Annotated in this window: 49 protein-coding genes and 2 pseudogenes (1 of these 51 cut by a window edge); 27 read left to right on the top strand and 24 right to left on the bottom strand. The window is 72.2% G+C overall.

Annotated elements, in window-relative coordinates; translation table 11 throughout:
* The 4 genes in view from AMYTH_RS0121955 to AMYTH_RS0121940 are tightly spaced (at most 34 nt apart) and all read left to right on the top strand, a layout consistent with a single transcriptional unit that may run on beyond the window.
* On the top strand, nt 1-421 hold the 3' portion of the coding sequence (locus tag AMYTH_RS0121955) for a 3-hydroxybutyrate dehydrogenase (protein ID WP_027932133.1). The gene continues 329 nt to the left of window position 1, outside the view; the window shows 421 of its 750 coding nt (coding positions 330-750); its start codon lies beyond the left edge, outside the window; it ends in the stop codon at nt 419-421.
* A 34-nt stretch (nt 422-455) separates the two neighbouring features.
* Complete coding sequence (locus AMYTH_RS0121950) at nt 456-1787, top strand: MFS transporter (RefSeq protein ID WP_027932132.1); 1332 nt, start codon at nt 456-458, stop codon at nt 1785-1787.
* Nucleotides 1788-1791: 4 nt separating this feature from the next.
* Nucleotides 1792-3582, top strand: coding sequence for a helix-turn-helix domain-containing protein (locus AMYTH_RS0121945; protein WP_027932131.1), 1791 nt, complete (start codon nt 1792-1794; stop codon nt 3580-3582).
* A gap of 25 nt (nt 3583-3607) precedes the next feature.
* Nucleotides 3608-3847, top strand: a complete 240-nt coding sequence (locus tag AMYTH_RS0121940) for a hypothetical protein (protein WP_027932130.1) — start codon at nt 3608-3610, stop codon at nt 3845-3847.
* A gap of 16 nt (nt 3848-3863) precedes the next feature.
* On the opposite strand, the pseudogene AMYTH_RS45395 reads toward AMYTH_RS0121940, so the two are convergent.
* A pseudogene (locus tag AMYTH_RS45395) lies at nt 3864-4414 on the bottom strand (SCO6745 family protein); the annotation flags it as partial.
* Nucleotides 4380-5345 (bottom strand): lipase family alpha/beta hydrolase, encoded by a 966-nt coding sequence (locus tag AMYTH_RS0121930; protein WP_027932129.1) that lies wholly within the window; start codon nt 5343-5345, stop codon nt 4380-4382. The gene AMYTH_RS0121930 and the pseudogene AMYTH_RS45395, both read right to left, overlap by 35 nt.
* Before the next feature lie 50 nt (nt 5346-5395).
* Here AMYTH_RS0121930 and AMYTH_RS0121925 point away from each other — a divergent pair, with 50 nt between their 5' ends.
* Together AMYTH_RS0121925 and AMYTH_RS48010 are read left to right on the top strand one after the other, a co-directional pair.
* The gene (locus AMYTH_RS0121925; protein WP_228684906.1) at nt 5396-6592 is read left to right on the top strand and encodes a metal-dependent hydrolase family protein; all 1197 of its coding nucleotides are present in this window, start codon (nt 5396-5398) and stop codon (nt 6590-6592) included.
* A gap of 43 nt (nt 6593-6635) precedes the next feature.
* A pseudogene (locus tag AMYTH_RS48010) lies at nt 6636-7584 on the top strand (IS481 family transposase).
* On the opposite strand, the gene AMYTH_RS0121920 reads toward AMYTH_RS48010, so the two are convergent.
* The gene (locus AMYTH_RS0121920) at nt 7581-9125 is read right to left on the bottom strand and encodes a multicopper oxidase family protein (protein WP_027932127.1); all 1545 of its coding nucleotides are present in this window, start codon (nt 9123-9125) and stop codon (nt 7581-7583) included. The pseudogene AMYTH_RS48010 and the gene AMYTH_RS0121920 overlap by 4 nt on opposite strands.
* Complete coding sequence (locus tag AMYTH_RS0121915; RefSeq protein WP_027932126.1) at nt 9118-9513, bottom strand: hypothetical protein; 396 nt, start codon at nt 9511-9513, stop codon at nt 9118-9120. Before AMYTH_RS0121915 ends, AMYTH_RS0121920 begins: the two co-directional genes overlap by 8 nt.
* A gap of 71 nt (nt 9514-9584) precedes the next feature.
* On the opposite strand from AMYTH_RS0121915, the gene AMYTH_RS0121910 reads away from it, so the two are divergent.
* A complete protein-coding gene (locus AMYTH_RS0121910; protein ID WP_228684904.1) occupies nt 9585-10472 on the top strand; it encodes a LysR substrate-binding domain-containing protein in 888 nt (295 codons plus the stop codon).
* On the opposite strand, the gene sigJ is transcribed toward AMYTH_RS0121910, so the two are convergent.
* A complete protein-coding gene (gene sigJ, locus AMYTH_RS0121905) occupies nt 10473-11363 on the bottom strand; it encodes an RNA polymerase sigma factor SigJ (protein ID WP_027932124.1) in 891 nt (296 codons plus the stop codon).
* Nucleotides 11364-11486: 123 nt separating this feature from the next.
* Between sigJ and AMYTH_RS0121900 the strand changes: the two genes are divergently transcribed.
* Nucleotides 11487-12683, top strand: a complete 1197-nt coding sequence (locus AMYTH_RS0121900) for an NAD(P)/FAD-dependent oxidoreductase (protein WP_027932123.1) — start codon at nt 11487-11489, stop codon at nt 12681-12683.
* Here AMYTH_RS0121900 and AMYTH_RS0121895 read toward each other — a convergent pair.
* The gene (locus AMYTH_RS0121895; RefSeq protein ID WP_027932122.1) at nt 12619-13311 is read right to left on the bottom strand and encodes a TetR/AcrR family transcriptional regulator; all 693 of its coding nucleotides are present in this window, start codon (nt 13309-13311) and stop codon (nt 12619-12621) included. The genes AMYTH_RS0121900 and AMYTH_RS0121895 overlap by 65 nt on opposite strands.
* Nucleotides 13312-13395: 84 nt before the next feature.
* On the opposite strand from AMYTH_RS0121895, the gene AMYTH_RS0121890 reads away from it, so the two are divergent.
* Entirely contained in the window at nt 13396-14379 is a 984-nt protein-coding gene (locus tag AMYTH_RS0121890) for a zinc-dependent alcohol dehydrogenase family protein (protein WP_027932121.1), read from the top strand.
* A gap of 56 nt (nt 14380-14435) precedes the next feature.
* Nucleotides 14436-14987, top strand: coding sequence for a hemerythrin domain-containing protein (locus tag AMYTH_RS0121885; RefSeq protein ID WP_027932120.1), 552 nt, complete (start codon nt 14436-14438; stop codon nt 14985-14987).
* A gap of 48 nt (nt 14988-15035) precedes the next feature.
* Here AMYTH_RS0121885 and AMYTH_RS0121880 read toward each other — a convergent pair whose 3' ends face one another.
* Genes AMYTH_RS0121880 through AMYTH_RS0121870 form a run of 3 tightly spaced genes read right to left on the bottom strand, consistent with a single transcriptional unit; the run spans nt 15036 to nt 20110 of the window.
* A complete protein-coding gene (locus AMYTH_RS0121880) occupies nt 15036-16112 on the bottom strand; it encodes a ScyD/ScyE family protein (protein ID WP_027932119.1) in 1077 nt (358 codons plus the stop codon).
* Nucleotides 16109-17290, bottom strand: coding sequence for an acyltransferase family protein (locus AMYTH_RS0121875; RefSeq protein ID WP_027932118.1), 1182 nt, complete (start codon nt 17288-17290; stop codon nt 16109-16111). Before AMYTH_RS0121875 ends, AMYTH_RS0121880 begins: the two co-directional genes overlap by 4 nt.
* A gap of 3 nt (nt 17291-17293) precedes the next feature.
* Nucleotides 17294-20110, bottom strand: a complete 2817-nt coding sequence (locus AMYTH_RS0121870; RefSeq protein WP_027932117.1) for a glycosyltransferase — start codon at nt 20108-20110, stop codon at nt 17294-17296.
* A gap of 79 nt (nt 20111-20189) precedes the next feature.
* Between AMYTH_RS0121870 and AMYTH_RS0121865 the strand changes: the two genes are divergently transcribed.
* On the top strand, nt 20190-20804 hold the full coding sequence (locus AMYTH_RS0121865) for a hypothetical protein (RefSeq protein WP_027932116.1): 615 nt from the start codon (nt 20190-20192) through the stop codon (nt 20802-20804).
* On the opposite strand, the gene AMYTH_RS0121860 is transcribed toward AMYTH_RS0121865, so the two are convergent.
* The 3 genes from AMYTH_RS0121860 to AMYTH_RS0121850 are packed head-to-tail and all read right to left on the bottom strand — an operon-like array spanning nt 20788 to nt 22330.
* Nucleotides 20788-20976, bottom strand: a complete 189-nt coding sequence (locus AMYTH_RS0121860) for a hypothetical protein (RefSeq protein ID WP_027932115.1) — start codon at nt 20974-20976, stop codon at nt 20788-20790. The two genes, AMYTH_RS0121865 and AMYTH_RS0121860, sit on opposite strands and share 17 nt — an antisense overlap.
* On the bottom strand, nt 20957-21385 hold the full coding sequence (locus tag AMYTH_RS50415; RefSeq protein WP_027932114.1) for a class I SAM-dependent methyltransferase: 429 nt from the start codon (nt 21383-21385) through the stop codon (nt 20957-20959). Before AMYTH_RS50415 ends, AMYTH_RS0121860 begins: the two co-directional genes overlap by 20 nt.
* Before the next feature lie 18 nt (nt 21386-21403).
* Nucleotides 21404-22330, bottom strand: coding sequence for a pseudouridine synthase (locus AMYTH_RS0121850; RefSeq protein WP_027932113.1), 927 nt, complete (start codon nt 22328-22330; stop codon nt 21404-21406).
* A gap of 167 nt (nt 22331-22497) precedes the next feature.
* Between AMYTH_RS0121850 and AMYTH_RS0121840 the strand changes: the two genes are divergently transcribed.
* From AMYTH_RS0121840 to AMYTH_RS0121810, 7 genes are all read left to right on the top strand, one after another.
* Entirely contained in the window at nt 22498-22914 is a 417-nt protein-coding gene (locus AMYTH_RS0121840) for a hypothetical protein (protein ID WP_027932112.1), read from the top strand.
* 98 nt (nt 22915-23012) lie between these two features.
* The gene (locus tag AMYTH_RS0121835; RefSeq protein ID WP_026153864.1) at nt 23013-25070 is read left to right on the top strand and encodes a DNA gyrase/topoisomerase IV subunit B; all 2058 of its coding nucleotides are present in this window, start codon (nt 23013-23015) and stop codon (nt 25068-25070) included.
* Nucleotides 25071-25092: 22 nt separating this feature from the next.
* Nucleotides 25093-27582, top strand: a complete 2490-nt coding sequence (locus tag AMYTH_RS0121830) for a DNA gyrase/topoisomerase IV subunit A (RefSeq protein ID WP_027932111.1) — start codon at nt 25093-25095, stop codon at nt 27580-27582.
* Nucleotides 27583-28229: 647 nt separating this feature from the next.
* Nucleotides 28230-28979 (top strand): alpha/beta hydrolase family protein, encoded by a 750-nt coding sequence (locus AMYTH_RS0121825; protein ID WP_027932110.1) that lies wholly within the window; start codon nt 28230-28232, stop codon nt 28977-28979.
* Between the two features lie 57 nt (nt 28980-29036).
* Nucleotides 29037-30641, top strand: a complete 1605-nt coding sequence (locus tag AMYTH_RS0121820; RefSeq protein WP_027932109.1) for an ATP-binding SpoIIE family protein phosphatase — start codon at nt 29037-29039, stop codon at nt 30639-30641.
* Nucleotides 30638-30958, top strand: coding sequence for an STAS domain-containing protein (locus AMYTH_RS0121815; protein ID WP_027932108.1), 321 nt, complete (start codon nt 30638-30640; stop codon nt 30956-30958). Before AMYTH_RS0121820 ends, AMYTH_RS0121815 begins: the two co-directional genes overlap by 4 nt.
* A 22-nt stretch (nt 30959-30980) precedes the next feature.
* Entirely contained in the window at nt 30981-31934 is a 954-nt protein-coding gene (locus tag AMYTH_RS0121810; protein WP_027932107.1) for a TIGR03557 family F420-dependent LLM class oxidoreductase, read from the top strand.
* Here AMYTH_RS0121810 and AMYTH_RS0121805 read toward each other — a convergent pair.
* A complete protein-coding gene (locus AMYTH_RS0121805) occupies nt 31924-32259 on the bottom strand; it encodes a DoxX family protein (protein WP_027932106.1) in 336 nt (111 codons plus the stop codon). The two genes, AMYTH_RS0121810 and AMYTH_RS0121805, sit on opposite strands and share 11 nt — an antisense overlap.
* 61 nt (nt 32260-32320) lie before the next feature.
* On the opposite strand from AMYTH_RS0121805, the gene AMYTH_RS0121800 reads away from it, so the two are divergent.
* Nucleotides 32321-33211 carry a LysR family transcriptional regulator gene (locus AMYTH_RS0121800; RefSeq protein WP_027932105.1) on the top strand — a complete coding sequence of 297 codons (891 nt, stop codon included), beginning with the start codon at nt 32321-32323 and terminating at the stop codon, nt 33209-33211.
* Here AMYTH_RS0121800 and AMYTH_RS0121795 read toward each other — a convergent pair.
* On the bottom strand, nt 33208-34932 hold the full coding sequence (locus AMYTH_RS0121795; RefSeq protein ID WP_027932104.1) for an IlvD/Edd family dehydratase: 1725 nt from the start codon (nt 34930-34932) through the stop codon (nt 33208-33210). The two genes, AMYTH_RS0121800 and AMYTH_RS0121795, sit on opposite strands and share 4 nt — an antisense overlap.
* A 149-nt stretch (nt 34933-35081) precedes the next feature.
* On the opposite strand from AMYTH_RS0121795, the gene AMYTH_RS0121790 reads away from it, so the two are divergent.
* A complete protein-coding gene (locus AMYTH_RS0121790; RefSeq protein ID WP_027932103.1) occupies nt 35082-36515 on the top strand; it encodes an MFS transporter in 1434 nt (477 codons plus the stop codon).
* Nucleotides 36512-36916 (top strand): MarR family winged helix-turn-helix transcriptional regulator, encoded by a 405-nt coding sequence (locus AMYTH_RS0121785; protein ID WP_027932102.1) that lies wholly within the window; start codon nt 36512-36514, stop codon nt 36914-36916. The genes AMYTH_RS0121790 and AMYTH_RS0121785 overlap by 4 nt, the downstream gene beginning before the upstream one ends.
* Before the next feature lie 13 nt (nt 36917-36929).
* Here the strand turns inward: AMYTH_RS0121785 and AMYTH_RS0121780 are convergent, their stop codons facing one another.
* Nucleotides 36930-38423, bottom strand: a complete 1494-nt coding sequence (locus AMYTH_RS0121780; RefSeq protein ID WP_027932101.1) for a helix-turn-helix domain-containing protein — start codon at nt 38421-38423, stop codon at nt 36930-36932.
* A complete protein-coding gene (locus AMYTH_RS0121775; protein WP_027932100.1) occupies nt 38420-39481 on the bottom strand; it encodes a DUF917 domain-containing protein in 1062 nt (353 codons plus the stop codon). Before AMYTH_RS0121775 ends, AMYTH_RS0121780 begins: the two co-directional genes overlap by 4 nt.
* Before the next feature lie 55 nt (nt 39482-39536).
* Between AMYTH_RS0121775 and AMYTH_RS0121770 the strand changes: the two genes are divergently transcribed.
* Nucleotides 39537-40316 (top strand): putative hydro-lyase, encoded by a 780-nt coding sequence (locus AMYTH_RS0121770; RefSeq protein ID WP_209440874.1) that lies wholly within the window; start codon nt 39537-39539, stop codon nt 40314-40316.
* Here AMYTH_RS0121770 and AMYTH_RS0121765 read toward each other — a convergent pair.
* The 8 genes from AMYTH_RS0121765 to AMYTH_RS0121730 form a co-directional block, all read right to left on the bottom strand.
* On the bottom strand, nt 40300-41163 hold the full coding sequence (locus AMYTH_RS0121765) for a trypsin-like serine protease (RefSeq protein ID WP_027932098.1): 864 nt from the start codon (nt 41161-41163) through the stop codon (nt 40300-40302). The two genes, AMYTH_RS0121770 and AMYTH_RS0121765, sit on opposite strands and share 17 nt — an antisense overlap.
* Nucleotides 41164-41212: 49 nt before the next feature.
* Complete coding sequence (locus AMYTH_RS0121760) at nt 41213-41923, bottom strand: SDR family oxidoreductase (RefSeq protein WP_027932097.1); 711 nt, start codon at nt 41921-41923, stop codon at nt 41213-41215.
* On the bottom strand, nt 41920-43014 hold the full coding sequence (locus AMYTH_RS0121755) for a DUF917 domain-containing protein (RefSeq protein ID WP_027932096.1): 1095 nt from the start codon (nt 43012-43014) through the stop codon (nt 41920-41922). The genes AMYTH_RS0121760 and AMYTH_RS0121755 overlap by 4 nt, the downstream gene beginning before the upstream one ends.
* Complete coding sequence (locus AMYTH_RS0121750; protein WP_027932095.1) at nt 43011-44087, bottom strand: DUF917 domain-containing protein; 1077 nt, start codon at nt 44085-44087, stop codon at nt 43011-43013. The genes AMYTH_RS0121755 and AMYTH_RS0121750 overlap by 4 nt, the downstream gene beginning before the upstream one ends.
* On the bottom strand, nt 44084-45634 hold the full coding sequence (locus tag AMYTH_RS0121745) for a hydantoinase/oxoprolinase N-terminal domain-containing protein (RefSeq protein ID WP_027932094.1): 1551 nt from the start codon (nt 45632-45634) through the stop codon (nt 44084-44086). Before AMYTH_RS0121745 ends, AMYTH_RS0121750 begins: the two co-directional genes overlap by 4 nt.
* A 210-nt stretch (nt 45635-45844) precedes the next feature.
* The gene (locus AMYTH_RS0121740; RefSeq protein ID WP_027932093.1) at nt 45845-47170 is read right to left on the bottom strand and encodes a purine-cytosine permease family protein; all 1326 of its coding nucleotides are present in this window, start codon (nt 47168-47170) and stop codon (nt 45845-45847) included.
* Between the two features lie 113 nt (nt 47171-47283).
* Nucleotides 47284-48480, bottom strand: coding sequence for a cysteine desulfurase-like protein (locus AMYTH_RS0121735; RefSeq protein WP_027932092.1), 1197 nt, complete (start codon nt 48478-48480; stop codon nt 47284-47286).
* Between the two features lie 15 nt (nt 48481-48495).
* A complete protein-coding gene (locus tag AMYTH_RS0121730; protein ID WP_027932091.1) occupies nt 48496-49446 on the bottom strand; it encodes a GlxA family transcriptional regulator in 951 nt (316 codons plus the stop codon).
* Between the two features lie 86 nt (nt 49447-49532).
* Here AMYTH_RS0121730 and AMYTH_RS0121725 point away from each other — a divergent pair, with 86 nt between their 5' ends.
* The 5 genes from AMYTH_RS0121725 to AMYTH_RS0121705 all read left to right on the top strand — a co-directional run bounded on the left by AMYTH_RS0121725 (nt 49533) and on the right by AMYTH_RS0121705 (nt 57476).
* Nucleotides 49533-49760 (top strand): hypothetical protein, encoded by a 228-nt coding sequence (locus AMYTH_RS0121725; protein WP_027932090.1) that lies wholly within the window; start codon nt 49533-49535, stop codon nt 49758-49760.
* Nucleotides 49761-49803: 43 nt separating this feature from the next.
* A complete protein-coding gene (locus AMYTH_RS0121720) occupies nt 49804-50655 on the top strand; it encodes an AraC family transcriptional regulator (protein WP_027932089.1) in 852 nt (283 codons plus the stop codon).
* Between the two features lie 49 nt (nt 50656-50704).
* The gene (locus AMYTH_RS0121715) at nt 50705-53083 is read left to right on the top strand and encodes a GH92 family glycosyl hydrolase (RefSeq protein ID WP_027932088.1); all 2379 of its coding nucleotides are present in this window, start codon (nt 50705-50707) and stop codon (nt 53081-53083) included.
* Between the two features lie 707 nt (nt 53084-53790).
* Nucleotides 53791-55722, top strand: a complete 1932-nt coding sequence (locus tag AMYTH_RS0121710) for a maleylacetate reductase and hydroxyquinol 1,2-dioxygenase domain-containing protein (RefSeq protein WP_027932087.1) — start codon at nt 53791-53793, stop codon at nt 55720-55722.
* Between the two features lie 8 nt (nt 55723-55730).
* A complete protein-coding gene (locus tag AMYTH_RS0121705; protein WP_027932086.1) occupies nt 55731-57476 on the top strand; it encodes an FAD-dependent oxidoreductase in 1746 nt (581 codons plus the stop codon).
* Nucleotides 57477-57537: the final 61 nt, after the last annotated feature.

The raw sequence follows: 57537 nt of genomic DNA, 5'->3' as shown, positions 1-57537 counted from the left end.
GATCCGCCGGGTGCTGCCGCACATGTACGCGCAGGGCTGGGGCCGGATCGTGAACGTCTCCAGCGTGCACGGTCTGCGCGCAAGCGCTTTCAAGTCCGCCTACGTGTCCGCCAAGCACGCACTCGAAGGACTGTCCAAAGTGGCCGCGCTGGAGGGTGCGCCGCACGGGGTGACCAGCAACTGCGTCAGCCCGGGTTACGTGGACACCCCGCTGGTGCGCGACCAGATCGCCGACCAGGCCGCCGCGCACGGACGCCCCGAGGACGAGATCCTCGGCGAGGTCCTGCTCGGGCGCGCCGCCATCAAACGGCTGATCGGCCCGGCCGAGGTCGCGGACGCGGTGCGCTGGCTGTGCGGCCCCTCGTCCGGCCACATCACCGGGATTTCCCTGCCCCTCGACGGCGGCTGGACCGCCGCCTGAGGTTTTCCGCCACGGCACAAAGGAGTGTTGCCCCATGCCCCGCAGCGAGAACCGCTCGATCGCGAAAGTGGTCGGCGCGAGCCTCATCGGCACCACGATCGAGTGGTACGACTTCTTCCTCTACGGATCGGCCGCGGCCCTGGTCTTCAACAAGCTCTTCTTCCCCGGCAGCGATCCGCTGACCGGGACCCTGCTCTCGTTCGCCACCTACGCCATCGGCTTCCTCGCCCGGCCGCTCGGCGGCCTGGTGTTCGGCCACTTCGGCGACCGCGTCGGCCGCAAGAAGCTGCTGGTGTTCAGCCTGCTGCTGATGGGCGGCTCGACCTGCGCGATGGGCTTGCTGCCGACCTACGCGACGGTCGGCGTGGCCGCGCCGCTGCTGCTCACGGCGTTGCGGCTGGTGCAGGGCTTCGCGCTCGGCGGCGAGTGGGGCGGCGCGGTGCTCATCGTGTCCGAGCACGGTGACGACCGCCGCCGCGGGTTCTGGGCGTCCTGGCCGCAGTGCGGCGCGCCCGGCGGGAACCTGCTGGCCACCGCGGTGCTCGCGATCCTCGCCGCGGTTCAGTCCGACGCCGCGTTCACCGCGTGGGGCTGGCGCATCCCGTTCCTGCTCTCCGGCGTGCTGGTGATCATCGGCCTGTGGATCCGGCTCACCGTCACCGAGTCGCCGGTGTTCCTGGCCGCGCAGGAGAAGGCCCGTCAGCGCGGCGAGCAGCACCGCGCCCCGGCGGTGGAGGTCTTCCGCGGCGCGTGGCGCCGGGTGCTGATCACCATCGGCGCCCGCATGGCCGAGAACGTGTCCTACTACGTGCTGACCGCGTTCATCCTGGTCTACGTCACCGGCCCGCTGGGGCTCAGCAAGTCGGCCGGGCTCAACGCGGTGCTCATCGGGTCGGCGATCCACTTCGTGACGATCCCGCTGTGGGGCGCGCTGTCCGACCGGATCGGCCGCCGCCCGGTGTACCTGTTCGGCGCGGTCGCCATGGCCGGCTGGGCGTTCGCGTTCTTCGCGCTGATGGACACCCGCTCGCCCGGGATGATCATCCTCGCCGCGACCATCGGCCTGGTGCTGCACGGCGCGATGTACGGCCCGCAGGCGGCGTTCTTCGCCGAGCAGTTCCCGACCCGCGTCCGCTACACCGGCCTGTCGATCGGCGGGCAGCTGTCCTCGATCGCCGCCGGCGCGCTCGCGCCGATCGTCGCGGTCGCGTTGTTCAAGGAGTTCGGCGGCACGCTGGCGGTTTCGCTGTACGTGGTGGTGATGTGCGTGCTCACGGTGATCGCGGTGACCAGCGCGAAGGAGACCGCGGGCAGCTCGCTGCACGACGAGCAGCCGGCGACCGCCCCGGAACCGGCGACGCGATGAGACGATGATCGGCGTGGACGACGACGTGCTCCGGCTGCTCGACCTGCTCGCCGGCGGGGCGAGCAGCGAGCAGCTGGCGCACGCCGGCGCCGCGCACCCCAAGGCCACCGAACTGGCCCTGCGCATCCACGCCACGCTGACCGCGCACCGCCGCCGCGAAGCCGAGCTGACCGCGTTGTTCGACACGGCCAGCGACCTGGCCCGCCTGCGCGATCCGGACGCCGTGCTGCGGTCGATCGTGCGGCGGGCCCGCACGCTGCTCGGCGCGGACGTCTCCTACCTCAGCCTCAACGACGAGGCCGCCGGGCGCACCTACATGCGCGTCACCGACGGATGCGTGTCCCCCCTGTTCAAGGAAGTCATCCTGGGCATGGGCGAGGGGCTCGGCGGCCTGGTCGCGCAGAGCGCGCGCCCGTACGCGACACCGGACTACTTCCGGGACGAGCGGTTCCTGCACACCAAGCCGATCGACGACGCGGTGCGCGACGAGGGCCTGGCCGGCATCCTCGGCGTCCCGTTGTCGCTGGGCGGCGCGGTGATCGGGGTGCTCTACGCGTCCGACCGCACGCCCCGCGAGTTCACCCCGGACGAGGTCGCGCTGCTGTCCTCGCTGGCCGACCACGCGGTCATCGCGCTGGACAACGCCCGGCTGCTGGACGAGATCAGCTCGCACTCCGCGGCGATGCACCGCGCCGAGGAGGCGCACGACCGGCTCATGGACCTGGTACTGCGCGGCGGGGACGTGCCGGAGGTGGCGGCCGCGGTGGCCGACGTCCTGCGCGGCTCGATCGGCCTGTTCGACGCGGCCGGCGAGGAGTTGGCGCACGCCGGGACCGCCCCGCCCGCACCGGACCCGGAGGTGGTGGCGCTGTCGCGGAGCACCGGACGCTCGGTGTCGGGCGGCGGGTCGCTGGTGTGCGCCGTGCAGGCCGGGCCCGAGCTCCTCGGCAGCATGGTGCTCGCCGGCCGGGAGGCGTTGCTCGACGCCGACCGGCGACTGTTCGAGCGGGCGGCCGTGGTGACCGCGTTGTTGCTGCTGCTGCGCCGGTCGGTGGCGAAGGCGGAGGACGAGGTCCGCGGCGAGCTGCTGACCGACCTGCTCACCGCGCCGGACCGCAACCCGGGCGCGTTGCTCGCGCGCGCCGAACGGCTGGGCGTCGACCTCACCGAGCCGCACGCGGTCCTGGTCGCGCACGCCGAGTCGGTGTCCCGCGCGCGGCTGGCGGTGGCCGCGGCCCGGCACGCCGCGCTCGCCGGGATCCACGCGGAGGAGGTCGTGCTGCTGGTCCGCGGCGACCCGGACGTGGTCGCCGCGCGGATCGCGGAGGCGCTGACCGCGGCGACGGACACGCCGGTGACGGTCGGCGCGGCAGGCCCGGCGCGGGGCCCGGCGGCGATCGCCGCGGCCCATGCCGAGGCGGTCCGGTGCCTGCGGGCGTTGCTGGCGCTGGGCCGGTCCGGCGAGGGGGCGTCCGCGGGCGGGCTCGGGTTCCTCGGGGTGCTGCTCGGCGAGCGCGGCGACCTGACCGGCTTCGTGCGGCGCACGCTCGGCCCGGTGCTCGACTACGACGAGCGGCGTGGCACCGACCTGATCGGAACGTTGCACGCGTACTTCGCGGCGGGCGGCAACCTGACGCGGGCGAAGGAGGCGCTGCACGTGCACGTCAACACGGTGGTGCAGCGGCTGGACCGGATAGCGACCCTGCTCGGCGACGACTGGCAGGAGCCGGGGCGGGCGCTGGAGATCCAGCTGGCGCTGCGGGTGCAACGCTTGACGGGGCGGCGGAGCGGGTAGCCGGGGGCCGACGAAGGGAGGCCCGATGAACGTGACCGCGGGTGATCTGAAGGCGCTGCTGGACGCCGGGAACGGTGCGCAGCTGGTCCTGCAGGAGGGCAGCCTCGCGGTGTTGTCTGCCGAGGAGCTGTCCCGCCACGAGGGCGCGCTGACCGTCATCGAGCGCGAGACGCTGCGGCAGCGGGTGGGGGAGCAGCCGGAGGACCGCGAGCTCGACGAACAGGCCGCGATCCTGTCGACCCAGATCGACACCCTCGGCGCTTGACGCGGGCGAGAATCCCTCAGCGCGATCCGGCGGCCACCAGCCTCGCGGTGATGGGTTCGAGTTCGGCGATCAGCTCGTCGAGCTCGGCGGGGGAAAGCGCCTCGTACGGCGGGGTCGCGAGTTCGTCGGTGAGGGCTTCGACGCGCCGCTTGGTCTCGCGGCCCGCGTCGGTGAATCGGCCGTCGGCGCCGACGAGAGCGGCGACGTGCCCGTCGCCGCGGTGCTCGCGCAGCATGTTCGCGGAGTGCCACAGCCGGGCGACCGGATCGCCCGGCACCGGACGGGCGCGCAGCCCGGCGTACATCACCCGCCCCGCGGTGGGCGCGCTCGTCGCGGCCTTGGTGGTCAGATAGGCGGCGCACGCCAGGCCGGGAGAACCGGCCAGCTCGTCGCCGAGGATCCGCCGCAGGGAGGCCGCGCTGCCCCGCTCCCGCGCGGCCGCGGACGCCTCGGGCGGGATCGTCTCCCACGCGCTCGGGATGTGCCGCACGGCCTCACCGTCGGCGAAGTTGTAGAAGGCCGATCACCGGTTTCAGCGGGCGTACTCCGCCAACGGGGGTTCCGCCGGAACGTGCGGGTACAGCGCGACCTGCGTCGCCACGACCGTTGCCATCCGGGCCTCGTTCACGGCGAGGAACACCGGGTCCACGCCGGGCATCAGCAGGCGCGTGCAGACGTCCGCGGGCAGCCGCGCGGGGTCGGCCGGGCCGTCGTGGGTGAGGGCGTCCACCACGAGCGCGAACGCGACGCCGTCGGTGGTGCCGGTGGTCAGGTGGTCGGCGACGTGCGCCGGGCACACCTCCTGCAGGCCGACGTTGCTGATCCGCCCCTGTCCGGTGTGCAGCGACGAGCTGCCGTAGTCGTTCAGGTTGGGCGCGACCACCTCGTCCAGCACCGTGTAGACGTTCGTGTAGTCGATGCCAGCCCAGGTTTCCGCGCCGCTGTTCAGCGCGGTCAGGAACGCCGACCCGGTGCGCTGCTGCCAGAACGCGGGCGCGCAGCCCGGCAGGCAGACGGCCGCAGCCACGACCGTGCCGTGGTTCGACGGCGCCAGCCCGATCACGTCCCCCACCCGGGAGCGCGTGTCCGGCCAGTACTTGAGCGCCCAGCGCGGGACCATCCCGCCCTGGCTGTGCCCGACTATGTCGACGTCCCGCCCGGCCGCGGCACTGACCGCGCGGATCGCGTGCACGACGTACTCGGCGGCGACCTGGATGTCGGCCATCCCGTTGTCCGGCAGGGCGACCGTGCAGAACGGACGGCCCAGCGCGGTCAGCGCGGGCCCGTAGTTCCAGGCGAACACCTCCGGCGTCAGCGTCGTCCCGGCGACCAGCAGGATCGGGTTGTGCCCGGACCCGCGGACATCACCGGAACACACCAGCGCCGCGTCGAGCGCGGCCTCCGGGACCCGCAATGCGGGACCGTCCGCGGCGGCGGCGGACGCGGGCGCCAGGACCGCGCACACGAGGACCAGCAGGGCGAGCAACGAGCGCTTCATGACCGTCCTTCCGGCACACTCCGTCGTGTGAACCGAGGGGATCTTGTCACGTGGGCGGCCGGGGAAGCGACTTCACGGTGGTGAACACCTTCGTGATCCGCGCGGCCCAGGTCTTCGACGGCGAACGCGCCCACCGCGACCTGCCGGTGCTCGTCCAGGACGGCGCCATCGCGCGGCTCGGCGGCCCGGTGCCCGACTGGCCGGTGGTCGACTCGCCGGGCACGTTGCTGCCCGGACTGATCGACATGCACACGCACCTCTCCGGCGACGGCGGTTTCGGCGCGCTCGACCGGCTCGCGGACTACTCCGAGGACGAGCTGGACGGCGTGATCGAGCGGGCGCTGCAAGCCCAGCTGGCCGCCGGGGTGACCAGCGTGCGCGACCTCGGCGATCGCCGGTACGCCACGCTGCGCTGGCGGGGTCGGCCCGGCCTGCCGTCGATCGTCGCCGCGGGGCCGCCGATCACCAGTCCCCGCGGGCACTGCTGGAACATGGGCGGCGAGGCGAGCGGCGCCGACGGCCTGCGCGCGGCCGTCGCCGAGCGGGCCGAGCGCGGCGTGGACATCGTGAAGGTGATGGCCAGCGGCGGCGGCATGACGCCCGGCACCGACATCATGGCCTGCCAGTTCACTCTGGACGAGCTGCGGCTGATCGTCGAGGAGGCCCACGCGGCCGGGCTGCCGGTGACCGCGCACGCGCACGGCACGCCGTCGGTGGAGCAGGCGGTGGCCGCCGGCGTGGACGGCATCGAGCACTGCAGCTGCTTCACGCCCGAGGGCATCCGGATGAGCGACGAGCTGGCCGCCACGATCGCCGCCCGCGGGATCACGGTGTGCCCCACGCTCGGCGCGGTCGGCGAGATGACGCCGCCGCCCGCGTTGCGTGAGTTCCTGGAACGGACGGGTTCCACGATCCGCGACCGGATCGGCCAGGTGGCGCGGATGGCCGACGCCGGCGTGCGGATCGTGTCCGGCGGCGACTCCGGCATCTCCCCGGGCAAGCCGCACGGGATGCTCGCCACCGCGGTGGAGTGGCTGGTGGACGGCGGAATCCCGGTGGAGGCCGCGCTGGCATCGGCGACGTCGCTGGCCGCGGAGGTCGCGGGCCTGGACCGCAAGGGCCGCATCCGCCCCGGTTTCGACGCCGACCTGCTGCTGGTGGACGGCGACCCGCTGACCGACATCACGGCGCTGGCGCGCCCGGCGCAGGTGTGGCTGGCCGGCACGGCTAGATGTTGCGGGTCATGACGTTGATGCCGGCTGAGGGGGGCCGAGAGGAGGGGACCCGTCCATGCACCGCCGTAATGCCCCGCTGTCTGTTGAGGGCCGCCGCCGGCTTGTCGTGCGTTGCCAGACCCGCCCGATCGCCCACGTCGCCGCCGGAATGGGCATCTCGCGGCAATGCGCGTCCAAGTGGGTCAACCGCTGGCGCCGCTATGGCGAGGCCGGTCTGCTCGACCGGTCAGCGTCCCGCACCACCAGCCGACCGCCACCCCAGCCGACGTGGTGGCCCGGATCGAACAGCTACGCCGGCAGCGGAAGTACTCCGCTGGCCGCATCGCCACCGAGCTGGCCTGCGAGGGCATCACCATCTCCGCGCGGACCGTGAGCTGGCACCTGCTGCAGCTCGGGCTGAACCGGCGACGGTTCCTCGACCCCACCGGCCAGAACAACCGGCAACCACGGCAGATCAAGATCCCCGACAGTGGTGGCTGGCGCGTCCACTGCCAAGGCAGCGACCACGACCGGCAGGTCGCCGGCGGCAAAACCCGAGGCCAGCGACCCCGCTACACCTACCTGCACTCCGCCATCGACGGCTACTCCCGCCTGGCCTACACCGAAGCCCTACCCGACGAGAAGGCCCGAACGCGATCGGATTCGTCCACCGCGTCCGGGCGTTCTTCGCCCGCCACGGCATCACCCACATCCACCGCCTGGTCACCGACAACGGCGCCTGCTACCGCGCGAAAGACTTCGCCACCGTCCTACGCGGCGCCCGCCACCAGCGGATCACCCCCTACACCCCACGCCACAACGGGAAAGTCGAACGCTACAACCGCATGTTGACCGAAGAGTTCCTCTACGCTCACACCTGGACCAGCGAAGAACACCGCACCGCAACCCTGGCCATCTGGAACATCCACTACAACGACCATCGACCACACACCGCCGCCGGAAACCAGCCACCAGCAACCCGACTCCGCACCGGCGTCACCAACGTCACGGCCTCATACAGCTAGATGATCTCGAGGTTGGCCATCATGCCCATGTCCTCGTGTTCGGCGTTGTGGCAGTGGAAGAGGTACCGGCCGCGGTAGCCGTCGAACCGGGTGATGATCTCCACCGATTCCCCCGGTCGCAACGCGACGGTGTCCTTGAGCCCCGCATCGTGCGGCAGTGGCGGGCGGCCGCCGCGCGAGAGGACCCGGAACCCGGCCAGGTGCAGGTGGACCGGGTGGTGGACGTCGGCGACCAGACGCCACACCTCGACGTCGCCGAGCGCGGTGACGACAGCGGAGCGGACCGGGTCGAACGGCAGCCCGCCGACCAGCCAGCCGTGGCGGCCGTGCGTCCGTCCCGCGCGGAAGGCGAACTCGCGCACCCGCACCGCGTCGGACCGCTGCCAGGCCGGCAGGTCGGCCGAGAGCACGCCGGGGATCCGGCTGTCGTCGGTGGCGCGGCGGACGACGCGGAACGCCATCACGTCCCGCGTGCGGCCCGCCCCCAGCCGGTTCCGGATCCGGACGCGGCCGCCGACCGGAACGCCGGCGAAGTCGACGATCACGTCGTAGCGTTCGGCCGGCGCGACCGGCAGCGCCGAGTGGGTGACCGGCGCGGCGAGCAGTCCCTGGTCGGCGCCGATCTGGACGAGGTCGAGCCGTCGTCCGTCGTCGGTGACGGCCTCGAGTTCGTAGTGCCGGGCGTTGGAGGCGTTGAGCACGCGGAGCCGGTAGCGGGCCGCGTCGACCTCGTGCACCGGCCACGGCGCGCCGTTCACCAGGATCACGTCGCCGAGCACACCGGCGAGGTACTCCTCGGTCACGCCCGGCCGGTCCGGCAGCGCGGGGTAGATCAGGCTGCCGTCGGCGGCGAACGCGCGGTCGGCGATCATCAGCGGCAGTTCGCGGGATCCCGCGGGCAGCCCCAGCGATTCCTCGGCGTCGTCGCGCACGATGTGCAGCCCGGCCAGCCCGCGCCAGATCGCCGGCGCGGTGTAGTCCATCCGGTGGTCGTGGTACCACAGCAGCGCGGACCGCTGGTCCAGCGGGAAGGTGTAGTCGCGCGTCAGCTCGGTCACCACGGCGCGCGGATCGTGCATCGCGTGCCCGGTGTGCATTGTGGACCGGGGAAGGACGAGATCGGTGGGGTATCCGTCGGAGCCCGCCGGGGTGCGGCCGCCGTGCAGGTGCACGACGGTCGGCACGGGCAGCTCGTTGCGGTGCGTCACCGTGACCGGGTAGCCGCGGCGCGATTCGATGGTGGGGCCGGGGAACGTGCCCTCGTACGTCCACAGTGGAGTGCGCAGGCCGGGCAGGATATCCGCGCTCGCCTCTCGCTGGGTGATCTCGTAGCGGCCGGGACCGGCCGGTCGCAGCACGGGCGGGATCGGCAGCGGCACCTGGAACGGCGGCGGCAGCGGCGCCGCGCTGCGCAGTTCCGCACCGGTCACCGGCGGACGGCGGGCCAGCGCGGCCGCGGTCGACAAGCCGGTGGCTGCCACCAACCCGAGCGCACCGCCGATGCCCAGCACCTGCCGCCGGGTCAGGCCCTGGTCAGGCATCGCGCGCCTCCCGTCGTGCGAGGGGACCGCGCCAGACGGCGACGAACTGCACGACCAGCGCGGCGACCGTGATCACGCCGAGCGGGACGTGCAACCACAGCGCGCCGTCCAGCCCGGCGAAGTACTGCACGGTCTCGGCCGCGGCCACCGCCACGGTCCCGAGGAATGGCCAGGACCGGCGCAGCCGCACCCAGACCACGATCGCCACGATGAGCTGCAGGTAGCCGAGTGAGCTCGTCAGGTCGGCGCCGAGCGCGTGCCAGCGCAGGCTGTCGAAGTCGCCGGTCAGGTACACCCCGGCGAACACCGGCTGACCGGCGATCGCCACCAGGTGCGCGCTGACGACGGCCCGGAAAGCCCATCCGGCGGGCGTTGTGGTTCGTTGCACGGCTCGAAGCTATTTCTCTACTGCTATCTTGTCTAAGATCAATATCGCTATGGTGTTATGACGCGGGAGGCATGGTGGAGCTGACCTCGCTGCGGCAGTTCCTGGTGGTGGCCCGGCTGGAGCACCTCAGCCGGGCGGCCGAGGAACTGCGCGTCGCCCAGCCGTCGCTGAGCCGCACCATCGCCCGGCTGGAGAGCGAGCTCGGCACTCCGCTGTTCGACCGGAGCGGCCGGCTCCGGCTGAACGACGCGGGCAGGCTCTTCCGCGATCACGTCGAACGGTCCCTCGGGGAGCTGGACGCGGGGCGCCGCGCCGTGGCCGAGGCCGTCAGTACGGGACTGGGCGCCGTGCGGCTCGCCTCGGAAACGTTCCTCACCCTCACCGGTCCGCTCGCGGCCTACAAGCGCGCCCACCCGTCGGCCGAGATCGAGCTCCAGTGGTCGCCTGCCGAGGACATGCCGCGACGGCTGCGGGCCCAGGACGTCGACCTGTGCGTCGCGTCGCAGCCCATCCACGCCGACGGGCTGGAGTCGGTGCAGCTGTTCGACGACGCCGTGGGCGTGGGCACGGCACTCGACCACCCGCTGGCGCGCCGCACGTCCGTGACGATCGAGGAACTCGCCGGGCAGCCGTTCGTCACCGCCCGCCGCGGCCACTGGCTGCGCCGGCTGCTCGACCGGGTCTTCGCCGCCCGCGACCTCACGCCGAAGATCGTCTGCGAGAGCGACGAGCCCGGCGCCATCGCGGAGCTGATCGGTGCGGGGCTGGGCATCGGTCTCGTGCCGGGTTTCGCCCGCCGCACCGCCGTCCAGGCCCCGCTCGCCTGGGTCGCCGTCGACAGCCCCGACTGCCGCCGCCGGGTCACCCTGCACTGGGGCGCGGGCAGTCACCTCTCGCCCGCGGCGCGGCTGATGCGGGACACGATCACCGGCTGGGACTGGCCCGACGGCGACCGGTGATCAGCTCGCGGTCCACGCGCGCAGCTTCTCCGGGTTGCGCACCGCCCAGATGCGCTGGATCTTCTCGTCCGCGATCTCGAACGCGTACACGGACACGGTGACGCCGTCCTCCTGGGCGACCAGGCCGGGCTGGCCGTTGACGGTGCGCTCCAGCAGCGTGTGCCCGCGGAACCGGTGTTCGAGGCGGGCCAGGGCGCTCAGGATCCGTTCGGCGCCCTGGACCGGGTGGAGCACCGTGCTGACCAGGCCGCCGCCGTCGCTGATCGCCGTGGCGTCGGGAGCGAGCAGGCCGAGGAGGGCTTCGATGTCGCGTGCTTCCCAGGCCCGTTTGAAGTCGCGGACGACCTGGGCCTGCCGCGAGACCGGCGTGGCGGGGGCCTGGGCGTCGCGGACGCGGCGGCGCGCCGACGAGGCCAGCTGACGGCACGCCGCCGGTGTGCGCCCGACGACCTCGGCGATTTCGGCGAAGGAGTAGCGGAAGACGTCGTGCAGGATGAACGCGACGCGCTCGGCCGGGGTCATCGAGTCGAGCACCACGAGGAAGGCCATGCTGACCGACTCGTCGAGGGTGACCCGGTCGGCGGGGTCGGCGGGGCGCCATTCCGAGCTGTCCGGCACCGGCTCGGGAATCCATTCCCCCACGTAGGTTTCCCGCCGCGTGCGGGCCGAGGACAGCACGTTGAGGCAGAGGCGGCCGGCCACCTTGGTCAGCCAGGCGCCGGGGGAGGCGATGGCGTCCTGCTCGTCGCGGGACATGGCGTACCAGCGGGCGTAGGTCTCCTGGACCACGTCCTCGGCCTCGGCGAGCGACCCGAGGAGCCGGTACGCCAGGTTGATCAGCTGACGCCGTTCGCTCATGATCGCGGTCAGACCGTCGTCCGGTTCGGTCATCGTGTGCTCGGCTCCCTCGGTCGTGCCTTCTCCACCACTCCGACAAGACAGCGGGGCGAAACGTCAGGCCTGACGTTTCGCGGCGGTGGGTTGTCGGTTCCGGTGAGAGAAGGGAATCCCACCATGAACAAGACCCACAAGGTGATCGTCATCGGCGGCGGGTACGCCGGCACGCTCGCGGCCAACCGCCTGCGCATGCGCGACGACGTGGACGTCACGTTGGTCAACCCCCGTCCGGCGTTCGTCGACCGCATCCGGCTGCACCAGTTCGTCGCAGGCACCGGAGAGGCCACAGTGGACTTCGGCACGATGCTCGACGACGGCGTCCACCTGGTGGTCGACACCGCCACGCGCATCGACACCGCCGCCCGCGCCGTGCGGCTGGCCTCGGGCCGCGAGCTGGGCTACGACTACGTGGTCTACGCGGTCGGCAGCACCGCGGCGGCGCCCACGGTGCCCGGGGCGGCCGAATTCGCCGTCCCGGTCGCCGAACTGGAGTCCGCGCGGCGGCTGCGGGACGAGCTGGACGCGCTGCCCGCGGAAGCGCCGGTCACGGTGGTCGGCGGCGGGCTGACCGGCATCGAGACCGCCGCCGAGCTGGCCGAACGGGGACGCCGGGTCACCCTCGCGTGCGGCGGGACGCTGGCGCCCTCGTTGAGCGCGGGCGGTCGCCGGTACATCGCCAAGTGGCTGTCCCGGCACGGGGTCGCGGTGGTCGAGGCCGCCAAGGTGGCCGAAGTCCGGCCGGACGCGGTCGTTTTCGACGACGGCACGACGCGGGCGAGCGCCCTGACCGTCTGGAGCGCGGGCTTCGCCGTGCCGGAGCTCGCGGCCGCGAGCGGACTGAGCACCGATGATCTGGGCCGTCTGCTCACCGACGAGACGCTGACCAGCGTCGACGACGACCGGATCGTCGCGGCGGGCGACTCCGCCGCGCCGTCGGGCCTGCCGCTGCGGATGAGCTGCCAGGTCGCCGGGCCGCTCGGCGCGCAGGCCGCCGACACCGTGTTGAGCCGCATCGCCGGGACCGAACCGCCGGTGCTCGACGTGGCTCTGGTCGGGTCGTGCGTCAGCCTCGGCAGGCACGCGGCCGTGCGGCAGTTCGCCCACAAGGACGACACCGCGCAGAACTTCTACGTCGGTGGCCGCCTCGGCGCGGCCTACAAGGAGCTGGCCTGCAAGCTCGGCGTGCTGAAGATCCGCCGCGAGGCCCGCAAGCCCGGTTCCCTGCGGTGGGTGAAGGGCGGACGGCAGGTCACAGGCCCAGTGAGCGCAGCAGCGCCCGCAACTCCGACTCGTACAGCTTCGCCGGGTCGGTGACCTGCGGGCCGAGGTGCCCGTAGACCTCGAGCGAGATCAGACCGTGCATCCGGCCCCACGTCCGCAGCGACAGGGCCAGCACGGCGGGCGGCAGCCCGGGGAACTCCTCGCGCATGTGCTGCACCAGCGCGGGCCCGAAGTCGTCCCAGTCGAAGTCGTCCGGGGCCTGGACCGTCGGCCAGGCCCCGGCGATCAGCTCGGTCAGCAGGGCGCACGCCCGGCGCTCCGCGTCCGCCGCGGCGCCGCCTTCGGGTGCGCGGTAGCCGGGCACCGGATCGCCGTAGATGAGCCGGAAACCCTCGGGGTTGGCGAGCGACCACGTCCGCAGCGCGCGGCCCCACGCCAGGATCCGCCCGGCCGGGTCGTCCGCGGGGACGGCGTCCCGCGCGGCTTCGGCGGTGTCCACCAGCGAGGTGTAGACGTCGGAGATCAGCGTGGTGATCAGGTCGTCGCGGGTGGGGTAGTAGCCGTAGATCGCGCCGGCCGTCATGCCCATCTCACGCGCGATCGCCCGTAGCGAGATCGCGTCCGGGCCGCCCTTGGCCATCAGCTCCAGCGCGATGGTCTTGATCTCGCGCGCGGTCTCCGCCCGCAGCCGTTCCCGGCGGCTCGTCCTCGCTTCACCCACCTTGACACTGTACGGCGTTGGTCTACTATTCGCCGTGTTGTTACTACACGCCGTGTAGTAAACGAACGCCGTTGAGGAGACGTCATGGCGAGAGCAGTCCTGTTCGACCGGCTCGGTGGGCCCGAGGTGCTGCGTGTCGAGGACCGGCCGGTGCCCGAGCCCGGCCCTGGCGAGGTCCGCATCCGGGTGGACGCGATCGGGCTCAACCGGGCGGAGGCGCTGTTCCGCGCGGGCGCCTATTACGAGCAGCCGATCCTGCCGGGTTCCCGGATCGGCTACGAGGCGGCCGGTGTGGTGGAGACCGGCGTCGACGGGTTCCCCGAGGGCACCGAGATCAGCACCCTCGCCTCGTTCTCGATGCGGGACTACGGGGTGTACGGCGACCGGGTCGTGGTGCCGGTGTCGAGCCTGGTCCGCCGCACGGTCGACGAGGTCACCGGCGCATCGGTCTGGCTGACGCACCAGACCGCGTACGGCGCGCTGGTCGAGCGCGGCGGCCTGCGGCCCGGCGACACGGTGCTGATCACCGCCGCGTCCAGCGGGGTCGGCATCGCGGCGATCCAGATCGCCAACCACCTCGGCGCGGTGCCCATCGCCGTGACCCGCACCGCCGCCAAGCGGGACCTGCTGGTGGCGGCAGGCGCCGCGCACGTCGTCACGCTCGACTCGCAGGACCTGGTCAAGGAGGTCCGCGCGCTCACCGGCGGCGACGGCGCGACGATGACGTTCGACCCGGTCGGCGGACCGGGCGTGGCCGACCTGGTCGAGGCCACCGCCGTCGGCGGGCTGCTCGTCCTCTACGGCTGGCTGGGCGGCGAGGCCACGCCGCTGCCGATGAACTGGGACCGGCAGGTCACGCTGTTCGGCTACGGCAACGGCAGCTACGTCGCGCGCAACCCCGAGCGGCGGCGCCGGGCCGAGCACTTCATCAACGCCGGCCTGCGCATCGGCACCCTGCGCCCGGCCGTGGACCGCGTGTTCGACGACCTGTCCGACATCGTCGAGGCGCACGCGCACCTGGAGTCGAACACCCAGGTGGGCAAGGTCGTGGTCCGCGTTCGTCACTGAGCGAGTGAACCCCCGCCGGCGCGGGTAGCCCTCTCGGCGAAGCGAAGGAGGTCACCGTGTCGACGGACAAGAAGGACGTCATCGCGTTGCTGGAGGACCAGCACCAGGAGATCCGCCGCCTGTTCGGCGTGGTCGAACGCGCGAAGGGGGACGAGCGCGAGGACGCCTTCCGCGACCTCGTGCGGCTGCTGTCGGTCCACGAGACCGCGGAGGAGGAACTGGTCCATCCCGAGGTGCGGCGCCAGGACGGCGGCGAGCCGATCGTCGAGGCCCGCCTCGGCGAGGAGCACCGCGCCAAGGAACTGCTGTCCACATTGGACGAGATGGGCCCGGACGCGGAGGGCTTCGACACCCTGCTGATCCAGCTCCGGGACGACGTGCTCGCCCACGCCGAGCACGAGGAGCGGTCGGAGTTCCCGCTGCTGCGCCAGGCCTACGACAGCAAGCGGCTGGAGGCGATGGCCGACACGGTGCGGGCGGCCGAGGCCGTGGCCCCGACGCGCCCGCACCCGGGAACGGAAAGCGCCGCGAAGAACATGCTGCTCGGTCCGCCGGCCGCACTCATGGACCGAGCCCGCGACGCCATCCGGAGCGTGCTCAAACGCTGACGCCCCGGAAGCCGGCCGCCCGCCGAACGGCAGGCGGCCGGTTCCGCGTCACAGACCGACCCGCACCACGCTGCCGCTGCCGGGTGAACCCGGCGGGTTCGGGCAGGCGCCGCAGTTCGACACGTACGCCTTGCCGTCACGCAGTGCCAGCCCACCGGGCATCGTCAGCTGCTGCGTCACGATGTGCTGCGCGCCGTTCTTGCCGACCTGGATCAACGCGCCCGTCGGGTCGCCGCTGAGCAGGCCGTTGTGCGCGATTTCCAGCACGTACAGCTTCCCGTGCGCGAAGCCGATGTCGATGATGTTGGTGAAGCCCTCCGCGTACACCTGCGGCGCCTTGCCCGGCACCACCCGGTACACCCGCGCCGCGCCCTTCGGGAACGGGAAGCCGGTCAGCTCGCCGACGTACAGCGCGCCGTCCGGGCCGAGCGCGACCGAGGTCGGCACCGACTGCATCGGGATCTGCGAGCCGTCCGGCCCCGTCGCCATCCGCGTCGGGAACGTGGCGATCGTGTGGATGCCGCCCTTGTCCGGGACCCACAGCAGGGAGTTGCCGCCCGCGTCGGCCACCACGCGGCCGCCGGGCAGGGCGAGGACCGAGTTGGGGTTGCTGTCCGGCTCACCACCGTCGGGGTTGGCCGTTGCCTCGTAACCGGCGATGTCGGCGACCGGTTTTCCGTTGCGCAGCAACCACCCCATGAACTGCTGGCCCTTCGGCGGCAGGTTCGTGCGCAGCGCGGGGTTCGCCCCCAGACCGACGGTGACGTACATGTTGCCCTTGCCGAGGAACGAGACGTCCGACGGGCCGATCGCGCCGGAACCGTCGCGCGCGGCGAGCGACGGCAGGCCGCTCAGCACGCGTTTCTGCTGCCCGTGGTCGATCCGCGTGACGGCGCCGGATTCGCCGTAGCACGCCTCGCCCTCGGGCCCCGCCATGCACGGACCAGCGCCGCCGCGGCCGGCTTCCGCGACGTACAGGGCCCCGTCAGGCGAGAACGACAGCCCGCGCGGGCTGTCCAGGCCGCCGGCCACTGTGGACACCTTGCCGCCGGCCTCGGCGCCGAGCGGAACCAGTGTCACCGCGAGCGCGGTGGCGGCTGCCAGCAGGATTCGGGATGTTTTCATACGCCCGTCCTTTCACGACGATGTGCCCCCCTTCCGGAGACGGAATCGCGTGGACGAGCGTTACGAGGAGATTTCGGTTGAGGGCGCAAGTAAACGCGCAGCCGTTGCGTCGGGATTTCCACGAGCTGCCAGGACAGCAGCCCGCACGCGTAGGCCAGTGGCAACGCCAGCGCCATCAGCAGGTACGAGTTCCGCACCCCGGCGAACACGATGAGTTGCTGCACCGGCATCGCCCAGATGTACATGCCGTAACTGCCGTAGACCCACTTGTCGTACCGCGCCAGCCGGCGCGGCCAGTGGTGGGCCCACACGATCGCGCCGTACCCGGCGGCGAACGGCAGCACGATCCGCGCGCAGGGCTGCAGGACGGGCACGAAGTTGACCACCAGGTACCCGGCCACCCCGGCGTACGCGGCGGCCCGCGACAGCGGAATCTTTCCGTGGTAACGGTGCATCACCATGCCGATGACGAACGCGACACCGAACGCGACCATCGCGCCGACGGGCACGGACAGCAACGACCCGCCGCGGCCCTGGAAGGTGTAGGTGGCGCCGAGGAAACCGTCGAGCACGACGATCGCGGCCAGCAGCGCGAACAGGCCGGCGCGGGCGCGGCCGAGCAGACCGGTCAGTCCCGCGACGAGAACGAGCGCGTACCCGGTGGTCTCCATCGGCAGCGTCCACAGTGAGCCATTCGCCGACCACGGGTACGGGTTCTCCGCGAACACCCCGGGAAGCAGGTGCTGCAACGGGTACAGCGCCGCGTTGTGCACCACGTAACCCCAGGTCGCAGTGTCCGTCCAGTACTCGCCGGCATCGAGCACGGTGACCAGTGGACCGATCACGAACGCGGTGAACATGACGACGACGAGCAGCGGCGGCCAGATCCGCAGCACGCGCTTGGCGGCGTACCGCCACCATGACGCGTCGCGCGCCCAGCTGTCGGTGATCTGGAACCCGCTCATCGCGAAGAAGCCCATGAGCGCGAAGTAACCGGGGGACAGGTCCCAGCTCGCCGGCAGGATCGTCAGCCGCTGCGGGTCGACGAGCGGGAACGAGTGCTCGACGACGACCATGCTCGCGCCGATGAGCCGCAGCCACGCGAACCCGGTCTCGGCCTTGGCGTACTTGACGGGGCGGATCTGCTGCGTGCGCTCCGCCGAGTTGTCCCGCGGCACCGCTCAGCCCAGCAGCTCGGTCAGCGCGGCGCGCGCGACGCCCGGCCCGAACTGCGCGGCCACCGCGGCCTGCCCGGCCCGGGACAGCCGCAGCCAGAGCGCGTCATCGGTCAGCAGCGACACGATTCCCGCGGCGATCTCCTCGGCCTTGTCGCCGACGAGGACCTCCACGCCGTCGCGCAACCGCATGCCCTCGAACGCCAGCGTCGTGCCGACCACCGGGACACCCGCGGCCAGGCTCTCGCCGACCTTGCCCTTGACGCCGGCGCCGAACCGCAGCGGCGCCACCGACAGCCGGGCCGTTTCGTAGAGCGCGCCGAGGGCGGGCACCCAGCCGCGGAACTTCACGCCGTGACCGTCGAGCGTGCGCAGTTCGTTCGTCGGGTCGTGGCCGACCAGGTTGAGCACCGCGTCCGGGACCTGCCTGCGCACCAGCGGCCAGATCTCCCCGGCCAGCCAGTACGCCGCGTCGCGGTTGGGCGGGTGCTCGAAACTGCCCACGAACAACACGCCGGGCCGCCCATCGGGGCTCGCCTCCGGCCCCGGCGTGTGCACATTGGACAGCACGCTGACCGGGGCGCCCGGCGCGAGGTCGGCCAGCAGGTCGCGTTCGGCCTCGGACACCACCAACGTCCGGTCGCAGGCGCGCACCAGCGCCAGCTCCAGCTCGCGGTAGAGCTTCGCGCGCTGGTGCAGCATCGTCGACGTCTCCGGCGCGCCGCCGAGCCGCTCCACCAGCTCGGCCTCCCTGGACAAGCGCACGAAGTGCAGGTCGACCGTGTCGAACACGATCCGCGCCCGCGGCGCGCAGATCCGCAGCCGGTCGGCGAGATGCCAGGCCACGGTCGGCCGGGACAGCAGCGCCAGCCGGATGTGCTTGCCCGCCTCGTGCAGGAACTGCTCGCGCAGGCCGTTGTCGGCGAGCACGGTGATCCCGGCGCGGTGCAGCTGGTCCAGGTACGCCGGGTCCGCGGGCGGCCCCATCGGGCAGAACACCACGCGGTGACCGAGCGCGACCAGCTCGTCCAGCAGGCACCGCAACCGCACCGAGCCGGAGTCGCGGTCCGGGGTGGGCACGGTGACGTCGGCGACCAGCACCAGGTCGCCGTCGCGCTGAGGCCGGCCGGGCACGCGCTGGCGGGCGATCCACAGCGGCGTGCCCGGGTCGGCCTGCTCCGCGAGCTCGCCCGCCCACTTCGCCGCGAAGACCTCGCGGTTGACCTCCTGGTACCGCTTGACGCCCTGCGTGACGTCGGTGCCGTGCGAGACGCCCTCGTGGTGGACGACCACCGCGTCCGGGACCACCACCACGCGGTGGCCCGCGGCGCGGACCGCGAACGCCAGGTCGGTGTCCTCGTAGTAGGCGGGGGAGTAGCGCTCGTCGAACCCGCCCAGCCGCTCCCAAACGTCCCGGCGCACGAGGATCGCCGCGCCCGAGCAGTAGTCGACGTCGCGAACGGCCTGGTAGCGCGGGTCTTCCGGGTTGTCGCCGTGGCCGTAGTTGGCGGCGCTGCCGTCGGCGAACACGATGCCGCCGCACTCCTGCAGCCTGCCGTCCGGGTAGACCAGCTTCGCCCCGGCCAGGCCGATGCTCCCGTCGCCGCGGACGACCTCGGTGAGCGCGTCCAGCCAGCCGGGCCGGACCTCGGTGTCGTTGTTGAGCAGCACCAGCAGCTCCCCGCGGGCCTGCGCGGCGCCGAGGTTCACGGCGCGCAGGAACCCCAGGTTCTCCGGGGCGCGCACGAGCCGGACACCGGGGCACGCGGCGAGCTGCTCGGCCGAATCGTCCGGCGAGGCGTCGTCGACCACCACGACCTCGAACGGCACGCGCGTGCCGCTGTCCTCGATCGACTGCAGGCAGCGGCGCGTGTAGCTCCACTGCCCGTGCACCGGAACGATGATGCTGACGAGCGGTTCGTCGCTGGTCGACACCGCGACCGGGCCTTCGGTGGCGCGCCGCCGCGGCCGGTAGCGCTCGATGACCTTGCGGTACTTCGGGCCGCCGTCGTCGCTGGTGAGCCGTTCGATCTCGGCGCGCAGCGGCGCGGCGGCGCGTTCGGCGGCCGCGCCGAGCAACGTGAGCTGCGGGTCCAGCATCGTCGCCGCGGCGGGCACCTCCACCGGGTTGTCGGAGGCGACGCCGACCAGGTAGGTGTGCGGCGCGCCGGTGCCGACCGACCAGCTGTCCTCGCCCGTGCGGCGCAGCTGCTGCGACAGCACCGGGCCGTGCTCGCGGTCGCTGGTGAGCACCGAGCCGACCGCCACGTTCTGCCGCAGCACCGTCACGTGCCGGAACGACGCGCCGAGCAGCGCGCGGAACTGCGGCTCGGTCAACTCCTTGACGTGGAAGGGGTTTTTGTTGCCGTGCTCGTGCGTGTAGACGAGGACGTCCGGCGTGCTGGTGAAGAACACGCCGCCGGACGCGAGCCGGGCGCGCACCAGCGCCATCAGCTCGTCCTGCTCCGCGACGTGCTCGAGCGCCTCGAAACAGGTGATGACGTCGAACTTCCCGGCGTCGGCGAGCAGGTCCGGGTCGGTCATCGAACCGGTGGTGAACCGCAGGTTCGGCCGCCCGCCGTAGCGCGCGCGGGCGTGCTCGACGCTGGCTTCGTCGATGTCGACGCCGACCACCTCCGCCGCGTGGGCGGCCAGCAGCGCGCTGCCGTAGCCCTCGCCGCTGGCGAGGTCGAGGACGCGCCGCCCGAAGGCGTAGCGGGCGGCGAGGGCGTAGCGGTGGTAGTGCTCGTAGATCACCTGGATGTCGTCCGTCCAGGGCACGCAGCGCTCGCCCGTCCAGTCGATCCCCCGAGGTCCCACCATGGGCCGGAAGGCTACCGGTACTGGGGCCCCGAGTGATACTGATGCCCGGTAATCTGCGGCGGGGAGGGAATTTCTCACGGTGACCAGTGACGTCCGCCGGCAGCGCCGGGAGCTGACCCTCGGGATCGCGATCATCGTGGTGCTGGCGCTGGGTCTCGCCGTGTCCACCACCGGGTACCTGCTGACCCGCAACGCCGGCCTGGCCGACCCGCCGGACGCCAAGCCGGCCCCCGAGCACAGCGCGCTGGCCCTCGTCGAACCGCCCGGCGCGCCCGGTCCGAGCGGGCCGTTCACCCTCGCCGCGCTGCGCAGCACCGTGTCGCTGCCGCAGCCGATGGTCGACGTGCTGACCACGGCCGGGATGAGCGACGGGATGCGCAAGACCGCGGTGCGGACCGGGGTGACGATCGGCCTGTACGCGCTGGCGACGGGTGATCCGCGAGGCGCGGTGCGGGCGTACGGCGCGGGCGTGGAGCTGCAGGGGCTGGCCGCCGACCGGGACCTGTCGCTGGAGGGCGTCACGGTGTACGGCACGCCGGTGGGCGCCCCGCTGGCCCGCTTCGGCGCGGCGTACGTGCTCTACGACCGCGTGGTGGTCGTCGAGACGGCGGGCCAGGGCGACGCGGCGCACGACGTGTTCCGGACGACGCTGGACCGGCAGATCGAGCTGGCGCCGCCTAGCGACCGCTCCTGACGGCGCGCACGACGCGGGACAGGTGCGCGGGGCGCAGGCTGTCCGCGCGGCCGGCGAGGAAGTCGTGCCGGCCGAGGTCTTCCACGACGTCGAACCCGTGCCGCCGGAGTAGCGCGCGGATCTCGTCCGGGCCGAGGAACGTGCGCCACGGCTCACCCCGGCCCGCGGCCATCCCGCCGACGGCTTCGACGTAGGCGTTGCCCGCCGGCGTTCGTCAGCTGGCTCGGCGTGCTCATGTACCTCGACGCCGCTCGACGCCACCCTGACCGCCCTCGCCCGGCTCGCCGCGGGCAGCGAACTCGTCGCGGACTACCTGCTGCCGTCCAACCGGTGGCCGCCTCGGGAATCCCGGCCGCGGCGAGGAGTTCACGCTTCGCGGACTGGCTCGCCGGGTGGTCGACCTCGAAGGTGCGGACGCGGCCGTCGCGCTGGGCGAAGGTGTCGAGCCCGGCGCCGAGGACCACGTACTGGCGCAGGCCCGAGGCGTGCAGGCGGTCCTCGGTGATGCGGCTGCGCAGCGTGGTCTGCACGCGGGCGCCGGCCAGGACCGGGTGGTCGCCGTATGCGAGGAGTTCGGTCACGATCCGGTGTGGACGGTGCTACCAGTCCGGGTGCGAATCCCAGGCGCGCAGGCGAAGCGCGCTCTCGAAGCGGTGCTCCGCGCCGGTGAGCGGATCGGTGAACGCGAGCACCTTCGCGAGCAGCTGCAGCGGACGGCGGAAGTCGTCGGGCGGCACCTCGCGGACCTCCGGGTACAGCGGATCGCCCAGGATCGGGATGCCCAGCGAGTTCAGGTGCACCCGCAGTTGGTGCGTGCGGCCGGTTTCCGGCACCAGCCGGTAGCGGCCCAGCCCGTCGCGGTGCTCGATCAGTTCCACCTGCGTCCGCGCGTTCACCGGCCCCGGCAGTTCGCGCGCGGTCAGCACGCCGCGCTTCTTCACGATCCGGCTCTCCACGGTCCGCGGCAGCGCCAGCTCCGGCGAGTAGGGCGCGATCGCCTCGTACTCCTTGTGCACCAGGCGATCCCGGAACAGGTTCTGGTACGCGCTGCGGTGCGCCGCGGTCTTGACGAACATCAGCACACCCGCGGTCAGCCGGTCGAGGCGGTGCGCGGGGGAGAGGTCCGGCAGGTCCCGCGTGTGCCGCAGGCGCACCAGTGCGGTCTCCCGGACGTGCCCGCCGCGCGGTGTGGTGGCCAGGAAGTGCGGCTTGTCGACCACCAGCAGGACGTCGTCCTCGTGGAGCACGGTCAGCTCGAACGGCACCGGCACCTCGTCGCCGCGGTCCCGGTGGAACCACAGGAAGGCGCTGGGCGTGAACGGTGTGCGGGCGTCGATCGGCCCGTCCACCCCGACGATCGCGCCCTCGGCCAGCATCGCGTCGATCACCGCCGGGTCCAGCTTGGTCAGCTTGCGGACCAGGTAGTCGCGGATGGTGTCCCACGGGCCGTCCGGCGGGGTCCGGATGCGCGCCGCGTTGACCCCGTCGCGCGGCGGCAGCGGGGACGGGGGCGGCTTGCGTCTCATCGGTCAGCACTGTAGCGAGGGGCCACCGCGCCCGCCGCGACCACCACCGCGGCGACCAGCGCGAACCCCGCCGAGTAGGCCGGCGCCGCGGCCGGCTGCGCCCCCACCGCGAGCTACGTGCGCGCAGGGCCGTGGGCGCGCCGAGTCGCGGCGAGAGCCGGGGCAGCATGGCCGCCGCGACGACCACGGTGACGCCGTTCACGGCCGCCACCGCGGACAGCAGGGAACGACCGGCTCAGCGCGCTGGCGACCCTGCCGGCTTCGCCGAGCTGATCATGACCCGCGGCGACCACGGCCCCGGCGGGCTGCGTCTCGCGGAGGTCCTCGCGGCCGCCGGCCTGGACGAACCGGCCCAGGTGCGCTTCTACCTGGTCGTCGTGCCGGGCCGCGCCCACCGCGAGGTGCACGGCGACCTCACCACGCCGGAACGCGACGCCGGGATCTTCGAAGCCGCACGGGCGAGCTCGGCAGCGCCTACACTGAAAGCACTGGTACCGCACCTGCGCGCCGCCACCGCCGACGAGGTCTTCGACCCGGAGCTCGACATGCTCGCCGGCGCGATCCACGCCGCACGGCGGCAGTAGGCCACAATCCCCGGGGTTGTCGGTGCCCTCCGTTACCCTGCATACGCGCGGCGCCCTGGTGCCGCCCCACCCCAATCGCTACTGGGAGAGAAGATCCTGTGACTGCTTCTGCTGAGCCTCTCTACGGGGCCGACGACCTTACCCACCTGGAAGGCCTGGAAGCGGTCCGGAAGCGCCCCGGCATGTACATCGGGTCGACCGACAGCCGCGGCGTGAACCACCTGTTCACCGAGATCGTCGACAACTCGACGGACGAGGGTGTCGCAGGTCACGCCACGAAGGTGGTCGTCACGTTGCACGCGGACGGCAGCGTCCAGGTCGACGACGACGGCCGCGGCATCCCGACCGGTGTGCACGCCAAGTCCGGTCTGTCCGGTGTCGAGCTGGTGCTCACCCGGCTGCACGCGGGCGGCAAGTTCGGCGGCTCCGGCTACAAGACCTCCGGCGGCCTGCACGGCGTCGGCGCCTCGGCGGTCAACGCGTTGTCGCACCGCTTCGACGTCACCGTCCGCAACGGCGGCAAGGTGCACGAGATGTCCTTCGCGCACGGCACGCCGGGCGTGTTCGACGGTCCCGGCCCGAAGGCGAAGTTCACGCCGCAGCCCGGGTTGCGCGTCAAGGGCAAGATGAAGCGCGGCGAGCGCACCGGCACGTCGATCCGCTACTGGCACGACGCGCGGTACTTCGAGAAGGGCGCGGAGCTCGACGTCGAGCAGGTGCGCACGAAGCTGCGCAACACCGCGTTCCTCGTGCCGGGCGTCACGTACGTGCTGCGCACCGCCACCGAGGGGTCGATCAGCGAGGAGACCTTCCACTTCCCCAACGGCCTCGCGGACATGGTGGAGTTCCTCGCGCCGTCGGACGAGAAGCCGGTGTCCGGCACGCTGATCATCCGCGGCGAGGGCTCGTACAAGGAGAACGCGGCCGACGCCAACGGGGTCATGCGGTCCAATGTGGAGCGCCACGCCGAGGTCGAGATCGCGCTGCGCTGGGGCACCGGGTACGAGCGCACGGTCGAGTGCTTCACCAACACCATCCGCAACGTGCACGGCGGCACCCACCGCCGCGGCTTCGACCGCGGGGCGACGAAGGCGTTGCAGGAAGCCATTTCCCGCACCCGCGGCCTGCTGAAGGCCAAGGAGGACCTGCCGACTCTCGACGACGTGCTCGAGGGCATGACGGCGGTCGTCCACGTGCGCATCCCCGAGCCGCAGTTCACCTCGCAGACCAAGGACGAGCTGTCCACGTCCGGCATCACCCGCGTGGTGCAGGGCATCGTCGAGCGGCACCTCAAGGAGTGGACGGAGAACCGCAAGACCAAGGCCGAGGCCAAGGTCGTGCTGCAGAAGATCGTCGACGCCGCCCGCGTGCGGTTGACGCAGAAGCAGCAGAAGGACGCGGCGCGCCGCAAGACCGCGCTGGAGGGCGCGGCGATGCCGCCGAAGCTGGTCGACTGCCGCACCACCGGCATCTCCCGCAGCGAGCTGTTCCTCGTCGAGGGTGACAGCGCGCTCGGGTCGGCCCGCATGGCGCGCGTGTCGGAGTACCAGGCGCTGCTGCCGTTGCGCGGCAAGATCCTGAACGTGCAGAAGGCCTCGCTCGGCGACACGCTGAAGAACGCCGAGATCGCCTCGATCGTGCAGGTGCTCGGCGCGGGCACCGGCCGCACGTTCGACCTGTCCGCGATGCGGTACGGCCGCGTCATCCTGATGGCCGACGCCGACGTCGACGGCTCGCACATCCGGACACTGCTGATCACCCTGTTCGCGAAGTACATGCGGCCGGTGATCGAGGACGGCAGGCTGTTCGCCGCGATGCCGCCGCTGCACAAGATCGTCACGAAGGGCCGCAACCCCGAGACGATCTTCACCTTCACACAGCGCGAGATGGAGCAGAAGGTCGCCGAGCTGGAGGCCGCGGGCAAGCAGATCGTCAAGCCGGTCCCGCGGTTCAAGGGCCTCGGCGAGATGGACGCCGACGAACTGTGGGAGACCACGATGAACCCCGCGACCCGGTCGGTCCGCCGCATCACGCTGGACGACGCGGAGGCCGCGGAGGCCGCGCTGGAGCTGCTGATGGGGGAGAAGGTCGAACCCCGGCGCAACTGGCTCGTCGAATCCGCCGCCCGCGTGGACCGCGAAGCGATCGACGTCTGAGTTCCCCTAGGAGACAACAGCAATGGCACGCCGATCCAAGACAGCCGTCACCCGGGTCGATCCGGCAGCGTTCGACCAGGCAGGCGCGCAGGTCTTCGAGAACCCGGTGAAGACCGAGATCGAGGACTCCTACTTGGAGTACGCCTACTCGGTCATCCACTCCCGCGCATTGCCCGACGCGCGCGACGGCCTCAAGCCGGTGCACCGCCGGATCCTGTTCTCGATGAACGAGGCCGGCTACCGGCCCAACCACGCGTACGTGAAGTCCTCGCGCGTGGTCGGCGACGTGATGGGCCGCTACCACCCGCACGGCGATACCGCGATCTACGACGCGATGGTCCGCCTGGCGCAGGACTTCTCGATGAACGCGCCGCTCATCGACGGCCACGGCAACTTCGGCAGCCCGGACGACGGCCCGGCCGCGTCGCGGTACACCGAGGCGCGCATGTCGCCGGAGGCGATGCTGCTCGTCGGCGAGCTGGGCGAGGAGACGGTCGACTTCCGGCCGAACTACGACGGCTCGCTGATGGAGCCGTCGGTGCTGCCTGCCGCGTATCCGAACCTGCTGGTCAACGGCACGTCCGGCATCGCGGTCGGCATGGCGACCAACATGATCCCGCACAACATGGGCGAGGTCATCGCGGCCGCGCGGTGGCTGATCAACCACCCCGGCGCCACCCTGGACAAGCTGATGGAGTTCGTGCCGGGCCCCGACCTGCCGACCGGCGGGATGCTGCTGGGCCTGGACGAGGTGCGCAAGGCGTACGAGACCGGCCGCGGCGTGGTGCGGATGCGGGCGAAGGTCGAGATCGGCCCGCTGCCCGGCAGCCGCGGCCGCCAGGCGATCACGGTCACCGAGCTGCCCTACGGCGTCGGGCCGGAGAAGGTGATCGAGAAGATCACCGAGGAGGTCAACAAGTCCAAGCGGCTGACCGGGATCGCCGACGTCAAGGACCTCACCGACCGCGAGAACGGCACCCGGCTGGTCATCGAGTGCAAGGTGGGCGTCAACCCGAACCCGCTGCTGGCCGACCTCTACCGGCTCACGCCGCTGGAACAGTCGTTCGGCATCAACAACCTGGTGCTGGTCGACGGCCAGCCGCAGACACTCGGGCTCAAGCAGCTGCTCGAGGTGTTCCTGGAGCACCGCTACGACGTGGTCACGCGGCGCACGAAGTACCGGCGCCGCAAGCGCGAGGAGCGGCTGCACCTGGTCGAGGGCCTGCTGATCGCGCTGCTGGACATCGACAAGGTGATCCGGCTGATCCGCAACAGCGACGACGCCGCGCAGGCCAAGGACGGCCTGATGAAGCGGTTCAAGCTGTCCGAGATCCAGGCCACCTACATCCTGGACACGCCGCTGCGCCGGCTCACCAAGTACGACAAGCTCGAACTCGAGGACGAGCAGGAGAAGCTGCGCGCCGAGATCGCCGAGCTGACCAAGATCCTCGACGACGACCGGGAGCTGAAGAAGGTCGTCTCCAACGAGCTGGCCAAGATCGCGAAGGACTTCAAGACCGAGCGGCGCACCGCGCTGATCGACGGCGACCTCAAGGAGGTGCTGGCCGCGTCCAAGCCGGCCGGGCCGCTGGAGGTCGCCGACGACCCGTGCCAGGTGATCCTGTCCGCCACCGGCCTGGTCGCCCGCACCGCGGCCGAGTCGGAGGAGGCGCCGGAGGGCCGCCGCCGCAACGGCCGGGTGAAGCACGACGCGGTGGCGGCGATGGTGCACTCGACCGCGCGTGGCCAGGTGCTGCTAGTGACCAGCCGCGGGCGGGCGTTCAAGACGGACGTGCTGCCGTTGCCCGTGCTGCCGGAGCAGTCCGGGACGGTGTCGCTGCGCGGCGGGATGGCCGCGCGGGAGCTGGTGCCGCTGGACAAGGGCGAGAAGGTCATCGGCATCGCGCCGCTGGGCGAGCAGGCGGCCGGGTCGCCCGGTCTCGCGCTCGGCACGCGGCAGGGCGTGGTGAAGGTGGTGGCGCCGGACTGGCCGGTGCGGTCCGACGAGTTCGAGATCATCGGGTTGAAGGACGGCGACGAGGTCGTCGGCGCCGCGTGGCTGGCTGATGGCGAGGAGACGTTCGCGTTCGTCACGTCGGACGCCTCGCTGCTGCGGTTCCCGGCTTCGCTGGTGCGGCCGCAGGGCCTCAAGGGCGGCGGCATGGCGGGCATCAAGCTCGCCGCGGACGCCGAGGTGGTGTTCTTCGGGGCGATCCGCACGGATGACGCGGAGCACGGCGAGCCGATGGTGGTGACGGCCACCGGTGCGAGCGTGAAGATGACGCCCTTCGCCGAGTACCCGGCGAAGGGCCGCGCGACCGGCGGGGTGCGGGCGCAGCGCTTCCTGAAGGGGGAGACGCGGCTGACGGTCGGCTGGGTGGGCCCCCGGCCTGCCGGAGCGTCGAAGAACGGGGACCCGGTGGAGCTCCCGGAGCCCACCCTCCGCCGCGACGCCTCGGGAGCCCCGCACCCCGGCCCGGACGTCATCGGACACCTCATCGAGCGCGGCTGATTTCGGTGCGGGCCCCGCGCTCCCGAGCGCGGGTCCGGGAGTGGGTCCGGGAGTGGGGGCCGCGAGTGGGGGCCGCGAGTGGGGCCCGCAAGTGGGGCCCGCAAGTGGGGCCCGCAAGTGGGGCCCGCGACTTGGGCCCGCGACTTGGGCCGGCCACACCAGCCCGCAACACCGGGCCTGCAACACCTGGTGTGCAACTGGGGCCGCAACAGGGGCGGCCATACCGGGCTGGCATGGACGGCCCGCAATACGGGCCCACAACACTGGGCCCGCAGAACATCGGGCCCGCAGAACATCGGGCCCGCAACAGGGGGCCGGCAGCACCGGCCCGCAACACCGGCCCTACAACTCGGGGTGCAACACGGGCGGCAATAGCGGGCCGGCAAGGCCGTCCCGCAACAGGGGCCCGCAACCCCGGGCCTGCAACGCCTGGCCCGAAACTCCGGGCCTGCAACGCCTGGCCCGAAACTCCGGGCCTGCAACACCTAGCCCGCAACTCCGGGCCTGCAACACCTGGCCGGCCACCCCTGGCCGGCAACCCCGGGCCGGCAAGGCCGACCGACAACACCAGGCCCACACCACCGGGCCCGCGGCGCGGGCGCGCCCCGGGCCACCCGAACGAGTGATTTTCTGGAGGCGGCCGGCCCATGACGGAAGATCGTTCGGTCCTCACCCGCCCGGCACCGGAGCCGGACGGGCAGCTCCGCTACGGCCCGGGGCCCGACCAGGTCGCCGACCACTGGCGGGGCCGTCCGGAATCGCCCTTGATCGTCGTCGTCCACGGGGGTTTCTGGCGGCCCGCCTTCGATCGGCGGCACACCCGGCCGATGGCGGCCGCCCTGGCGCGAACGGGCGTCAACGTCCTCTCGATCGAGTACCGCCGCGTCCCCGGCGAGCCCCGCCTCGCCACCGCCGACGTCGCCGCCGCGCTGCGCGACCTGCCGGTGAAACTCGCCGGGCAGTTCGACGGCCGGGTGGTGCTGACCGGGCATTCCGCGGGCGGCCACCTCGCCCTGCTGGCCGCGGCCACCGCGCCCCCACCGGGCCTCACCGCCACCGTCGCGCTGGCGCCGGTCGCCGACCTCGCCCTGGCCGCGCGGCTCGGCCTCGGCGACGGCGCCGCCCGCGCGTTCCTCGGCGACGTCCCGCCGGACGGACTCGACCCGGCGCGGCTGCCGTCGCCTGCCGGGCCCGTCGTCCTCGTGCACGGCGACGCGGACGAGGTGGTGCCCGTCGAGCTCTCCCACGCTTACCGCGACGTGCACCCCGGTGCGCGCCTGACCGTCGTCCGCGGCGCGGGGCATTTCGCCTTGATCGACCCGGACAGCACCGCCTGGCCTGCGGTATCGTCGACTCTGCTCGCCCCGGCGACTCAGGCGGAACCGTGGCGGGAATGACCCGAATCCTCGGAAACCGCAGGTTTCTCCGACCTGGGCAGGGGCTAGTCTCGCATCATGTCCACATCGGCCAGCGCGCGACTGCAAGCTGAGCACAAGCTCCAGCGCATCGGTCTCGTCAGCGACAGCGCGCTCGCCCACCTCGCCACCGAGGATCTGCTCACCGAGCTCCTGGACCGCGTCCGCCAGGTCCTGCGTTCCGACACCGCCGCCGTGCTGCTGCTCGAACCGGGCGGTCGTGAACTGGTCGCGGTCGCGGCGCGCGGCATCGAGACCGAGGTGGCGCAGGGCGTCCGCGTCCCGGTCGGCAAGGGCTTCGCCGGTCAGGTCGTCGCTCGCCGCGAGCCGGTGCAGCTGCAGCGGGTCGACTCGACGACGGTGGTCAACCGGCTGCTCTGGGAGAAGGGCCTGCAGACCCTGCTGGGCGTCCCGTTGCTGGTCGGCGGCGAGGCCATCGGCGTGCTGCACGTCGGGTCGCTCTCGCAACGGGAGTTCACGCCGGAGGACGTCGAGCTGCTCCAGCTGGCCGCCGACCGGATAGCGCTCGCCGCCCACGCCCAGCGCTCCAAGGCCGAGCGCGCGGCCGCGGCCGAGCTGCAGCGCAGCCTCCTGCCGACCCAGCTGCCCGTCGTGCCCGGCATCGAACTCGCCGCGCGGTACGTGCCCGGTGACGAGGGCGCCATCGCCGGCGACTGGTACGACGTGTTCCTCCTGCCCAACGGCTGGCTCGGCGTGGTGATCGGCGACGTCGTCGGCCACGGCCTGCCCGCGGCGATCGTGATGGGCCGGATGCGCAGCGCGCTGCGGGCCTTCGCGATGGAGGGCGGCGACCCCGCCGAAGTGCTCGCCAACCTCGACCGCAAGATGCAGCACTTCGAGCCGGGCATGATGGCCACCGTGCTGTACGCGCTGATCGAGCCGAACTTCGAGCGGCTGCACGTGTCCTCGGCCGGTCACCTGGTGCCGGTGCAGGGCCGGGAGGGCGAACGGGCCAGGCTGCTCGACGTCGCCGTCGACCCGCCGATCGGCGCCCTGCGGGACGTGCGCCGCCGCGTCACGGTGGCGGAGATGCCGCCGGGCTCGGTGGTCTGCTTCTACACCGATGGCCTGGTCGAGCGGCGTGGCGTCGCGCTCGACGACGGGCTCGACCGCCTCTGCTCCGTCGTGCACCCGGCCCAGGCCCAGACCGTCTGCGCCGACGTGATGGCCGAGCTGATCGGCGAGGACACCCCCGACGACGACGTGGCGCTGCTGACCGTGCGCCGCCAGAACGGCGCGGACGTCGGCCCGCTGGAGCTCACCGTGCCCGCGGTGCCGGAGTCGCTGAAGGAGGTCCGGTCCGCGATGCGGCGGTGGCTGACCGTCGTCGGCGCGAGCGCGGACGCCACGGCCGACCTGCTGGTCGCGGTCGGCGAGGCGACCTCGAACGCCGTGGAGCACGCCTACGGGCCCGCGGGCGGCGTGATCAAGGTGCGGCTGGAACTGCGGGGGCAGGACGTGATCGCGACCGTGTGCGACGAGGGCCGCTGGCGCCCGCCGCGCGGCGAGAACCGCGGCCGGGGAACGCTGCTGATGCACCGCTGCGGGGACGAGGTCCGCATCGACCACCGCCCGCAGGGGACGGAAGTCATGATCCGCCGAACGATCGGGCCCGCGGAATGACGACGGCCACCATCGACGCCGACAACGACGGCGGTCACGTCCTGCTGCGGGTCAGCGGCGAGATCGACCTCGCGAACGCGTCCGTGGTGCAGGACCAGATCTTCGCCGCGATCGGCAACGACGCCGTGCGCGTCTCGATCGACCTCACCGATGTGACCTACTTGGACAGTTCGGGGCTGCGTGTGCTGTTCACCCTCGCCGGGCGGCTCAAGGTGCTGCAGATGGAGCTGGACCTGGTCGTCGCGCCCGTGTCGCCGGTGCGGCGGGTGCTGGAGATGTCCGGGTTCGAACCGCTGGCCGCGGTGCGTGAGGGTTGACGCCCGTGGGTAGTCCCGGCACATGGTGAGCGTCGGATACTTCCTGTCCAGCGAGGAGCACGGGCCTCGCGAGCTGGTGGAGCAGGCGAAGAAGGCGGAACAGGCCGGGTTCGAGCGGTTGTGGATCTCCGACCACTTCCACCCGTGGACCGGTGAACAAGGCAACAGCCCGTTCGTGTGGTCGGTGATCGGCGCGCTGTCCCAGGCGGTCTCGCTGCCGATCACGACGGCGGTGACCTGCCCGACCGTGCGGATCCACCCCGCGATCATCGCGCAGGCCGCGGCGACGGCGGCCGTGCAATGCGAGGGCCGGTTCGTGCTCGGGGTCGGCTCGGGTGAGGCGCTCAACGAGCACATCTTCGGCGACCCGTGGCCGCCCGGCCCGCGGCGGCTGGAGATGCTGGAGGAGGCCGTCGAGGTGATCCGCAAGCTGCACACCGGCGAGCAGGTCACCCACTACGGCAAGCACTACACGGTCGAGCAGGCGCGCATCTACACGCTGCCGGAGCAGCCGGTGCCGATCTACGTGTCGGCGTTCGGGCCGAAGACCGCCCGCCGGATCGCGAAGATCGCGGACGGCTTCGCCACGGTGATGCCCGACGGCGAACTGGTCCACTCCTACCGCGAAGCCGGCGGGCGGGGGCCGATCCAGGGCGGGTTCAAGGTGTGCTGGGCCGATTCGGCGGAGGAGGCGCGGGAGACCGCGCACCGGCTGTGGGCGAGCGACCTGCTGCCCGGCAGCCTCGGCCGGATCCTGCCGACGCCGCGGGACTTCGAACAGGCCGTGCCGGTGGTGACCGAGGAGCAGGTCGCGGGCCAGATCCCGTGCGGCCCGGACGCCGACGCGCACGCCCAGGCGGTGCGCCAGTTCGCCGACGCCGGGTTCGACGAGGTGTACGTGTCGCAGATCGGCCCGGAGCAGGACAAGTTCTTCGACGCCTGGTCGTCGAAGGTGCTGCCGCAGCTCAAGGGGTGAGCGCGAGGCTCGTCGCGGCGAGGGCGAGGAACAGCGCGGGCACGGCGATGTTGCCGAAGACCCTGGCACGCACGTGGGCGATGAGCGCCCCGGTGAAGAACAGCACCAGCCCGACAGCCGCGGCGAGTCCGATCCACCGCACACCCAGGAGCCCGATCAGCAGCCCCACGGCGCCGGCGGCTTTGAGCGCGCCCAGTGCAGGTAGCCAAGATTCCGGCACGTCCACCGCCGCGGAGTTCGCCAGCACGAACCGCGCCCTGGCGAAGTCAGCGACCGCGATCGCCGCGTTCAACACGATCGTCAGCACAGTCACCGTCACGTACATGACCACCAGGTTCGGGCGGCGGCAGCAGCGCGTCCAATACCTGCTCTCATAACCTGAAGGCATGGACGTGGACACGCGCCTGCTCCGCTACTTCGCCGCCGTCGCCGAGGAGGGGCACCTGACGCGCGCGGCGGAGCGGCTCTTCGTGTCCCAGCCCGCGCTCACCAAGCAGATCAAGCAGCTCGAAGCGCAGCTCGGCACGACGTTGTTCACCCGCTCCCGCCGCGGGATGGCTCTCACCGACGCGGGCCGGGTGCTGGCGGACCGGGTGCCGGCCCTGCTCGACGGGTGGGACCGGGCGTGCCGCGAGACCCGCGCGGCGGGCAGCCGCGTGCTGCGCGTCGGTTTCCTGGCCAGCGCCGCCAACGAGGCGACGCCGGCCATCATCGCCGCGTTCGGCCGCCGCCGTCCGGGGTGGCGGGTCGACATGCGGCAGGCCGCCTGGTCGGACCCGACCGCCGGGCTGGCCGCGGCCGACGTCGACGTCGCGCTGTTGCGCCTCCCGTTCCCGGGCCAGGACGAACTCCGCGTGCGGGAGCTGTTCAGCGAAGCCCGCTGGGTCGCGCTACCCGGGTCGCACCCGCTCGCCTGCCGCGACGAGATCGACTTCCGCGAGCTGTGGGACGAGCCGTACGTCGCCGCCCCGGCCGAGACCGGCTGGTGGCGTGACCACTGGCTGGGCGCGGACGAACGCGAGGGCGAGCCGCGCATCGGCGCGGTGACCGACCAGCCGGACGAGTGGCTGAGTGCGATCGCCAACGGCTACGGCATCGCGCTCGCCCCCGAATCGGCCGCCCGCTTCTACGCCCGGCCCGGCATCGTCTACCGCCCGGTGCGCGGCCTCAGCCCCACCCGGGTCGGCATCGCCTGGCACCCGGCCGACGACGACAACCCGGTCGTCGCCGACTTCGTCGCCTGCTGCCTCGACGCCACCCAGGCCGAGTACACCTAGTGCGAGTCGCGCGGGACCGAGTGGCCCCGGGACCCGCGCAGGAAGTCGAAGTCCGCGCCCTGGTCGGCCTGCAGCACGTGCTCCGTGTAGAGCCACGTGTACCCGCTGGTGTACGGCGACTCCGGCGCCTGCCAGGACGCCCGCCGCGCGGCCAGCTCCTCGTCGGAGACCTCGACGTTCAGCGTCCGCGCCGCCACGTCCAGCGTGATCAGATCACCGGTGCGCACCAGCGCGAGCGGCCCGCCCACCGCGGACTCCGGCGTCACGTGCAGCACGACCGTGCCGTACCCGGTGCCGCTCATCCGCCCGTCGCAGATCCGGATCATGTCCGTCACGCCCGCCTTCAGCAGCTTGGCAGGCAGCGCGACGTTCGAGACCTCCGGCATGCCCGGGTAGCCCTTCGGCCCGGCGCCGCGGATCACCAGGATGCTCGTCTCGTCCACGTCGAGGTCCGGGTCGTCGGCGACGGCGTGGTAGTCCTCGACCGTGTCGAACACCAGCGCCCGCCCCTGGTGCTTGAGCAGGTGCGGGGACGCGGCCGACTGCTTGATCACCGCGCCACCCGGGCACAGGTTGCCGCGCAGCACCGCGGTGCCGTTGCCTGCGGGCTGGAACGGCTCCTCGACGGTGGTGATCACGTCGGTGTTGAAGTTCTCCGCCCCGGCCACGTTCTCGCCGACCGGCTTGCCGGTCACCGACACACTGCCGGTGTGCAGCAGCCCCGCTTCGGCGAGCTGCCGCATCACCACCGGCAGTCCGCCCGCGTAGCAGAAGTCCTCCATCAGGTACTTGCCCGACGGCATCAGGTTCACCAGCGTCGGGACCTCGCGGATGAGCGTGTCGAAGTCGTCGAGCGTGAGGTCCACCTCGGCGCGTCCGGCGATCGCGAGCAGGTGGACGATCGCGTTCGTCGACCCGCCGATCGCGGCGTTGACCCGGATCGCGTTCTCGAACGCCTCGCGGGTGAGGATGTGCGACGGGCGCAGGTCCTCCTCGACCATCTCCACGATCCGCTGCCCGGCGGCCTGCCCGATCTCGAACCGGCGCGCGTCGACCGCGGGCCAGGTCGCCGAGCCGGGCAGCTGCATGCCCAGCGCCTCGGCCATGCACGCCATCGTCGACGCGGTGCCCATCGTCATGCAGTGCCCGTTCGACCGCGCCATGCAGCCCTCGGCGAAGAAGCACTCCTCCTGGGTCATGCGCCCGGCCTTGAGCTCCTCCTCGAACTTCCACACGTGCGTGCCGGAGCCGACGTCCGCGCCGCGGTACTTGCCGTTGAGCATCGGGCCGCCGGTGACCATCACGGCGGGCAGGTCGACGCTCGCGGCGGCCATCAGCATCGCCGGGGTCGTCTTGTCGCAGCCGGAGAGCAGCACCACGCCGTCGAGCGGGTTGGCGCGGATCAGCTCCTCGACCTCCATCGCCATCAGGTTGCGGTAGAGCATCGCGGTCGGGCGCATCAGCGTCTCGCCGGTGGCCATCGTCGGGAACTCCAGCGGGAACCCGCCCGCCTGCCACACGCCGCGCTTGACCGCCTCCGCCACGCGGGTCAGGTGCGCGTTGCACGGCGCGAGTTCCGACGCGCTGGTCGCGATGCCGATGACCGGCCTGCCGTCGAACACCTCGGCCCCGAAGCCCTGGTTGCGCATCCAGGACCGGTAGATCATCCCCGCGCGGCCGGTCGCCCCGAACCACGCCGCGCTGCGCCTCTGCCCCGTCACGAGCCTGTTCCTCTCCGTCGAGTACGTGCGCTCCGAACGTTAAATCATTCGATGATTCAAGTCCAGGGGCGTTGGAGATCACAGTGCTTCCGCTGGCCAGAAAGTTGTACAGTCTCAACTGTTATAGAAATACAACGTTTGGGGTGCGTGTGCCGGAACTGTCCCAGCGGCGTCGGCTCCTGGTGCTGGCGATCTGCTGCCTGAGCCTCTTCGTCGTCTCGATGGACACCACGATCGTCAACCTCGCGCTGCCGTCGATCGAGCGCGACTTCTCCGCCGGTGTGTCGAGTCTGCAGTGGACGATCGACGCCTACACGCTCGTGCTGGCCAGCCTGCTGATGCTGTCCGGCTCGACCGCCGACCGGATCGGGCGGCGGCGCACGTTCCAGACCGGGCTGGTGCTGTTCACGCTCGGCTCCCTGCTGTGCAGCGTCGCGCCGAACATCGGGCTGCTCATCGCCTTCCGGATGGTGCAGGCGGTCGGCGGCAGCATGCTGAACCCCGTCGCCATGTCGATCATCACCAACACCTTCACCGACGCGCGCGAACGAGCGCGCGCCATCGGGATCTGGGGCGCGGTCGTCGGGCTGAGCATGGCGCTGGGGCCGGTGGTCGGCGGCCTGCTGGTGGACGCCGTCGGGTGGCGGTCGATCTTCTGGATCAACATCCCGGTCGGGGTCGCCGCGCTCGTGCTGACCGCGTTGTTCGTGCCGGAGTCGAAGGCACCACGCGCGCGGCGGCTCGACCCGGTCGGGCAGCTGCTGGTCGTGGTGGCGCTGGCGAGCCTGACGTACGGGATCATCGAGGCGCCGCACCACGGCTGGCTGTCCGGGCCGACCGTGGCGTGCTTCGTGGTGGCGGCCGCCGCTGCGGCCGGGCTCGTCGTCTATGAGCGGCGGCGGGCGGAACCGTTGCTGGACCCCCGGTTCTTCGCGAGCGCGCCGTTCTCCGGGGCGACGGTGATCGCGGTGTGCGGGTTCGCCGGACTGAGCGGGTTCCTGTTCCTCAACGCGCTGTACCTGCAGAGCGTCCGCGGGTTCACGCCACTGCACGCCGGGTTGCTGACGCTGCCCAGCGCGCTGGCGATCTTCGCGCTCGCGCCGCTGTCCGGCCGGCTCGTCGCCGCGCGCGGCTCGCGGATCCCGCTGGTGACCGGGGGATTGGGGCTCGCGGTGAGCGGGGTGCTGCTGACCCGGCTGGGCGCGGACACCGGGATCGGGTGGCTGGTGGTCGCCTACGTCGTGTTCGGCGCCGGGTTCGGGATGCTCAACCCGCCGATCACCAACACCGCGGTGTCCGGCATGCCGCGCGCCCAGGCCGGGGTGGCCGCGGCGGTGGCGTCGACGAGCAGGCAGGTCGGGGCGTCACTCGGGGTCGCGGTGCTCGGCGCGGTGGTCACGACGCACATCACCGGCGCGTTCACGACAGGCTTTCCCGCGGCGAGCCACATCGCGTGGTGGATCATGGCCGGATGCGGCGTGGTGGTGATGGCACTGGGCGTGCTGACGACGTCCCCGTGGGCGATGGGGACGGCCCGGCGGGCGACGGTGCTGTTCGACGAGCCGGCCGGGGCGCGGACGTGACCGCCGCGGAGCGGGTGTGGGAGCGGATGCAGGACGTGCTGGGCAGGCACGACCGGCGCAAGGCGGTCACCGAGGCGCTCGGCTTGAGCTTCATCAAGATCAAGGCGCTGCGGCGGCTGGCGTCCGGGCCGCTCACCCTCGCGGACCTGGCGGAGCGGCTGAACACCGACCGCCCGTACGTGACGCTGGTGGTGGACGACCTGGAGCAGCGCGGACTGGTGTCGCGGACGGTGCACCCGGCGGACCGGCGGCGCAAGCTGGTGGCGGTGACGCCCGCGGGCGCGGAGGCGGCGGCCACGGCGGAGCGGATCCTCAAGGAGCCGCCGGCGTCGCTGGCCGCGCTCGACGCCGACGAGCTGGCCCAGCTGGACCGCCTGCTGACGAAGCTCACCACCGCCTGATCCGGCGCCACGCTCAGTCGGCCAGGGTGATGGCCCGGGAAGCGAGGTGCAGGGCCAGCCGGTCGTCCGGGCGGGACAGGTCCACCCCCAGCAGCTGCTCGATCCGGGCGACGCGCGCGGTGACCGTGTTGCGGTGCACGCCGAGCACCGCCGCTGTCTCGGCGATCGACGACTCGGCGTCCAGGTACACGGCCAGCGTGCGCACCAGGTCACCGGGCGCGTTGCGCAGCGGGGCGACCAGCGCGCGGGCCGCCGGTTCGAAGGTGTCCGTCCGCGTCCACTCCAGCAGCAGCTGTGCCATCCCCAGCTGGTCGACGTGCAGGAAGTGCCCCGACTCCGGCCGGGTCGCGGCCAGGCGCGCGGCGTCGGTGGCCTCGGCGATCGTCGCGGCGAGGCCGTCCGGGCGCGGGTGCGGGCGGCCGACCCCGAGATGCGCGCCGAGCGTCCGCCGCAGCGCCTTGTGCGCCGCCCGCAGCCCGGCGGCCAGCGTGCGGACGCGCTCGGCCGTCGGCTCCTGGTCGAAGGTCACCCACCCGGTCCAGCCGTCGCCGTGCTCGACGACCACCGCGGCGATCTGCTCGGCCCGCAGCGCGCGCACCACCTCGGTCGTCCGCGCCACGGTGTCCACACTGGACGCGACGCCGATGCGCAGCCCGACGTGCCAGCCGCCCAGCCGCCACCCGGCGTCGGCCGCCCGCCGACGCAGGTCCGCGCCCGGCTCGGCGTCCAGCCGCAGCAGGTCGCCGAGCAGCGCGGTGCGCGACCGGGCGTCCCGTTCCAGCTCCAGCCGGTTCGCCAGCAGCCACCGCTGCACCGCGCCGGCCGCGACCGCCAGCGCCGGCGGCACCACGTCCGCCCGCGCCGCCTCCGCGCCGGTCAGCTCGGCCGCCACCCACAGCACCGGCCCGGCCAGCAGCGCGGGGTGCGCCAGCAGCACGCCGTCGTCGAGGTCCACCCGCTGTGGCACCGGCTCGCCGACCCGGATCCGCCCCGCCGACGCCAGTTCCCCGGCCACCGGCTCACCCCGGTCGTCCAGCAACGCGACCGGCGACCGCAGCAACCCGCGCAGCGCGGTGACCACCTCCTCCGGCGAGCGCAGCCGTTCGCCGAGCGCCCGGTGCGTCGCCAGCACGAGGTTCGCCCGGTCCAGTTCCGGCGCGGCGAGCATCAGGCGGGCGTCGACGAGCAGGTCCAGCGGCCGGGCCGCCGTCACCAGCAGCGGCATCGCGAGCCGGTCGGCCAGCAGCCTGGTCGCGGTCAGCGGTTCGACCTGCGGAAGGAGCAGGCCCGCCGCGCCGCTGTCCGCCCCGCGCCGCAGCAGGGCGTCGATCTGCCAGTCCGTGCCGCGCAGTTCCCGGGCCAGCACCAGCAGCTCGCCCGGGCCGGGGCTGTCCCCGGCGTCGAGGGTGGCGCGCACCGTCTCCAGTGGACGGTCCAACCCGGATTCGCCCGCGGCGACGCGGACGCCGGCCCACGACGGGAGGGCCAGCAGGCGGCGCAGGATCATGCGAGCACCGGATCCGAGTCGATGCCGTACGCGCGCGGCTGCAGCACCGGCAGCCGTCGCGGATCGGTCCAGAACGGCGCCGCGGCGAGCTGCAGCACGTCGACCTCGATCCCGGCGCGGATCCCGTCGCAGGGCACCGGAACGCCGGTGCGGTGGTCGACCACGGCCAGCACGTCCGGCGTGGATGCCACCGGATGGCCGTCCCGCAGCGCCAGCAGGTACTCGTTCTCCATCTCCAGCCGGAGCAGCGCCCCGGTGCGGTGGTCGGTCAGCGTCGCGCTGCCGCGGCCGAACCCGGCGCGGCCGTGCGCCCCGGGACCGGGGTGCCGGGACACCTCGAGCACGCGGCCCATCGCGAGCACCCGCCCGCCGGAGGCCTCGGCGAGCCGGTCCGGCTCCGGGCCCTCCCCGGCTGCGAGCACCCGACTGCCCAGTTCCAGCGCGCCGGTGACGCTGCCCATCACCGCGCACCGCGGCAGTTCACCCGCGGGCACCGGGGCGAACGCCATCGCCGCCCACCCGCCGGAGCTGGCCAGGAACGCGCGGGCGCCGCGTTCGACCGACTCGTCCGAACCGGCCGCCAGCACCAGCACCTGACCGCCCGGCTCGGCGAGCGCGGCAGGGGCCAGCCCGCGGCCGGTCGCGGCGATGGAGAGCTGGTCCAGCCGCGGCAGCCCGCGGCCGGACAGGTCGGCGTCGGCGCACGGCAGGCCCAGCTCGACGGCGGCGACCAGCGGCATCAGCCCGTTGAGCCCGCCGATCTCGATCGACACCAGCGCGCCGGCCCGGGCGCCGGTCCAGCGCTCGATCGCCGACACCGCGGTCGCGAACTCCGCGCCGCTGGGCAGTTTCTCGGTGAAGGCGGCGGTCGCGCCGACGATCCCGACCGGCATCACCAGCGTGTTCGGATCCAGCGCGCCGGAGATGTCGGGTTCACGCCCGTGGGTGACGTGCTGGCGCAGGAGCGCCGCGGCCGTCATCGTGTCGCCGCCACCGCCCGACCCGAGCAGCGCGACGCCCCGTTCGAGCGCGGGCACGTCCGCCACGGTGATGCGCATGCTTGCCTTCATGTGCTGAGCTGGAGGTATGACCAGGGTAGACGATCCAGCCACCATGACCCCGGAACAGGCGCGGGCGGCGTTCCGCGCCGGAACCGTGGCGCCGACGTCGGGGTGGGCGACCGGTTTCACGCAGACCAACCTGATCGCGGTGCCACGCGACTGGGCCTACGACGTGCTGCTGTTCTGCCAGCGCAACCCGCAGCCGTGTCCGGTCCTCGACGTCACCGACCCGGGCAGCACCGCGACCACGCTCGCCCCCGGCGCCGACCTGAGCCGCGACCTGCCGCGGTACCGCGTGTGGCGGCACGGCGAGCTGGCCGAGGAGGTCGACGACGTCAGCGGGCTGTGGCAGGAGAACCTGGTCGCGTTTTCGATCGGCTGCAGCTTCACGTTCGAGACCGGGCTGCTCGCCGCCGGGATCCCGCTGCGGCACCTGGAGCAGGGCCGCAACGTGTCGATGTACGTGACGAACCGCGAGTGCCGGCCGGCCGGGCGGCTGCACGGACCGATGGTCGTGTCGATGCGCCCGATCCCGGCGGGCCGGGTCGACGAGGCGATCGCGATCAGCGGCGCGATGCCCGCGGTGCACGGCGCGCCGGTGCACGTCGGCGACCCCGCCGGGCTCGGGATCGCCGACCTGGCCCGCCCCGACTTCGGTGACCCGGTCGAGGCGGAACCCGGTGACGTGCCGGTGTTCTGGGCGTGCGGGGTCACCCCGCAGGCGGCGCTGATGGCGTCGAAGCCGCCGTTCGCGATCACCCACTCGCCTGGGCACATGTTCATCACCGACCGCAGGGACAGCGAGTACCGCGTGCCTACGGCAGCGCGGTGAACGGCGCCAGGAACGTGCGCGCGGACGGGGTGTCCAGGCGGTAGGTCACGTTGGTGGCGTAGCAGGGCGCGTCACCGGTGATCGTCGTGGACACCAGCGTCCGGGTGCCGCCGATCGTGGCGAAGTTCGGCCCGCCCGAGTCGCCGTAGCAGGCGCCGCCGTTGCCCTGTGGCGCGGTCATCGCCAGGCGCACCCACGTCTTGTTGAGCGCGTCGAAGGTGACCGGCGCCTTCATCCGGACCCCGCCGCCCGGGTGGGTCTGCCCGCCGGGGCCGTTGACCGCCTCCTGCGTCCCGTAGCCGGCGACCACGAACGGCGTGCCGTTCAGGCCGCGCGGACCGAGCTGGTCCAGCTGCCCGGCGGTGGGCAACTGCGCGGGGGTGAACGACCACCGTGCGGCGACCTGCTGCGCGGGCAGCTGGATGACCGCGATGTCGTGCGCGTCCGCCGAGTTGCCCGGGTAGGACGGGTCGGAGTGCGCCACGCCTTCCACCGCGACCGCCCGTGCCACCGCGGCGGGATCGCCCGGGTGCTGCTGGGCGGCGGCGTCGAGGCCGGACTGCACGTCCTGGTCGAGCGACACGTAGAACCGCACGCCGGCGGGCCAGTCGCTGGTGCAGTGCGCCGCGGTGAGGAAGGTGTCGCGGTCGACCATGGTGCCCGAGCACACCCAGTCCACCCGGTCCGGCGTGGCTGGGTTCGCGTCGTTGTCCCAGGTCGCGACGAGCGCGCCGACCTCGGTGCGCTCAGGCGCCGGGGTCGCGTTGTAGGAGTTGATGGCCGAGGCCGGGGCCGCCGTCACCAGGATCGCGGCGACGGCGGCGGCCGATGCGAGTGCTGCTCTCATCCGGGAGAGTCAACCTCACGGACGGCTGAAAAACACCCGACCAACGGCCCTACCGGAACGCGTAGCCGCCGTCCGGGTAGAGCGTCGAGCCCGTCGTGAAGGTGGCGCCGAACAGGTAGAGCACCGCGTCGGCCACTTCGGACTCGGTGCCGACGCGGTGCAGCACCGTGTCCGAGCGGTACTGCGCGAAGCTCGCCTCGCGGACGTCCGCCGGCCGCTGCGACCACAGGTTCCCGTCGATCGTGCCGGGCGCGACGACGTTGACCCGCACCGGTGCCAGTTCCACGGCCAGCCCGCGGCCGAGCCCCTCGATCGCGGCGTTGCACGCGACGTACGCGGGCGCGGGCCCGGGCGGGCGGACGCTCGCCGCCCCGGACATCAGCACCACCGAACCATCGCGCGACAGCTTCGGCGCCGCGTGCTTGACCGCGTGGTACTGGCCCCAGAACTTCGTCACGAACGGGCTCGCCGCGTCCTCGTCGGACAACTCGCGCATCGGCCCGGTCCGGTACGACGCGCCTGGGGTGAACAGGTGGTCCACCCGCGGCACGGCGCCGAAGAACTCGGCCAGCGAGTCGGAGTCCGTGTTGTCCACGACGTGCCACTGCGCGCCGATCTTCGCCGCCGCGGCCTCCAGTGTGGCCGCGGTACGGCCGCCCAGGAACACCTGCGCTCCCGCGTCGGCCGCCCGGCGGGCCACCTCGAACCCGATGCCCGAACCGCCGCCGATGATCACCACGACCCGATCCGCCAGGCTCATACCAACTCCTCCACCGGCGTGAACTCGTAGGACAACCCGAACGCGGACGGCCCGAACGTGGCCAGTGCCTCCGGTGTGCGCATCAGGTCCGGCGTCGAGATGCCGATCACCACGACCCGCTGGCCGTAGCGCAGCGTCTCGGTCGTGATCGGCTCGGCCGACTCGGACTCCAGCACGCAGATCAGGTCCGGCACCAGGCACCGCACCTCGCCGTCGACCAGTGCCAGCAGGTTCTCGTTCTGGAACAGCAGCTCCAGCTTGTGCTCGCCGTCGAACGACACCGCCTGCGCCCGCCCGCGCGCGAACCCCGCCTCGGTGCGGCGCTCCACATCGGACACCTTGCCGCGGAACAGCACCCGCAGGTTCCGGTACAGCGTGTCGCGCAACGCCTCGGACAGTGCCGCGATCGGGTCCAGGTTGTTCTCCCGCGCTTCGCGGATCGTGCGGCCCACGGTCAGCGCCAGCGACAACGTGCGCGGCACCGCGGTGCGCTTGACCTCCGCGCCGCTCATCGCATACTCGGCGATGTGCGCGACCCCGCCGAGCCGGATCGTGACGCCGCGCGCCAGCCACTCCATCCGCCGGTTGTCCGAGCCGGTGTCGATCACCGTCGTCTCGCCGCGCTCGCCGCCGATCGCCATCGGCGAACCGGGCACGCCGTAGACGCCGAAGGTCTCCATCTGCAGCTCGGGGAACGCGCGGCCCATCCCGTCCGCGTCGACCACGGGCAGGCCCAGCCGCGCGCCGACGACCAGCGGGATCATCGAGTTGATGCCGCCGCACTCGATCGGCATCGTCGCGCTCGCCCGCTTGCCCAGGTGCTTCTCCAGCGTGCGCAGCGCCAGGACGGGTTCCGCGCCGCTGGGCAGCTTCTCGTGCACGACGGTCGGCGCGCCCATCTGCGCGGTCGGCACGACCAGGTCGTGGTCGCCGACCTCGGACGGGTCGAGGACCGTGATCGGCCCGTGTTCGCGGATGGCCTGCCGCACCAGCAGCCTGCCCACGTACGGGTCGCCGCCGCCCCCGGTGCCGAGCACGGCCGCGCCCCGCGCGAGGTCTTCCAGGTGCTCCTCGGTCAGTGTCCAGCTCACGCGGGCACCCCGACCGGGTCGATGTCGTAGCCGAAGTAACGCGGCCCGGCCAGCTCGATGCCCTCCGGCGTGTGCCACCGCGGGTCCGCGGGCGCGGCGATCACCGTGACGCGCTGGCCGTACCGCAGGCCCTCGGTGGTCACCGCTTCACCCGATTCGCGGTCGAGGCAGCAGATCAGGTCCGGCACGGACGCCTGCGGGACCCCGTCCCGCTCGGCGACCAGGTGCTCGTTCTGGAACTTCAGCACCATCTCGCTGCCCGCGTCACCATCCATTCCGGACAGCTTCGCTTCACCGCGGGCGAAGCCGGTGACGGTGCGCCGGGCGACGTCGACGACCTTGCCGGTGAACAGCTTCCGGCCGCCCAGCCGCTCGACCACGCGGGCGACGGGATCGGCGTGCTCGGCCCGTGCCTGCCGCACCGCGGAGCCCAGCTCGGCACACAGGCTGAGGGTGCCCGGCACCAGCGATTCGCGGGCCTGCGTGCCGGACATCGCGTAGTTGCTGATCATCGCCGAGCAGCCCATGTCGATCGTCGCCGACCGCGCCAGCCGCTCCGCCCAGTGGTTGTCCACGGTGTCCAGCACGCCCCGATTGCCCTTCTCGTCGGCGATGGACATCGGCGTCGCGCGGATGCCGTACAGCGTGGGCAACACCATCTGCAGCTCGGGGAACGCCCGGCCCATGCCGTCGGCGTCCACCAGCGGCAGGCCCAGCTGCGCCGCCGCGACCACCGGGATCAGCGAGTTGACCCCACCGGCCTCGGCGCACGCGATGTGGGTCAGCTCCTTGCCCAGGTAGGTGGCCAGGGTGCGGGCGGCCAGCCCGACCTGCTCGGCCGAGGGCAGCTTCTCGACCATCACCGTGGGCGCGCCCATCATCGCGACGGGCAGGACCACGGCGTCGTCGCCGACCTCGTCCAGCGGCACCAGCCCGACCGGGCCGTGGTCGCGGACGGCGGAGGACGCCAGCAGGCGCCCGATGTAGGGGTCGCCACCGCCGCCGGTGCCGAGGATCGCGGCGCCGCGGGCGATGTCGTCGAGGTGGTCGATCGTGATCTCGCGCATCGTCACGCTCCCAGCTGCAGGTCGCCGACGGCCTTGACGCGGATGCGGGTGGCGTTGCCGGGCAGGTAGGGGATGGGCACCTCGTCGAAGTCGACGATCCCGACCGAGGCCGGGCTCGCCCCGGCGGCGATCGCGCGGTCCACGGCCTCCTGCTTCGCCTCCTCCACGACGGCTTCGCGGCGGCCCGGCTCGATCGCGTACACCCGGTCGACCTCGCCGCCGATCTGCGCGATGGCCGCGCCGATCGCGTTGGCGACCGCGTAGTTCTCCGGCCGGTGCACCTTGCCCGCGTCGGCCAGCTCGTCCGGCAGCAGCACCGAACCACCGCCGACCGCGACCACCGGCAGCGGCTCGGCCGAGGTGCGCATCCGCTCGACGACGTCGGAGACGTCCGCCGCGATCTTCTCCAGCGCGGCCCGCACCAGGTCGCGGTCGAGGTGGGCGACCAGGCTCGGGTCGCCGATCTCGGCGCGGCCCGCGGCCACCGCGATGTCGGTCGCGGTGAGCGTGTCGCCGCCGAAGACCAGGGCCTGCGAGGTCAGTTCGTAGCCCACCGAGTCCGGCCCGACCGTGACGTCACCCGCGCCGCCGCGGACCCGGCTGCCGCCACCGATGCCGATGGACAGCACGTCCGGCATGCGGAAGTTGGTGCGGATCCCGGCGACGCTCACGTCCGTGGTCGCCTCGCGCGGGAAGCCCTGCCGCAGCACGCCGACGTCGCTGGTCGTGCCGCCGACGTCGACCACAGCGCAGGTGTCCAAACCGGACAGCACGGCGGCGCCGCGCATCGAGTTGGTCGGGCCGGACGCGAACGTCGCCACCGGGTAGCGGCGGGCGAAGTCGACGTCCATCAGCGTGCCGTCGTTCTGGCTCAGGTACAGCGGCGCGGTGATGCCCGCGCCGGACACCGACGCCGCGAGGCCGTCCACGATGTGCGCGGCCAGCTCCCGCAGCGCGGCGTTGATGACGGTCGCGTTCTCCCGCTCCAGCAGCCCGATGCGGCCGATCTCGTGGGACAGCGAGATCGCCACGTCCGGCAGCTGGGCGGCGATGATCTCCGCCGCGCGGGCCTCGAACTCGGCGTTCACGGGGGAGAAGACCGACGTGATCGCGACACTGCGCACCCCGTGGGCGCCCATGTCCTCGGCCGCCTTGCGCAGCTCGGACTCGTCGAGCTCGGCGATGTGGCGGCCGTCGAACTCGTGCCCGCCGTGCACCAGGTAGCTGCGCCCGGACACCGCGTCGACCAGCCGCTGCGGCCAGTCCACCATCGGCGGCAGCGACGCGCCGGCGGGCAGGCTGAGCCGCACCGCGGCGGTCGGCGCGAGCCGGTGCGCCTCGACGAGGGCGTTGATGAAGTGCGTGGTGCCGATCATCACCGCCTGCACCGCGGCCGGGTCGAACGCGCGCTGCTGCTGCAGGCCGTTGATCGCGGCGACGATGCCGGAGGTGACGTCCTCGGTGGTGCTGGTCTTGATCGAGGCGAGCACCTGCCGCCCGTCCAGCAGGACCGCGTCGGTGTTGGTGCCGCCGACGTCGATGCCGATGCGCACTGGGAGATTCCTTTCGGTGGTTCTAAGCGGCGCCAGCCGCTTGCGGTGGGGCAGTCAGCTCGCACCGCGGCGGGTTCTCAGGCGTCCCCTCGCGAGGACAGCGCCGACGTGGTGAACTGGCGTTCATGAGGAGGCGATCCCACAGCGAGGGGGCGTCTGAGGTTCCGCTACCCGCACCGCCATGCAAGCCGATCACCAGGGATTTCCTCCTTAGACGGCGGGAACGGGGTCGGCGTCGGCGGTGCGGCTGCGGCCGATGCCGCGCACCAGGCCGAGCTTGCCCGCCACCACGTAGAGCACGAAGGCCACGACGAGTGAGTTGATGCTGGGCAGGCCCCACTCGACGAACTTGCCGATCAGCGCGGAGACGACCCAGACCACGATGGTGGCAGGCACCCACACCGGGGCGTCCTCGGGCACGGTTCCCTTGGCGCGCGCGGTTTCCAGCTCGCCGCGCCACTTCTTGACCACGAAGTACTCGGCCACCATGATCCCGGCGATCGGCGGGAACGCGACGCCGAGCACGGTGAGGAAGTCGCTGAACGCCCCGAGGATCCCGGCCGCCGCGAGGACGCTGCCGACGATGCCGAGCACGGCGGTGATCAGGCCGCGGTGGGCCTTGCGGCCGGACACGGTGCCGATGAAGTTCACGACGCCGAGCCCGGACGAGTACAGGTTCCAGTCGTTGATCTTGATGGTCCCGGCGATCACGATCAGCAGGCCGACCCAGCCGACCGACGACGTGACGATGGTCGTGATCTCGGCCGACTTCACCGCGTGCGCCAGGAGCACCCCGGCCATGCCGATCACGTACTCGCCGAGCGTGATGCCGACCAGGGTCTGCTTGACCACGTCCCCGGTGGTGCGGTTGAACCGCGTCATGTCCGGCGTGATCACCGCGCCGACGATGAACCCGCCCGCGACGAGTGTCGTGCCCTCCAGCAGGCTGAGCTGCGGACCTGGCGGCGCCGACGACACCAGCGCGCCGACGTCGTGGCTGGACAGCTCGGAGATGATCGACCAGCCGACCAGGATCAGGAACGCGGGCACGGTCAGGTACGCCGTCCACGCCATCGAGTGGAAGCCGCGCACCACGATCGCGGTCACGACCAGGCCGAACACCAGCGCCCACGCCCACTCCGGCAGGCCGCCGATGAGCGAGACGAGGCCCTGCGCCGACACCGCGGACTGGATGCCGAACCAGCCGATGAGGCTGATCCCGATCGCGAGCCCGATCAACGCCGACCCGCCGCGGCCGAAGCCGGTCCAGCGGGCGATCATCGAGGTCGACAGGCCTTCCCGCATGCCGATCACGCCGACGAGGATCGTGATGAGCTCGAGGATGACCGAGCCCAGGGTGAACGCGAGGAACGCCTGCCAGAAGCCCATCCCGAAACCGACGGTCGCGCCGAGCAGGAACTGCGACAGCGCGGACACCTGGCCGAATCGTTGGATCGCGACGGACCACCACGAGTAGCGGGCGCTGTCCGGGACTCTGGTGAGGGCGTAGTCGTCGACACCGACTGACGAGGCCATGCCGACCTCCTTATCCGGAGAGGAAACGGTTCCCAGCACCGTAAACAGCGCCAACGCCCCGGTCACTGTGCGAGGTGCACAGGCTCGCCGCCGCGCCTGTGCACCTCGCCCGGTCAGAGGCTCCGGACCCCGTCGAGCAGCCGGTCGACCTCGGCGGCCGTCGTGTAGGGCGCGATGCCGGCCCGGACCGCTCCGGTGTCGCCCAGCCCCAGGTGGCGGGAGCATTCCAGCGCGTAGAAGCTGCCCGCGGGCGCGTTCACGCCCTGCGCGCCGAGCCGCTCGTAGACCACCTGCGACGGCACGCCCTCGACGGAGAACAGGACGGTGGGCGTGCGCCGCCGGGTGGGGGAGCCGTACCGGGTCACGCCGGGGATGTCCGCGAGGCCCGCGTCGAGCCGGTCGAGCAGGGCCTGCTCGTGCTCCTCCAGCTCGGTCAGCGACCGCAGCAGCCGCTGCCGCCGGGTGCCGTCGCCGGGCACCAGGTCCGCGAGGAAGTCGATCGCCGCGGTGGTGCCGGCGAGCAGTTCGTACGGCAGCGTGCCCAGCTCGAACCGCTCCGGCACGGCGTTCGTCGACGGCGCCAGCTTGTCCGGGTGCAGGGTCTCCAGCAGCTCGGGTGCGGCCGCGACCAGACCGAGGTGCGGGCCGAGGAACTTGTACGGCGAGCAGCCGTAGAAGTCCGCGCCCAGCGCCGTGACGTCGACCGGCGCGTGCGGCGTGAGGTGCACACCGTCCACGTAGAGCAGCGCTGGGGTTTCGTGCACCGCCGCGGCGATCGCCGGGATGTCCGGGCGCGTGCCGAGCAGGTTGGACGCCGCGGTCACCGCGACCAGGCGGGTGCGGTCCGACAGCAACCCGGTCACGGCCCCGACCGGCAGCTCACCGGTCGCCGGGTCGAAGTCCGCCCACCGCACCGCGACCCCGCGCGCCTCCGCCGCCTGCACCCACGGGCGGATGTTCGCGTCGTGGTCGAGGCGGGTCACCACGACCTCGTCGCCGGGCTGCCAGGTCTTCGCCAGCGCGCGGGAGAAGTCGTAGGTCAGCTGGGTCATGCTGCGCCCGAACACGACGCCGCCGGGCTGGGCGCCGAGCAGATCGGCGGCGGCCCGGCGCGCCTCGGCGACGATGGCGTCGGCGCGACGCTCGGCCGCGGTGACCGAGCCGCGGTTGGCGATCGCGGCGCACAGCGTCCTGGCGACGGCCTCGCCGACCACGTCCGGCACCTGCGAGCCGCCGGGGCCGTCGAAGTGCGCCGTGCCCTCGTCGAGCGCGGGGAAGTGCTTGCGTACTGCGGTTACGTCATAGGCCACGCGGCCCAGCATGCCTCACGAACCGGCGAACGTGCGCCGGTAGTCGTGCGGGGACACCCCGATCACCCGGTGGAAGTGGTGCCGGAGCAGGGCTCCCGTGCTGAACCCGCACTCGCGGGCGATCTCCTCGATGCTCAGCCGCGTGGTCTCCAGCAGGGTGCGGGCGTGCAGGACGCGTTGCGTGGTCAGCCACTTCACCGGCGTGGTTCCGGTTTCCGCGGCGAACCGGCGGGCGAAGGTCCGCTCCGACATCTGGGCGCGCCGCGCCAGCGCCGGCACCGTGTGCTCCTCGGCGAGGTTCTCGACCATCCACGTCAGCACCGGTTCCAGACTGTCCGCAGTGGACTCCGGCATCGGCAGCTCGACGAACTGACGCTGACCGCCGTCGCGCTGCGGGGGCACGACCATGCGGCGGGCGATCGCGGTGGCCACCGCCGAACCCAGCTCGCGGCGGACGAGGTGCAGGCTCGCGTCGATCCCGGCCGCGGTGCCCGCGCTGGTGATGATGTCGCCGTCGTCGACGAACAGCACGTCCGGATCGAGGATCGCCTCGGGGAACCGCTGCTTGAAGTCCTCGATGTGCTTCCAGTGCGTGGTGCACGGGCGGCCGTTGAGCAGGCCGGTGGCGCCGAGCAGGAACGCGCCGCTGCAGACGGTCAGGAGGGTGGCGCCGTTCGCATGGGCCCGTCGGATGGCGTCCAGCACGGCGGGCGGGTAGTCGTCGCGGACGGCGGCCGCCGGGATGGCGACCAGGTCGGCGCCGTCGAGCCCGTCGAGGCCGTGTTCGGGGATGAACTGCACACCGACGCCCGCCCGGATGGGTTCGCCCGGCCGTTCGCCGCACACGCGGAACTCGATGGGCGGCACGCCGTCCTCGGTCCGGTCGATGCCGAAGACCTCGCAGACGACGCCGAACTCGAAGACGGCGGCGCGATCGACCAGCACGGCGGCCACAGTGCGGAGCATCCCGTCAGAGTAGCTGGCAGAATTTTGCCGGACAAGGACCGTTCTGCCACTTCTGGCAGCTTCTGGCGCAGCGAATAATTTCTGCCATGACCGAATTGCTGATGTTCCTCCTGCTCATCGCCCTGATCGTGTGGGGCCTGAACCGCAACCACCGCCGTCAGGCGCCGTCGCGGATGTTCGGCAGTTTCGACATCGAAGACCGCGACGCGCTCCGGATCCGCGGCGAGGTGGCCGCCCGCCGGCTGGAGGCCGCGCGCCCGGAGATCCGGACCGCCACGGCTCCGCGGACTCGTCACCACCTTTCCCGCGCCTGACCGCCACCTAGACTGGGCACGACCTCGACGCCGAGGAGGACGCGTGCCCGAGCTGAGCCTGGCCGACACCAACGGCATCCTGCGCCAGCCGTGGATCCACCCGGCCCGCTCCAGCGCGGGCCTCGGGTGGGACCGGCTCTACGTCTCGACTCAGGCCGAAGCGCCCTACCGCGCGAGCTTCGACGCGGCGGGCACCCACCTGGTGATCCTGCACCTCGACGGCCCGGTGACCGTGCGCCGCGGGCGGCACCAGGTGGCGCACATCCCCGCCGGCGGGCTGTTCCTCCACCCCGCCGGGCGCGATCTCACCGTCGAACTCGGCGGGAAGCTGCGGACCGTGCACGCCTACCTGCCCGACTCGGTGCTGCACGAGGCGGCCGGTGGCCCGGTCGGCCTCGGTGAGGAGGTCGTGGTCGCCGATCCGCTGGCCGAGCAGGTGATGCTGGGCCTGGACGGCGTGCTGCGGCAGTGGACGCCGACGGCCCGGACCTACGTCGACCACCTCGCCGGGCTACTGGCCGCGCACCTCGCGCACCGCTACGGGACGGCCGTGGAACCGGAGTCGGCCGCGCTGTCCCGGACCCAGCTTGCCGCCGTGCGCGAGCTCATGGGGCAGCGGCTCGCGGAACCGCTGCCGCTGGCGGACCTCGCGGCCGTCGCCGCGCTGAGCGTCAGCCAGTTCACCCGCCGGTTCAAGGCCGCGACCGGCGAGACCCCGCACCGGTACCTGATGCGCCTGCGCGTCGAGCACGCGTGCCGGCTGTTGCGTGGCAGCACGCTGCCGATCCCGGAGGTCGCCGTGCGGTGCGGGTTCTCCCACCAGGAGCACCTGACCAGGGTGATGCGCGGCCGGCTGGGCACTACACCCGCCGCGTACCGAAGGGATCACCCCTAGTACGAAGATCGTTCACGTCCTGGACAGCACCGGCGGGTGAGATCCTCGTGTGATCCGCACCCTCCTGGCCGCCGCGATGGCCGGCTCCCTCCTCGTCGCGCCGCCCGCTGACGCGGCGCCCGCCAAGGTCACCGATCCCGCCCGCTACGTCGACCCGCTCATCGGTTCCGCGGGCGGCGGCAACACCTATCCCGGGGCGGTGCGGCCCTTCGGGATGATCTCGTGGAGCCCGACCACCACGGCAGGCGACCAGACGAACGCCGCAGGCGCCAACGGTTACGCCTACAACACCCCGCGCGTGCGGGGTTTCGCCCTGACCCACGTCAACGGCGCCGGCTGCCACCCCGGCGCCGCCGGTGACGTGCCGATCATGCCGTTCGCCGGGGACGTGACGTCCTCGCCGACCGCCGACACGCGGGACGAGATCTACGCGAGCAACTTCAGCCACGACAACGAGCTCGCCGAACCCGGGCACTACCGCGTCGGTCTCGACTCGGGCGCCACCGCCGACCTGGCCGTCACCACCCGGGCCGGTGTCGGCGAGTTCACCTTCCCCGCGGGCAAGACCGCGAACCTGCTGTTCCGGGTGTCCAACTCGCTCAACGGCAGCGAGGACGCCGAGATCACCATCGACCCGGCCACCCGCACCGTCACCGGTTCCGTGCTGACCGGCGCGTTCTGCGGCCGCCGCGCCAACGGCGGGATCAACAACCGCAAGAGCTACTACCGCCTGTACTTCGTGGCGTCGTTCGACAAGGCGTTCTCCGGCACCGGCACGTGGGTGAACGACCAGCTGCGGCCCGGCACGACGACCGCGGGCGGCGGCGAGGGCTACGCGACCGGCGCCGACCGCGCGGGCCGCGGATCGGGCGGGTACGTCAGCTTCGCGGACACCGACGTGACGATGAAGGTCGGCATCTCCTACACGAGCCTCGACGCGGCGCGGAAGAACCTGTCCGCCGAGGTCAAGCCGAAGGACGACGTCGAGTCGGTGGCCGCGGACGCGCGGGAGGCGTGGTCGAAGCAGCTGCGGTCGATCGAGATCGCGGGCGGCACCGAGGACCAGCGCACCACGTTCTACACCGCGCTCTACCACTCGTTCCTGCAGCCGAACATCGCCAGCGACGTCGACGGCACCTACCTGGGCAGCGACTTCGCGGTGCACCGGCTCGCGCGCGGGCAGCGGGCGCAGTACGGCAACTTCTCCGGCTGGGACCAGTACCGGGCGCACACGCAGCTGCTCGCGCTGCTGGAGCCCGGGGTTGCGGGGGATTTCGCGCAGTCGCTGTACAACCTGGCGCAGCAGAACGGCGGCGTGTGGGACCGGTGGGTGCACGTCAACGGCCCGACGCACGTCATGACCGGCGACCCGTCCGCGCCGACGCTGGCCGGCTTCTACGCGATGGGTGTGCGGAACTTCGACGTGCGTGGCGCGTTCGACTCGCTGGTGCGCCAGGCGACGGTGCCGCACCCGTCCGGCTTGTCGGACGCGGGTTGCCCCGGTCAGTGCGAGGGGCAGCGGCCGAACCTGGCGGAGTACGAGCGGCTCGGTTACGCGCCGCAGGACACCTGTCACTGCTGGGGCGGCGCGGCCGAGACGCTGGAGGACGCGACCGCTGATTTCGCCTTGGCGGACTGGGCGTCGCGGCTGGGGCGCGGCGCCGAGTACCGCGAGCTGATGCCGCGGGCGAGCTGGTGGCGCAACACGTTCAACCCGGCGGCCACCCCGGAGGGCGGTTACCAGCAGGCCCGGCTCGCGAACGGCAACTGGGTGGGCCCGTTCTCGGCGACTTCGGATGTGGGCTTCGCGCAGGGCACCAGCGCGACGTACACGTGGATGGTGCAGCACGACGTGTCCGGCCTGGCGGCGGCGATGGGCGGCCCGTCGGTGGCGGCGGCACGGCTCGACGGGTTCTTCCACCGCCCCGACGGTTCGTGGGCCACGGGCGGCGACGGTTTCCGCTACGACCCGACGAACGAGCCCGGCATCCACACGCCGTGGCTGTACAACGGGTTGGGGCAGCCGTGGAAGACGCAGGAGACGGTCCGGGCGATGGCCTCCTTGGTGTACCGGACGGGCTCGAGCGGCCTGCCCGGCAACGATGACCTGGGCACCATGTCAGCGTGGTATGTGTTCGCCGCGCTGGGCATGTACCCGCAGACGCCGAGCCGCGCGGAGATGCTGTTGTCCAGCCCGATGTTCGCAAAGGCCTGGATCAAGCGCGACGACGGCCCGACGATCACGGTGAGCGCCCCAGAAGCTTCGGCGACGAACATCTACGTGCAGTCGGCATCGGTGAACGGCAAGGCGACCGACAGGTCATGGTTGCCGGAGTCGGTGATCAACGGAGGCGGCTCGATCACAGTGACAGTCGGCGCCACACCGAACACCACGTGGGGCAAGGACCTCCCAGTGGACCACCACTAACAAACCGCCACCCGGCAACGAAAAGCAAGCGACTACCCCAACCAGACCTCCCCCACCAGCGACACGCAAGCCGGCAACGCAAAGCAAGCGACTACCCCAACCAGACCTCCCCCACCCGAAAACGCAAGCCGGCAACGCAACAGCACCGACCATCGAACCAGACCTCCCCCGCCCCCGATCCACAGCCGATCTTTAGTCGCCGACCAGGCGTGTCAAGGTACGCTTTCCCGCCTTGACACGCCTGCTCGGCGACTGAAACACAATCAGGCATCGGGGGCGGGGGTGGTCGTAAGGTGACCTTTCGAGCGCCGTGAGGCGCTTTCCGCGCGTCAGCGCGGCTTTAAAGATCAAAAGAGTCCTCGCCGGACGGGCAGGCTCCGGGATGACCAGGGGACCGTTGTCGTCTCACCTCGGGTGGGTGGTCGCTGGGTGGTCATCCCGTCGCCTTCCGGTTTGTGCATATCACCTTGAGCCAGGGCCGCAAGGTTGGCATATCCGGCCTGCGGTGAGCACGGAGGTTGCGGCCCTGGCTCAAGGTGATCGTCCGGTGTCAGGCGACGGGATGACCACCCAGCTCGGGTTGGGTTCAAAGATCAAAGAGCCGCTTCGCGCCTCTTTTGTGCCGAAGAACGCGCATTCCGTGCAGGCGACCGCCCCCAGCACCGCCGATACTGGTCAACACGTCGGTGTCAAGGGAGTGGAGCGCGATGCGGGGCTTCGTCTACTCGGCTCATCCGGTTCGGGTCGTGTTCGGCTCGGGGACGGTGGCTCAGGTGCGCGAGGAGGTGGCGCGGCTGGGTGGCAAGCGGGTGTTGTTGCTGTCCGGGCCGTCCGTGCGTGATGCCGCCCAGCCGGTGCGGGACGCCCTCGGGTCGCTGCTCGCCGCGGAGTTCGACGGCGCCGCCATGCACACGCCTGTCGAGGTCACCGGGCAGGCTCTCGAAGTGCTGGCCGATCACGAGGCGGACTGCCTGGTCGCGATCGGCGGCGGCTCCACCACCGGGCTGGCCAAGGCGCTCGCCGTGCGCACCGACCTGCCGCAGGTCATCTTGCCGACCACCTACGCGGGCTCCGAGGTCACGCCGGTGCTTGGCGAGACCGAGAACGGCCGCAAGACCACCCGGTCCTCACCCGCGATCCTGCCCGAGACGGTCATCTACGACGTGGACCTGACCCTCGGGCTGCCCGTCGCCGTCTCGGTCACCAGCGGTGTCAACGCGATGGCCCACGCGGTCGAGGCCCTGTACGCACCGCAGGCGAACCCGATCGTCGACGGGATGGCCCTGGACGCGATCACCCGCATCGCCCGGTCGCTGCCCGTCCTCGTCGACGATCCGTCCGATCTGGACGCTCGGGCCGACCTCCTGCAGGCCGCGTGGCTCGCCGGCACCTGCCTGGCCACCGTCGGGATGGGCCTGCACCACAAACTCTGCCACACCCTCGGCGGCTCCTTCGACCTGCCGCACGCCGAGACACACACGGTGATCCTCCCGCACGCCATGGCCTACAACGCCCCGGCCGCGACCGAGGTCATGACCCGCATCGCGGCGGCTCTTGGCGCCACCGACGCGCCCAGCGGCGTGCACGACCTCGTCGTCCGCTGCGGCGGGCCGACGTCGCTGCGGGAGCTGGGCATGAGCCTCGACGACGTCCCGCACGCGGCCGAACTCGCCACCGCCAAGCCGTACCCGAACCCGCGCGAGCTGACCCGAGAGGGCATCGAGGACCTCCTGCGGCAGGCGTGGCACGGCACCCGCCCCGGCGGCGGACGCGCCGTGCCCGACCTGGGCTGGCTCACCCGGCAGGTCGTCGCCAGCTTCGACCAGACGCCGGACCCGCGTGCGAAACAGCTGGTCACGGACCTCGTCCGGCACCTGCATCACTACGTCACCGCGAACGACGTCACCCAGGACGAATGGCAGTACGCCATCGACTTCCTGACCCGCGCCGGCCACATCACCACCGACACGCGGCAGGAGTTCGTGCTGCTCTCCGACGTGCTCGGGGTGTCCAGCGCGGTCGACGTCCTGACCAACTCGCGTACCCCGGACACCACACCCTCGGCGGTGCTCGGCCCGTTCTACGTCGAGGGTCCGCCCGCCGCCGAGCACGGCAGCGACATCTCCGGTGGCCTGCCGGGAACGCCGATGTGGGCCGACATCCGCGTCACCGGCCCGGACGGCGAGCCCGTCCCGGACGCCGTCGTCGACGTCTGGCAGTCCAACGAGGACGGCTACTACGACGTCCAGCTGCCCGACCTCGACGGGCCGGTCCTGCGGGCCCGCTTCCGCAGCGACGCCGACGGCCGCGTGCGGTTCTGGTCGATCCTGCCCAAGGAGTACCCGATCCCGGAGGACGGTCCGGTCGGGCAGATGCTCGCGGCCACCGGACGGCACCCGTGGCGGGCGCCGCACGTGCACTTCATGATCAACGCGCCGGGTCACCAGCAGCTCATCACGCAGCTGTTCGTGCGGGGCGGGCCGTACCTGGACGCCTCGTCCGGGCGCGGCGACACCGTCTTCGGCGTCAAGGACTCCCTCGTCGTGGACTTCGTCCCGCGGCACGGCCCCACCCCGGACGGACGGGTCGTCGACGGCGAGTGGCGGTTGCTCGAATTCACCTTCCGCATCGCGCGCTAGGAGTTCCCATGCAGACCTACGACACCGACGTCCTGGTCGTGGGCAGCGGTCCCGCGGGCGGATCGGCGGCACTGCTGCTGGCCGGTTATGGCGTGGACACGCTGCTCGTCAGCAAGTACGGCTGGGTCGCGAACACCCCGCGCGCCCACATCACCAACCAGCGCACGCTGGAGGTGCTGCGGGACGCCGGAGTCGAGAAGGAGGCGCTCGCCGCGGGCACCCCGCAGGAACTGATGGGCGACACCGTGTTGTGCACGTCGCTGGCCGGTGACGAGATCGGCCGCATCCGCACGTGGGGCACCGGGCCGCGGTCGCTCAGCGAATACGCGGCGGCCAGCCCGTGCGGCATGATCGACCTGCCGCAGACCTACCTGGAACCCATCCTGATCGGCAACGCCGCGGCCCGCGGCGCGAAGGTGCGGTTCGACACCGAATTCCTGTCCCTGGAACAGGACGCGGACGGCGTGACCGCGCGGCTGCTCGACCGGGTGCGGGGCGACGAGTTCACCGTGCGCGCGCGATACCTGATCGGCGCGGATGGCGGGCGCAGCCTGGTGGCCGAGCAGATCGGGCTGCCGATCGCCGGGCAGAGCGGCAAGGCCGGGAGCATGAACATCGTGTTCCGGGCCGACCTGTCGCGGCACGTCGCGCACCGGCCGAGCGTGCTGTACTGGGTGATGCGGCCCGGCGCGCACCTCGGCGGCATCGGGATGGGGCTGGTGCGGATGGTGCGGCCGTGGGACGAATGGCTGCTGACCTGGGGTTACGACATCGACCAGCCGCCGCCGGAGGTCGACGAGGCGACCGCGCGGGACATCGTGCACGACCTGGTCGGCGACCCCTCGGTCGACGTCGAGATCACCTCGACTTCACTGTGGACGGTCAACCACTCTTACGCAACCGAGTATTCGCGCGGCCGGGTGTTCTGTGCGGGTGACGCGGTGCACCGGCACCCGCCGTCGAACGGGCTCGGGTCGAACACGTCCATTCAGGACTCCTACAACCTGGCGTGGAAGCTGGCGATGGTGCTGCGCGGCGAGGCGGGGCCGGGCCTGCTCGACACGTACACGGCGGAGCGGGCACCGGTGGGCAGGCAGATCGTGGACCGCGCGAACCTGAGCCGCGACCAGTTCGGGCCGATCTTCGCCGCGCTGGGCATCGCCGGTGGTGGCGACGACGAGGGCATCGTGGCCGGGCTGGCGGCGTGCCGGGCGGCCGATGCGGAGGGCGTCAAGCGGCGGCAGGCGCTGCACGAGGCGATCGAGCTGAAGAACTACGAGTTCAACGCGCACGGCGTCGAGCTGAACCAGCGGTACTCGTCGGGAGCGGTGATCCCGGACGACGCTCCGCCGGAGGTGTGGGAGCGGGATCCGGAGCTGTTCCATCAGCCCTCGACCAGGCCCGGGTCGAAGTTGCCGCACGCGTGGCTGGTGGACGAGCACGGCGAGCGTCTGTCTACTTTGGATCTGGTTGGCGAGGGTGAATTCACCGTGGTGACCGGTCTTGCCGGCGGTGCCTGGGTTTCCGCCGCTGAGGAGCTGTCGCTGCGCGCGGTGCGGATCGGTGATGCCGGTGCGCGTGATGCCTACGGTGACTGGCGCCGGGTGTCGGACCTCGACGAGGCCGGTTGCCTCCTGGTTCGTCCGGATGGTCACGTGGCCTGGCGATCCGTGTCCGATGTGCCGTCCGGGCATGTCGGGGTTCTCCGTGACGTGCTGAACCGGGTGCTGCACCGTCAATTTTCCCCCAATTAGCCACGATCGGGTGAATGCGCCGGGGGCGGGACTGTCTTTTTGTCGGTGCCGCCCTGCATAG

The sequence above is a fragment of the Amycolatopsis thermoflava N1165 genome (assembly GCF_000473265.1).
Taxonomy (GTDB): Bacteria; Actinomycetota; Actinomycetes; order Mycobacteriales; family Pseudonocardiaceae; genus Amycolatopsis_E; species Amycolatopsis_E thermoflava.
This window is presented reverse-complemented; position numbering and strand designations above follow the sequence as displayed.

Coding starts and splice junctions, on each gene's coding strand:
- AMYTH_RS0121950 (WP_027932132.1), top strand. CDS start 456: ATGCCCCGCAGCGAGAACCGCTCGATCGCGAAAGTGGTCGGCGCGAGC.
- AMYTH_RS0121945 (WP_027932131.1), top strand. CDS start 1,792: ATGATCGGCGTGGACGACGACGTGCTCCGGCTGCTCGACCTGCTCGCC.
- AMYTH_RS0121940 (WP_027932130.1), top strand. CDS start 3,608: ATGAACGTGACCGCGGGTGATCTGAAGGCGCTGCTGGACGCCGGGAAC.
- AMYTH_RS0121930 (WP_027932129.1), bottom strand. CDS start 5,345: ATGAAGCGCTCGTTGCTCGCCCTGCTGGTCCTCGTGTGCGCGGTCCTG.
- AMYTH_RS0121920 (WP_027932127.1), bottom strand. CDS start 9,125: ATGCCTGACCAGGGCCTGACCCGGCGGCAGGTGCTGGGCATCGGCGGT.
- AMYTH_RS0121910 (WP_228684904.1), top strand. CDS start 9,585: ATGGTGGAGCTGACCTCGCTGCGGCAGTTCCTGGTGGTGGCCCGGCTG.
- sigJ (WP_027932124.1), bottom strand. CDS start 11,363: ATGACCGAACCGGACGACGGTCTGACCGCGATCATGAGCGAACGGCGT.
- AMYTH_RS0121900 (WP_027932123.1), top strand. CDS start 11,487: ATGAACAAGACCCACAAGGTGATCGTCATCGGCGGCGGGTACGCCGGC.
- AMYTH_RS0121890 (WP_027932121.1), top strand. CDS start 13,396: ATGGCGAGAGCAGTCCTGTTCGACCGGCTCGGTGGGCCCGAGGTGCTG.
- AMYTH_RS0121880 (WP_027932119.1), bottom strand. CDS start 16,112: ATGAAAACATCCCGAATCCTGCTGGCAGCCGCCACCGCGCTCGCGGTG.
- AMYTH_RS0121870 (WP_027932117.1), bottom strand. CDS start 20,110: ATGGTGGGACCTCGGGGGATCGACTGGACGGGCGAGCGCTGCGTGCCC.
- AMYTH_RS0121860 (WP_027932115.1), bottom strand. CDS start 20,976: ATGGCCGCGGGCCGGGGTGAGCCGTGGCGCACGTTCCTCGGCCCGGAC.
- AMYTH_RS0121850 (WP_027932113.1), bottom strand. CDS start 22,330: ATGAGACGCAAGCCGCCCCCGTCCCCGCTGCCGCCGCGCGACGGGGTC.
- AMYTH_RS0121840 (WP_027932112.1), top strand. CDS start 22,498: ATGGCCGCCGCGACGACCACGGTGACGCCGTTCACGGCCGCCACCGCG.
- AMYTH_RS0121830 (WP_027932111.1), top strand. CDS start 25,093: ATGGCACGCCGATCCAAGACAGCCGTCACCCGGGTCGATCCGGCAGCG.
- AMYTH_RS0121825 (WP_027932110.1), top strand. CDS start 28,230: ATGACGGAAGATCGTTCGGTCCTCACCCGCCCGGCACCGGAGCCGGAC.
- AMYTH_RS0121820 (WP_027932109.1), top strand. CDS start 29,037: ATGTCCACATCGGCCAGCGCGCGACTGCAAGCTGAGCACAAGCTCCAG.
- AMYTH_RS0121815 (WP_027932108.1), top strand. CDS start 30,638: ATGACGACGGCCACCATCGACGCCGACAACGACGGCGGTCACGTCCTG.
- AMYTH_RS0121810 (WP_027932107.1), top strand. CDS start 30,981: ATGGTGAGCGTCGGATACTTCCTGTCCAGCGAGGAGCACGGGCCTCGC.
- AMYTH_RS0121805 (WP_027932106.1), bottom strand. CDS start 32,259: ATGTACGTGACGGTGACTGTGCTGACGATCGTGTTGAACGCGGCGATC.
- AMYTH_RS0121800 (WP_027932105.1), top strand. CDS start 32,321: ATGGACGTGGACACGCGCCTGCTCCGCTACTTCGCCGCCGTCGCCGAG.
- AMYTH_RS0121780 (WP_027932101.1), bottom strand. CDS start 38,423: ATGATCCTGCGCCGCCTGCTGGCCCTCCCGTCGTGGGCCGGCGTCCGC.
- AMYTH_RS0121775 (WP_027932100.1), bottom strand. CDS start 39,481: ATGCGCATCACCGTGGCGGACGTGCCCGCGCTCGAACGGGGCGTCGCG.
- AMYTH_RS0121770 (WP_209440874.1), top strand. CDS start 39,537: ATGACCCCGGAACAGGCGCGGGCGGCGTTCCGCGCCGGAACCGTGGCG.
- AMYTH_RS0121765 (WP_027932098.1), bottom strand. CDS start 41,163: ATGAGAGCAGCACTCGCATCGGCCGCCGCCGTCGCCGCGATCCTGGTG.
- AMYTH_RS0121760 (WP_027932097.1), bottom strand. CDS start 41,923: ATGAGCCTGGCGGATCGGGTCGTGGTGATCATCGGCGGCGGTTCGGGC.
- AMYTH_RS0121740 (WP_027932093.1), bottom strand. CDS start 47,170: ATGGCCTCGTCAGTCGGTGTCGACGACTACGCCCTCACCAGAGTCCCG.
- AMYTH_RS0121730 (WP_027932091.1), bottom strand. CDS start 49,446: ATGCTCCGCACTGTGGCCGCCGTGCTGGTCGATCGCGCCGCCGTCTTC.
- AMYTH_RS0121725 (WP_027932090.1), top strand. CDS start 49,533: ATGACCGAATTGCTGATGTTCCTCCTGCTCATCGCCCTGATCGTGTGG.
- AMYTH_RS0121710 (WP_027932087.1), top strand. CDS start 53,791: ATGCGGGGCTTCGTCTACTCGGCTCATCCGGTTCGGGTCGTGTTCGGC.
- AMYTH_RS0121705 (WP_027932086.1), top strand. CDS start 55,731: ATGCAGACCTACGACACCGACGTCCTGGTCGTGGGCAGCGGTCCCGCG.